Source organism: Methanobacteriaceae archaeon, assembly GCA_030656015.1.
In the GTDB taxonomy this organism is placed as follows: Archaea; Methanobacteriota; Methanobacteria; order Methanobacteriales; family Methanobacteriaceae; genus UBA349.
Genome location: JAUSNX010000014.1, coordinates 1 through 57671, shown reverse-complemented (window position 1 = coordinate 57671; position 57671 = coordinate 1). Strand labels below are relative to the sequence as shown.

Below are 57671 nucleotides of genomic sequence, written 5' to 3'. Positions count from 1 at the left end.
GCAAATACTGGAATTAAGATCTTTCCTCCTCTTTTCAAGGTGTGGTAGATCGTCTTAACCATTTCTTTTTCTGCTGAATTACGGGAAGGCTGAACATCTTCGTGCCCCCCATATGTACTTTCCATAATTAGGGTTTCTATTCGAGGGAATTTAGTAACTGCTGGTTCTAAAAGTCTACTTCTTTCATATTTGAAGTCTCCAGTGTAAACCAAGTTGTGTTGACCGTCTCCAATGTGCATGTGGGCCATTGCAGACCCTAATATGTGACCTGCATTGTGCAAGGTTAACCTGATATCTGGGGCGATATCTGTTACTTCACCATAATCGAGAGTAATTGTATGCTTAATACTCTTTTTAACGTGTTTAACATTGAATGGAAGTGGATCATCCTCTCTGTGTGCGATATCAATGTGATCCAACTGTAAAAGAGTCATTAAATCTCTGGTAGGGGTGGTACAGTATACTGGCCCTTCATATCCATAGTGGTATAGATAAGGTAAGAAACCAGAGTGATCTAAATGAGCGTGAGTAATTACTACTGCATCTAAATCACCTAAAACGAACTCAGGAACATTTAAAAATGGATAAGAACCTTTATCATCTCCTCCAGCTACATTAACACCACAATCAAGAAGAACGCGACTATTAGGAGTTTGTAAAAGTGAACAAGAACGTCCAACTTCTCTAAATCCGCCCATGGAGGTTACACGGGTCCAATCATTATCGTATTTAATTTCTTGATGGATTCGATGTCCTAATTCTTGTAGTATTTTTTTGCGCTCTTTACTGTTCTTTCTGAGAGTTCTTCTAATCCTCTGAATTATTTCAGATGAAATTGGTGGTGTTCTTAATATTTTTGGAGCCCAACCAATTCTTTTTACAATTTCACGAGAAGTAGCACCGTACTTACCAATAACTAAACCCGGTTTACGGGCTTCAATTATTACTTCGCAGGTAACTTCATCAAATGAAATATTAGTAATATTAGCTTCTTCAGGGACGGTTTCATGGATCTTATTTATTGCTTTTTCCGGATCCGCTAAAACTGAACGATCTGAACGTATAATTATTCGTTTTCTTATGTCTTTAGCCAAGTCTCGAATCAAATCTCCGTTTTCGGTAATTATCTCCGGATTTTTAGTGTAGATAACTACTTCCGGACCTTCGAATTCTACTTTGGCCACTTGTACTCTAGGGGGTAATCTGTGTACTATTGTCTTTTTGATTTCTTCAAGAATCTCTGAAACCATAAAATCACTTCGAAAAAATAGAAAATGTAGTAAACTTAAGTTTACTTAATTTAGAAGTCGATATTTAATTAATAAATGGTAGAAAAAAGAAAGAATTTAAAATTAGATAATTTCTTTTAATCTTTTTTGAACCTCTTCTTCATCGAGCATTCGATATCCTTCATCTGTTACTAGGGCTATTAATATGCCGTTTCCAGAAAAAGTATCTCTTTCCATAGCAGAATTAATTGCTCGAATGGCTATGTCCACGCCTTCTTCAACATATATGTCGTCGGTGTATCTGTCTTCCAGGACACCATAGGCGAAAGGCGAACCAGATCCAGTGGATATGAATTTATCTTTAATCATACCTCCGGCAGGATCTAAGGAGTAAATTTTAGCTCCATCCTCGTCAACTCCTCCAATTAATGTTTGAACAAAGAATGGGTAAAATCTGGATGAGTGTAAAATATTTGCGGATAATGCAGAAGCAGCTTCAATACTGATTTGCTCTCCGTTTCTCATTTTATAAAGTGCTACTTCAGCACGTATATATTTCATTAGGCTCTGTGCATCGCCAACAGATCCAGCTATGGTGGTTGCTATATGATCATCAATTTTAAAGATCTTTTCTGCAACCTTGTGGGCGACTAAATTGCCCATACTGGCTCTTCTTTCGGTAGCAAAAACCACTCCGTCTTTGCAAGTTATACCGACAGTTGTAGTGCCTTTTAATGTGTTTTTATCATTCATAGAATAACACCTCAGGAAAAAAATAATAGTCAAAAATCAGTTCTATCCCTACATTATCCCTCATGTTATATAAATATTATTGACTTATTCTTAACTTTTTAATACAAAAAAACTAGCATATAATCTTTAAAATTATATATTAATTCCATATTTCGTTTAAATAATTTTCTTGTTAAAGCTAAACTTAGAGAGAATTTTTAAAATCCGCAATTTTTATTTAAGTAAATATTGATTTATTATTTTTACTTTGACATTATATTTTACGTATTTCATACAGATTTTAATTATGACATTCTCATGTAGTTAGAAACAATTATTCCTATTCCTAATAATATCAAAACAAAAGGAAGGATTATATGTCCATATTTTTCTATTTTAATTCCTAAAAGCTTGTTTTTTATAATTAAATGAGCAAAAAAACACCAAATTCCAGTCATAATCAAAAATATTAAAATGGTTAATAAAAGCTCCATCTGATTCAAAGTAGAAAATAAAGGAGCATAAACTCCTATATTGTCTACTCCATTGGAAATGGTTATTAAGGCCACAGAAAACCAAGTAAAAATACTGTAACTGCCTGAATTTAGCCGATTATCTTTAAAAAAAGTTTGCTGATCAACCTTATTAACTAAAATTTCATTATCTGTATTATTATCATTATTATTTAAACTTCCACTGGAATTACTACTCTCCGAATTACTAAATGAACTTCCGTTTGAAATAGGAATTCTTGATTTTGTTTCAAGCCTATATAGTGTTATAATTTCTTTTAATCCTATTAAAAGTGGTATAAAACCCATTAAAACCATGAAAAAATCTGGAATATATGATTTGAATATATAAACTGGAATACTTATCAATATCAAAGAAAAAATACCTAAATACTGACCTATAACTACAGATGCATCATTATATTGTGGATGGGCAAAGAATACTGTTAAAAGAAATAAATCATCGATATTAGTTGCTATAAACGCAGATATGGCCACAGAAACTATTATTAAAATGTCCATGTTGAATTCACTTAAAATTAAAATTCATGACTGAAAAATTTAAATTAAAATTTAAAGAAAAAAAATATGGGAACTAAGTGATTAAATCATCTAGCTTGTCTTCAGAAATTGCGTTTTTAATTTCCCGAGCAATTCTCTGACCCATACTCATTTCTTCTCCAAATAATAAGTGGCTGTATGCAGAACCATTCATAAAAGTGTTTGTTCCTCCATCTATACGCGCACTCATTTCAAAAGTTACAATTTCTAAGTTGTCAGTACACATGGTCTGTAAACAGAATGGACCATTCATTCCAGGTTTTACTAATTTTTTAGCAGATTCAACTAGATTGTCCCCAATTTCAAAAACTTGAGGAAGCAGGGATTCTCTCATTACCACTGGATGGTTACCAGTTATAACGTAAGATGGGTCCAGGCCGATATCTAATTGGTCTTTAGCAGGTATTCTTACCAGACCATCAATGTTGGATTCAAATCGGCTGTCCATACCTAAAAGTTCCACTTCATCATTTAATGCGGAATAGAAATAGTGGATACAGAAATTGGTACCAGAAACATATTCTTCTATATGGGCTTTAGGAACATCTTCTTCTTCAATCCATTCACGCTCTAGCATATTAGCTATTTTAGCATCAAATTCTTCTTTAGTAGATGCTACAAAGTATCCTTTTCCACCACGTGCTCCAGGGAATTTGACCATAACTGTACGGTCAATATCTTCGGAATTATCGAATTTAAGAGGCATTCTTATGTCCGATTCCATCATTATCTGCCTTTCTAAATTTCTTTCAGCTTCCCAGCGTAGTATATCTCGGTTACCAAACATAGGAACATTAAAATCGTTTTCAATCCTATCCAGACCAGCATATGCTATAAAAGATCCGTGAGGGATTACTATACTGTTCATGGCCCGAAGTTGCTCTTGAACATCTTCATTTACAATATCGCTGAATTTATCAACTATTATGTATTCATCGGCCACTTTAAATCTTTGATATGGAACTTCTCGCCCTTTTTCACAAACTACTGCAGTTTTAAATCCTTCTTTTTTTGCTCCTTTTAAAATATGAAGGGAAGTGTGACTTCCTAAAGTAGCAATTGTAATGTCTTTCTTGTCATATTTGGCAAGGATACTTAAAATTTCATCTCTGTTTACTTTACTCATTTAAAACTCCCCGTGAGTTCTTTAAATTATATTTTTCAATAACTAATAATTCCTAGAAAATTATTTCTATCTAATATAATATTGCATTTGGCCATTTCTTATAGTTATTTTTTTTGTCTTGAATTTCTTAAAAAATATTTAAAGTAAAATAAAACATTTAGATTAATTTGGTATTAGAATATAATTAGATTTTAATATTTATTATCAGTATATTACATTCATAGTTATCATATTTAGATATTAAAACCAGTTGATATTATGAAATGGAAAAAGATTGGCCACGTGTTATTAGTGGATAAAGACATTGAAAATCCTAAAAAACTTCTTGAAATGAAAGGAATTGAAACTGTGGTCAAGTTAGGTAATATTGGTGGCAAAAAAAGAGAACCTGATGTTAAAATACTTGCGGGTTCCAATACCGAAACTATACATCGTGAAAATGGCTGCATATTCAAGCTGGATGTGGCCAGGGTAATGTGGTCTAAAGGTAATACCAATGAGAGAATGAGAATAGCCAATATTATTGGGGAAGGGGAAAGAGTGCTGGATATGTTTGCGGGTATTGGTTATTTTACCATTCCCGCAGCAGTTCACTCTAAAGCAGAAATAATTCATTCTATTGAAATAAATCCTGTGTCTTACGGTTATTTAAATGAAAATATGTCATTAAATAAAGTGGAGAATATTGTCAAGCCTGTTTTAGGAGATTCTATGGATATTGCCCCTCAGTTTTCTGTAGATAGGGTTTTGATGGGATATATTGGTAACACTCAGGACTATCTTAAATCTGCAATTGCTGCTCTCGATGAATCGGGAATTATTCATTATCATGAGTCGGTTTATGAAAAAATAAAATTCGAAAGGCCAGAGGAGAGAATCCGAAAGTCTGCTGGTGGTATGGATGTTGAGATTCTTAATAAGAGAGTTATAAAAAAATATTCGCCGGGAGTTGTACATGTGGTTATAGATGCTAAAATAACTAAATAGAATACCCAATATTAAATAAAATATTAATTAGATGGGAATGGGATTGAGAAAATATATTTATATTTGAAATCATCTTAAGTAGATTAAAATTCTTTATTTTAAATTTAAACGATTTTAATAAGGATTAATCCTCAGCCTATAATAAATAATAACTAAGATTAAATATTATAAATCATAATAATAGTATGGGTATTTATTATCGATTATATTTTATAATGGACTATTGGGGAAATAAATGCTTTAAAAAGCTTATAAGGGGAAATGTATTAATATGCCTGCTGCAAAAATTTTAATTGTGGAAGATGAAGGATTAACTGCTATGGAACTTCAGCGGAAGTTGAAATTAGCAGGATATGATGTTCCTACTTTTGCTTTTTCAGGAAAAGAAGCCATAAAAAAAGCAGAAGAGATAAAACCCGATTTGGTTTTAATGGATATTTTTCTAAAGGGTAAAATCGATGGGATTGACGCTGCTGAGGAAATTAAAAAGAATATGGGAGTTCCCATAATTTACTTGACTGCTCATGGTGATAAAAATACACAAGAGCGTGCAAAAAGTACACGCCCATTTGCTTACCTTTTAAAACCTTTTGATATAGATATACTCCGCCAAAACATCGATCAAGCTTTATATGAACATAATCTTGAAAAATTAGGGAATGCTGGTGGAAATGTTTTATCTATAGATTTGCCTCAATATGATGGCGGAATTTTTGTTACAGATAGTAAAGGAATAATAAAGTTTACTAACTCTGAAGCATCATTAATAACTAAAATTCCACAGGAAAATGCCTTAGGAATGAATATAACTGAACTGCTTAAAATAAACTCAATTCAAAGTAGCAATGGTGGGTTTGATAAAAAACAATTGGATCCAGTTTCATTTTTTTCAGGACTAGATGCATCTAAATCTGAAGATTTAAGTGGTATTACTTGGCTTGAAGCAGATTCAGGACATTTTAAGGCCATAAAATATGTTATATCTCCATTAAATAACGAAAAAATGGAATTTAATGGATTATATATTCTTTTTAATGAAATAAATCTATTAAAAGATCTTGAAATTTCTATGGGCGCTATAGACAATGTGTCTGAGCAATTTCCACAAGAAACAGCAATTTTTGATAATTATGGAAATTTAATTCAGGCCAATAATCTTTTCTTAAAATTTTTTAAAACTAAACATCTTAAAGATATTAATATTAATTTATTTGATAATTTAGGACTTAACCGTGATGTAATTAATCTAAAAGATTACGATGATATAAATTACGTGTCCAGATTTGAACCACAAGAGATAAATCTAAATCCTGAAATTTCTAAGTTAGTTGAAAAAGGATTATATTTACGTTTAAATGGAAATAAAATTCCTTCTAAAAGCAAAAAAAGTTCTATTGGTTATTTAATTCATATTAAGAAAATGAAAGAACCACCAGTTTCCGAAAAAATTCCTAAAAATAAAACTGAAATCCCAATCTCTGATTATGAATTCATGATTAATTCTATTGGTGATGTTTTCTTTGCATTTGATTCTGAATTTTATTGCATTCATTGGAATGATGCTGCTGAGAATCTCACAGGTATTGGTTCTGAAAATGCTTTAGGTAAATCAATTTATGAACTATTTCCAGAACTTAAAGGAAGTTTAACAGAAAAATTATATTTGGATGCTTTTAAACAGCAAAAACACTTGAGTATAATAGACCAATACAAAAAATCAAGCAATGAATTTTTTGAAATAAATGCGTATCCATCTAAAAAAGGTATTTCAGTACTAATTAAAGATGTTACTAATGTTAAAAAATCTGAAAATGATTTGAAAGTGGAAAAAAATCTTTTAAAATCATTATTAAATCTTTTTGATGGATCCATTTGTGTTTTTTATGAAGATGGTTCTATTTTCTTTGCAGATGACTTATTTAAAAAATATTCATATGATTCAAATAATTTCATAAGAATGTTTACAGGACATGAAAAAAACAACCTGGTTAAATATATTAATTCTGTAAAAACATCTAAAAATTTGTATAATCTAAAAATTAAATCTCAAATTAGTCCTAATAGCTACATAGCTTGGAATATAAATCTTTTAAATGATTTAAACAATTATAATCCTCTATTTTGGGCATCTGGACAAATTTTGAAAAATTCCCCAGTGAATATTGAAAAAAACATTAAAGATATCTCTAGCTTGGAAAATGATTCTAATTCTTCCAATTCTTCTATACATAATCCTTCAGATTCTTTAAAAACATCTAATAATATTTCGAGCAATGAACTTGAAAAAATGACTAATAACGTCCAGGAAATTGAAATAAGAGAAGCGAATTTAATCAAGAAAAACAATAAACTTCTCGAAAACTATAATAAAAAGATTAAAGATCTAGAATCTGAAAAAAATGACCTTATTTCTAAGGTTAAAGAATTCAAAAGCTCTGAAAAAGAGCTAAAAAACAAATTGAATGTTCAAATGGAAATAAATGAATCTTTAAATGTTGAATTGGATGAGGATAGTTTATCCTCAAATACAGCAGGTGATGGCACCAATGATAATCAATCTCCAGACGAGCTTAAAAACTCTTTAATGACTTATGAACGCCAATATAAAGCTCTTTTAGAAGAAAATAAGGCTTTAAGAGAAAATAAATCTCAGCTTAAAAAACAGGCTAATAAAATTAAAAAAGAGTATTTGGATATGGAAAAAGAGTTTAATAGTCAGATTAAATCCCAAAAATCTCAAATAATGAATTTGAGAAAGGCTAATAATTCTTTAAGCAAGGATTATATGGCATTAGAGAAAAGATCCATATCATTTAAAGAAAATCTTGAAGAAAACATTTCCCTATTGGAAAAGGAAAAAAAACAGGAGATAGAAAAATCACATAGGCTTGAAAAACAGCTTAAAGATATTAAAAAGATTTAGGCCAACCTAAAGTTTAGCGGCGCTTTTTTGAAGTGTCATTAATAAATTTTTCCATTTTTTTACAAACAGTCTATTTAATTATATTTGCTATATTAATTAATTATAATATTAAATTAACAGTATTTTATGAATTAAAAATATCAGGGGTCAGGAATGTCAGGGGTTAAAGTGCTTTTAGCTGAGGATGAGAGTATAACTGCTCTCCAAATAAAAAATAAACTTAAATCCTGGGATTTTGATGTTGTTGCTGTCGCTTCTTCTGGGGAAGACGCAATAGATTTGGCTTTAGAAAAAAAACCGGACATTGTTTTGTTAGATATTGTTTTAAAGGGCAATCTTGATGGAATTGATGCTGCTGAAAAAATTAAGGATACTTTAAATATTCCTATTATTTACCTCACTGCATTCACCGATGAAAGTACTCTGAATAGGGCAAAGTCCACTGAGCCCAGAAATTATATTTTAAAACCTTTTGATGATAATGAACTCCGATTTGCCTTAGAAATGTCAGTTTATAAAAATCAGATTGAAAATGAACTTAAAGCTGCTCAAAATTACCTGGAATTAATCACGGAAAATATGGCTGATATTGTAGGACAGTTAGATTTTCATGGGAAATTCCTTTATATTAGTCCTTCTATTAACAAACTACTGGGATATTGGCCTACAGATATTTTAGGAAATACTTTTTTTGAATTGGTGCATCCTGAAGATTTAGAAAGAACTATAAATTGTTTCAATAACTGTATAGAAACTGAACGACCTGGAAAAATACGAAAAAGGCTTAAAACAATTCAAAGCAGTTATAAGTGGATAGAAACAATGATTAGTCCAGTTTCAAACGCAAATGAAATTAAGGGCGCGGTTATCAGTTGCAGGGACATTGGGGAGCAGATGAATGTTGAAGAAGAATTAAAGTCTTCTTTAAATTATTCTAGGAATCTTATTGAAGTTAGCTTGGATCCAATGGTAACTATTAGTGAAAATGGAGAAATAATGGATGTTAATGGAGCAACTGAAAATAGCACTGGACTTTCTAGGCTAGATCTTATTGGCACTGATTTCTCACAATACTTTACCGATCCTGAAAAGGCCATGAAAGGTTATCAAAAAACTCTCTTTTATGGCTCTCTTAAAGATTATTCTCTAACCCTTCGCCATATTTCTGGCCGAACCATGGATGTATCATTCAATGCTTCGGTATATCGGAACATGAAGGGGGAAGTGGAAGGTGTTTTTGCCGCAGCCAGAAATATTACTAAACTTAAAAAAGTAAACAACGCCCTTAAACTAAGTGAAAAACATTTCAGATCTCTAATTGAGAATGCTTTGGATGTTATCATGGTTTTAAATCATCAGGGCGATATTACTTATGCTAGTCCTTCAGTAGAAAGAGTTTTTGGATATAAGGTTCATGAGTTTTTGGGTTTCAATATATTTGATTTTATTCATAATGCTGATGCTCCACGGCTTAATGAGGTATTAATTGATGATATCAATGGCTCAGGATCTGATGCTGATTTTGAAGTTCGCTGCCAGCACGAAGATGGTGAATGGCTGACCTGTCAAATTATAGTCCAGAATTTAATTAAAGATCCTGCAGTTAGAGGAATAGTTCTTAATATTAGGGACTTAACTCCTAGAAAACAGGCAGAAATGGCTCGAAATGATTTAGAGGAAATGTACAGTACCCTAATAACTGCTAGTCCGGACGGTTTCATTGCTACGGATTTAGATGGCGAAATAACTTATGTTTCTGAAAAGGCATCCTTTATGATGGGATGGGATGATAAAAAAAAGCTGGTTTCAGAGACTATTTTTGATATTTTAATTCCGGAAGAAAATGATTTATTTTCGAAAAACATGGACATTGTTGTTAAAAGGGGTGCACTTAGAAACATTGAACATAAAGCCCGGAAAAAAGATGGTGAAATTTTCGTGGCTGAAATGAATATGGCACTCACTCAAGATTCTAAAGGGAACTCTAAAGGATTCATTGTAACCATTAGAGATGTAACTTATCGTAAAAAAATGGAAAATAAGATTAAGTCTTCTTTAAAAGAAAAGGAAATTCTTTTAAAAGAGGTTCATCACCGGGTTAAAAATAATATGCAAGTTATTTCCAGTTTAATTGGTCTTCAGTCAGAACATGTAGATGATAAAAAAACAAAAGCCATGTTTGAGGATAGTCAAAATCGAATAAGGTCTATGGCATTAATCCATGAAAAATTGTATGGATCACAGGGTATGGAAAAAGTAGATTTTTCAGAATATGTTAGAAGTTTGGTAAGTTCTCTTGAAAATTCATATGCTCACCAAAATGGTATTGAAGTCATTATTGATGTAGGGGATGTTTTATTAGACATAGATCAAGCTATAACTTGTGGATTAATTTTAAATGAACTAATTTCTAACAGTTTCAAATATGCTTTTCCAGAACAGACAGTTTTAGATAACTATGCTCCATTGGAAATAGGTGATGCATCTGAAAATGATTCAGAATCAGATGAGATATCTTCCTTAAAATCAGCTTCTTTGACTAATTACAACTTAACTTTAGAAAATCCACTTATATCTATTGCAGTTTGTTCTATTGGGGAAGATATTATCTTGCAGGTTGGAGATAATGGTTTTGGTCTTCCAGAAGGTCTAAATTTTGAATATACTGACTCATTAGGGCTTCAAATAGTTTGTACCTTGGTTGCACAACTTGAAGGAAAAATTAAGCTGGATGAAAGTGAAGGCACTAAATTCATAATTAAATTCAAAGAAGCTTATTCTTAATTAACATTAATGAATTTTGACTTGAAAATAAAAATTCTTATTAATCATTTAAGTCCATGGACTCTACTTTTTTCAGAATATTTTCACTTAAAAATTCTGAATTGATGAATTGGGGATATACGGGAAGCCTTTCTTTCATAGAAAATCCGGTAGCGACTGTAAGTTTTCTTAATTCATCAATTTCTGGCCAGGGGGCCTCTGGATTAACATAATCTTTGCTTATTGGCGAAACACCACCCCAATCATCTGCTCCGGCTAGAAGGAACATTTGAGTTGTTTCTCGGTTCAAGTTAGGGGGAACTTGAATACTCACATCTGGAAAAATAATCTTGGCTACGGCCACGGTTTTTAATATTTCTAAAAGAGAAGGTTCAGGATGGTTTTCCATGGGAATTCCTGGTTTTGATCTGAAATTTTGGATAATTATTTCTTGAATATGCCCATACTTATTTTGTATACGTCGAAGCTCTAAAAGTGATTCAGCCCGCTCTTCTAAGGTTTCTCCAATCCCAATTAAGATTCCTGTGGTGAATGGAATTTTTAATTTACCTGCGTTTTCTATGGTCTGTATTCTAAGCCATGGGTTTTTACCAGGACTTTTTTTATGGGCTTCAGTTTCCATTAATCGAGGATTAGAATTTTCTAACATCATTCCCATGGAAGCATTTACTTCTTTAAGCATTTTAAGCTCTTTTCTACTTATTACTCCAGGATTACTATGTGGTAAAAGTCCAGTTTTTTTCAAAGTTTCCTCACAAACATAGTATAGGTATTCACTCATATTTCCAAATCCAAGTTGATCTAAAAGATTTTTAACATCTTTAATTTCATCAGAACGCTCTCCAAAAGTGAATAAAGCTTCTTTACAACCATATTTTTCAGATTTTTTTATATTAGAAATTATTTCAGGTAATTGCATCAATAAATGATTTCCTAACTGTTCAGGATCTTTACGAAAGGTACAATACCCGCAAGTGTTTCTACAAACTTCAGTTAATGGTATGAAAATATTTTTTGAAAAAGTAATAACTGACCCTTCTCTTTTAGAACTTCCATCCATCATTAAATTTAATATATCGTTCCCTTCACAATTTAAAAGTTTAACTATATCTCTTTTTGAAAATTGGGATAAATTCATGATGTCTGGCCTCTTAATTTCATCAAAGCATCAATTTTTTGCTAATTAATTATTATTTAATTATTATTTTAAAAATAGATTTAATTTAATAGAATTATTTTTTTAAATAAATATGATAATTAGTTTTCTGCATTGGCTAGTACAATTTCAACAAAGCAGGGTCCAATTCCACTTTTATCTTTCCACATCACAATAAAAAAACCTGCCTTACTGGTTAAACCTAGCTTATATTCGACAAAACAGTTCATAGATTCTAAAGACTCTTTTAAACGTTCTATACCTGCAACATCAGTTTCTACATTAATATCAACGCTGGATCTTATCTGTTCATCCATTAAACTGATTAATGCAGTGGATTCTTCAGAAAACATATCAATTTCTTTGGCATCAATGGAGGCCATAAGTCCATTCAGTTCTTCAGCCATATTTTCTGCTTTTAGGCGCTTCCTAGATCTTCCTCGAACAATCAATATTTTATCTGCATCTAATGCGGCTCTTGATCCATCAAATGCTTCCAGATACCCCATTATGCTCCCGGCTACTTTGTGTAAGTTTATCAATAAAACACCTCATAGATTTAATGCTAATGAATAAAATAAATATAATAATTTAATTTTATAAACTATTTCTATTTAAAGATTTCATTTTAATTGGGATTTCCCATATTTGTCCTGAAATCTAATTAATGATAGGTATTTAAATCAATCAATTAAGATAAAAAGTAATTAAAGATTAAAAAAGAAATTAAGAACTTTAAATCTTTAAAAATTCATGATAAAATCAAATTAATATATTAACTTTCATTAATTTGTTTATCAGTGATTCCTTCAATTTCGTACTTTAATTCGCCCATTGTAGCTACTTTTTCTGCAAATGCGTCATGCCTATGAATACTTTCTTCATTCACTTGTCGAACTGTTACCATGGTGTCATCAGGCAGATGGGAGTATTCCTTCACTATTCGATTTACCATATTTCGCACACAGTCTTCTACAAACATAGGATTTTTATGGGCCTGTACTACAATAGCGTTTTCATCTGGTCTTTTAAGTAGCTCACAGACATAAGAACTCATAGAATCTTCTATTATCCTTATAAGGTCTTCAGCTCGAATAGTGTGGTCTTGAGGAACTTCAATCATCACCATTCCTCTGCCTCTTTGGTTATGTGAAGAAAATGAAACGGTATCCAGTACTTTTTGTGTAGTTTCTTCATCTAAAAATTCTAAAAGGTCTTGTTTAGATGATTCTTTAACAGATTCTTGAGCGCAGGGACAAACAGTCATTCCCACTACTTCCGCACCAACCATTTTCCTAATTACAACCTCGTCACCGTTTCGGTATCCAATAGCGTCGGCCATGAGTTTGCTCATTTCCTGAGTTTTATGCTTAGTAACTGGTGACTTTTTAATGAACATGTAATCGCTTTTCATGCTCACTTCGGCCCTTTTTGCATATTTATGTTTTTTTAATAGAGAATTAACTATTTCTGCACATAAAGATTCTACTTCCACAGTATTATTCTCTAAAGTCTCTTCCAGTACTTCGCTAATGGCTTCAGGGTTTCTTGACATATGAATTCCCCGTTGAGTACTTGGAAGGTCTACAAATGCATCAAATGTTGGTAAAAGAATGATAGGTCTTCTTACATCTCTTTCAATTTTTAACAGTTTTTTTACTCCAGTAACTCCCACCCGGGTAAGATGGACAGGAATGCTGGGAATGTTATCTTGTGTGTCTGGAAAACAAACTAAACCCAAAGTTTCCACCCCGATTAGTCCCAATATGTTCTAAACAATATAATTAGAACCATTAGGCATTTCGTTTCAATTTCGTTTATTTAGATTTAAAGAAATTATTATTTAGAGATTATTTTATATTGTATTTATTATTTTTATTTTAAAATATTTCATTTTTTAAATTCATTTCAAACTAATTCTTTATGTTTGATTCATGTTTGATATTTTATTGATATTTATTAAATATAAACTATGGAGAAGTTGTTTATATTATTTTATATTGAATAATAAAAAAAGAAAAGAAATAAATAGCTTTAATTTTTATTTGTAAGAATAAAATGTTTTATAAATAAAATAAAAATAATTTTAGAGGTTATCTAATTAATTAAATTTTTATTAAAAGGATTAATCCTGATTAGGATATTCTAAAAGTATTCCTATGAGCTTATCTGCATTTATATCCTTTAAATTACTTTCTAAATTTATATGGGCATTGTAAAGTTCTTTAGAGCGTTTTCCAAGAATTTCACCATTTATATCTGGCTCTGCTATTACTAAAACCTTTTTTAATCCCATATTTTCTATTTTCCGATTTATGTCATTTTTAGTATGTTCAATTTTTTTAGAGATACCTTGTAATGCTGCTTCAGGAATTTTAGGGTTAATTTCTTTCATATCTGATACTTCTAGGGGAACTCCGGCCACTATTATTTGTTGAACATCTATTCCCAGTTTTACCAGTGCTTTTTTGAAGTTATTTTTGGTGGTTACAATTAGTAAGCCTTTTGAAAGGTCAGAAATTTTATTCTCAGTTTTTACTTTTTCCAAAACTCCAAAATCGGCTAGAATTTCATTTATCTTTGCGCGGGCATCTAACATTTTTCCTGCAAATAATTTAGAGTCTTCTAAATTTAGTTTGTGTGAAGGTAAGCTGGAATAGATGAAATCTTCAGCTTCTATTAAATCTTTCAGTGCTTTTTCAAAAACTTGGACATTAATTATGCCTTCGCGAGGTTCTTTGATAATTTCTGATGAATTACCACTGCTCCCTGCTTTTTTAATTAGATCTTCTGCTTGATTCAATCTATTTTTCTCCATAAAATCCCTCAGTATCATTAAAGTTTATTTATTTAATTAATCAAGTTATATTTAATAATATTAATAATAATCAAATTATTATCATAAAATTTATTATCAATATTTAATTTAATTATTTATAATTTTAAATTAGTAATTTAATTTTCAGATTTTTTATTTAAAATTTGAAATATGGCGAAAAATTATCTTTTATTGATGATAAAATCTTTTTCACTTCAGAGGAGATATATAATTTCTCCAGATATTCTTTTTCTATTTTTTCTTTGAATTTATATTTTATTTTGCTTTTATTTATTTGGAGATGTGAAAATTTATCAATAAAATTTGACTTTTCATTTTTATTTTCACTTAAAAATAAATAAGGATCCATAGAAACAATGAAACTAAGGCTGGAATTGGCCAAGGATTTTAAATCATAGCCTCCTTCCAGTAATGATATTAATCTGGGGTGTTTTTCTATTAAATACTGCCCTATCCATGAATAAAAGTCTTCAGTTAATTCTATTCTTGAAAGAGGATCATTTAAATGACCATCAAAGCCGGCTTCCGCAAAAAGTATTTGTGGATTAAATTCTTTAAGCACTGGCCCAAGTATTTCTTTTAAAATCCAAATATAATCGTTATTATTAGAACCTGGGGGCATGGGAATGTTTAAATTATATCCTTTACCATCCGCAGCTCCTTGTTCATCAATAAATCCTTTTCCTGGAAATAATGTTCTGGGATCTTGGTGAATAGAGATGTAAAGAACATTAGGATCATTATAAAATATTTCTGCAGTTCCATTTCCGTAATGAACATCAAAATCAACTATGCATAATCTTTCCAAGTCGTAAGTTTTTCTCAAATATTCCACAGCAATGGCCACATTATTAAATATACAAAATCCCATGGATTTATTTGCTGTGGCATGATGGCCAGGAGGTCTTGAAATAGAAAATGCCCAATTTTCACTCTTATTTGTTCTCTTTAAAACTAATTCAGACGCTTTAATTGCTCCACCGGCAGATAAGAGTGCTGTTTGGTAGCTTTGGGATGTGGCATAAGTGTCAAAATCAATATTGCCTCCTCCCTTTTTACAAAATTCATCAATAAAATTGACATGCTCGGGTGTATGGACGGATAAAACCTGATTTAAATCTGCTCTATTGGGAGCTATAATACTTAATTTATTAAAAAAACTTTGCTTAGACAAATTGTTCATTATGGCATCTGTTCGGGCCTTATTTTCTATATGGAATTTATCTTGATGTTTGTTGTATTCAGGGGAGTAAACTATTGCCATAAAACCAGTTAATCATGTTTTTAGCTAATATTTTTAACTTATTGACTAGGGATAGTATTATTTTCTAGTTTCTTAGCTATTGATCTTGTTTTAAGTATATTTTTCTTTTTAGTTACAAGCTTGAAAATGATACTGTTTAATCATATTATTATTTTTATTATTTGGGGGGTTGTGGTTATATTTTTGTCTAGAATATTCCCCATTTGTCAAAAAAATGTTCACTTTTTGAAATTATTTTTATATAAAATCACATTAGAAAATATTTGCAGTAGAAACTTATTTATTCTTTTGTCACATAACTAACATATACTTTTGAATACTATTTGATGGCTAAAAATAGTTTAAGATTTAAAATAATTTTATTAGATTATTTTAAACTAGATTTATTTTAGGCTATACAACTTAGGATTTAAATTTAGTTTCTTGATAAGATTAATAATCCATATGGAGGGTGTTTAATGGAAGATGAAAATCCTATAAAAACTACGGTCGAGGAATTGAGGAAATTACTGGAAATTAAGAACTTTGTTGGTGAAGCCATAACCACTGAGGATAAACTTTTAATTCCTGTAATGAAAATGGGAATGGCCTTTGGAACTGGTATGGGTACTGGTAAAGGTCCTGATGGCAGCAGTAGTGGAAAAGGATCTGGAGCCGGCGCAATAGCAGGAGTAGAGCCTGTTTCTATGGTAGTAGTTACTAAAGGTGTAAATGGTCCTGAGGGTATAAGAGTACTTAATTTAACTTCTGGAAGCCAATTAAGCAAAGCAATAGGTGAAGTGGGAACTGTACTTACTGATGTAATGAAAGAAGGCCAATCATACATGAAAAAGAAACAGGATGAAAAAGAAACACCGAAAACACCTAAAGAAACACCAAAAAAAGCAAAAATCAAAGTGAAAGCTGAGAAAGAATAGGTTTAAAAATCCTATTAAGGATTATAAACCATTAAAACTTAATTAATATTTACTTAATTTATTTATTTAAATTTAGTGAGTTAATTAAAATTTAAACTTTTAGACTTAATTTTTAAATTAAAACACTGGTGGATCTGAGTGACCATAATAACCACCCTTTTAATCATTTTAGCAGCATTAGTTGCAATTATTCTTTTATTATTATCAGTTTCATTCCATATTTCCTTAAAACTTTTTAAAGACGGCGGAATAGTCAAAGGACTGGTTGAAATTCGCTGGTTCAAAATAAAGCTGTTTACCAGAAAATTCCCTGAAGAAAAGGAAGAAAAAGAGGAGAAGGAAGATAAAGACCAAAAAACGGATTTATCTGCGAAAAAAGAGAAATCAAAAGAGAAAAAACCTTCTAAATCTTCAAAAATAAGTAAATTAAAATGGGTGGATATAAAAAAAATTTTATCTTTATCTGGAGAATCATTACTTCACTTTATGAAGTTTTTTAAGAGTTTATGGGGATCAATAAACTTGGAAAAATTTAATTTTTATCTTATTTTTGGATTAAGTAGCCCTGTAGACACTGCCAAAATTTTAGGATGTTTTTGGGCCGCAGCAGCTGTAATTAACCTCTCACCAAAAGCAGATATTTTTGCTGAACCTTCATTTTTGGAGGAAAAAATTGACTTTGAAAGTGATATATCATTTCAAGTTCGACTTCTAGGCCCTTTTCTAGCATTATTAAGATTATTAACAAGAATATCTGTTATTAAACTTCTTTGGGAATTTAGGAGGTTTAGATAATGAATAAAAAAATCTGGGATACTATTCTCACTCAGTGGGATACTTTCGAAGAGCTGGCGGTCGCAAAAAAATTTTCCCTGGAGAATAGAGAAATCTATCCAGTAGATAAAATTTCTGTTTTATTTCAAAAATCTGGAAAAATATCTAATCTTAATATAATTCCCTTAGCATGGATAATAAATGAGAAAGAAGAAAATAATCCTGAAAACAAGGATCATGATTTAGAAACGGATTACTACATGGTTTTATTTGATACCGATAATTTGAATTTGGTTGAAGACATAATAAAGGAATTTAAGTCTTTTTATAATCATTCTGATCATAAATAAAATTGGGGTGAAATATTTATATTCCTCTTTTTAACATTAGCTGTTTTAATATTTTAAATCATTTTTAATTCATCTTTCATTTGAATAAATGTGATTCATTATTTTAAATATTTATCTAAGCTTGATTCAGTTTTTAATGGTTTATATAATGTTTTTCTCTCTGATTCAAGAAGCAATGGCTTTTTTTGAAGAATACATGATGCCGGCATCACATCTACATTTTCCATTTCATTGATATCATTTATAAACTCCAAACCCTTTTTTGTTCGTAGTAAATGATGATCAACCACTACATGGGGGATTTTTTGGCAAATTTTCTCTAAATTAGCCCGTGCTTTTGTAATATCCTCATCAGATAAGGCGTATCCTAAAAGATAGAGCGGGGGACCACTTAAAATTATTCTATCTGGATTTTCATTTAAAATATATTCTAATGCCATATCGGATATAGGCCCCTGGACATCAGAAGCATGCAAAAGTTTTTCTCCATTAAAAGTAATGGAAACTGCCACAATGTAACCTAAATGACTGTAATCGCTTCCATGGTGCAATGCAGAAGAAAATTTGATGTTAGTATCTCCTATTTGAAACTCCTGATTATCAGAATAAGTTATTTCAGTATCATCCACACTTTTAAGATTTTTAATAAGTTTTTTAGCCCTTGAGGATTGATTTTTATTTATATTGGAATCTGGATTTTTTAAAAATATTTTTTTTCCAGAATATATTCCATAAGCTATTTTTGAAGAGGATTCAAGAAATTTATTACTTTCAAATGGGGTGAAATGGTCATGATGATAATGACTAATGGTAATTATACTGGATTTTTTTGAATATTCAACAATTTTTTCCCTACTCTCTTTTAAGGCAGTTATTTCTTCTAGGGAAGGAGGAAGTTTGAATCTTTTGGGAGCAACCGATGTGCCGGGATCAATAAGTATGCCTTGGTCCGTTTGAACAAAAGTACACATGGAACGGACTCCCAAGCTTTCAAAGGCCAGTGGAATTATTTTCATATTCTTAATCCTGGAATTTTAATAAATTGACTTTATCAAGGATTTTTTAGAATTTTTAAAGAATAATAAATTTAAAATAAATAATTTAGATAATATCTAAATAAGTAAATATGAATTATATCATTAATTTAAGATTAATGATGTTAAAAAAACTATTTAAAGGATTTTTGATGATCCCATATCTTCAGTAACTACATTTAATACTGTTTGTGTGTAAGTCCTCTGTACATTTGGTTCTTTTAGTAATTCTTTAATGAACATATCTAATTCACTAGTATCTTTAAATTTTGCTATTAATATGGCATCAAATTCTCCAGTAACATCATAAACTCCAAGAACGTTTTTATTGTAAGCAGTCTGGGTTTCCCAGTTTTTTAAAAATCCGCCTTTAACTCTGACGCCTATGATAGCTGTTAATTTGTATCCTAAGCAGGAATGGTCAATCAGTGGTACAAATTTCCTGATAACTCCTGTTTTCATTAATTTATCCACTCGGTTATGTACGGTTCCCACGGATATTCCCAAATCCCGAGATATTTTACGGTAAGACATTCGACCGTCTTCATTAAGCAGATTAATTATTTCTTTGTCTATTTCGTCTATTTTAACTAGCTCAGGATCAATTTTTATTTCCATATAGTCACCGATTATTTTTCTTGAACAATGTTTAACTTAATTTAAGTTATATTTATTATTTGTCCTTTTAATGCTTAGGTGTGTGAACATTATACTGTGAAATCTACTTTTTTTGTTATTTGAACTCAATTTAGTGAATTAATTTAGAAAAATATTTAATCAAATATATTAATGTATTATAGTCTTGATTTTTATTTTAAGGCCATAAATTTTGTTAATATTAATAAATAATAGAAAAAAAGTGATTTATTTTTAAATAAATGCTTTATTGTAATTTTAAATTAAAATAAACTATTATAACTTCAAAAATAAAAAAGAAAAAAATTAGGGGTTAATTAATCGTAGGCGTATAGTAAGGCCAGTGCTCTGTAGAATACCAGTTGCATGTATGGGTATATAACTAGAATTGCTACGAAAAATCCTAATATTGGGATAATCATCACTAAGCTTGAGATAATACTGATTATCATTAATATAATCATTATTACAATATACCAAATTATGTAGTCAACCCATCCAATTTGAGAAATAATATTCATTATTTCGCTGAATCGGAAAGCAGCACCTAATTCACTGTCGTTATATGCCATATTGGCCAGAGCAATGGTTGATAGTAATCCAAGAATTATAGCTACTATTCCACCGATTAAAACAGTTCCACTAATTATTCCAATAAATGCAGTTGGGTCAGTCATGGTTCCAGTAGTAGAAGCTGCTGCCAATGCGGCAATAGATGCCCAGGATCCAATAATTATTATTAATGCTGGAATTAGGAAATAAACGAATTGAACTACAAATACTTTTAGTCCATCAACAAGCATTTCTCCCCATTCATCAAATTCTGGCAAATCCTCTGCACCAGCTATTGATGCTTTTAAGGCTCTAAAACCATAACCCATCGCAAGAAATATGGGCACAATTAAAAAACTAGTCAAGAACATAAGTCCTAATATTATCAATTTTTTCAAGTCAGAAGCAGGATATTTAATTGAATCTGATACTATTTCTCCAATATCCATTTTCATACACCTCCATAGATATTATCAATACAATTTTTGGCATTCGCCATTATTATTTTATGTAATATCCAGCATATAAATTCATTTGTTAGTGTGCAGAAAATCACTTATTTGGGATAAAATTTTATTATACATTTTTAAAGCTAATTTAATCACTTCAATAGCAACAAAACTAAATGATTCAATCAATTTGAAATTGCATGATCATTTTTTTAATTATGATTTTATCAGTATTTGGTGTATTTATAATTAAAACAATTAATTAATCCATTAAATTTAGAAAATAAGAATAAAACTAGATTATATGGTAAAAATATAAAATATAAATAAGTTCATGTTTTATTTGACAGTTTTAGTCTGGATTCAATTTTTCTATTATTTCTTCAAGTTTAGCTAAAGGAGCATCAGTTTTAACTCCAGTAGGCCTATAATGGGTTCTGGAAACTAAAAATCCTTCATTTTCAAGCATTTCCATAACATCTAAAATTGAAGGGGAGCTTATTTTCAACTTTTTACAGACCACATGCAGGTCATAGTATGTGGCTGGCATTTTAGACTCTTCTAAACATCTATTTAATAGTTTTAAAACTTGTTTTTCTTTATTAAGTTCTTTTTCTTCAGATAAACTAACCATACCTTCTAAAAAATCAGAATCCTGTATATGGCCTAACCAGAGAGGCCCACCTACCCTAGTTTTTTCACCACATTCTGGGCATTTATCTGGAATATGGGGGGCCAGACCGTTTATAGTTTTTCTAAATAAGCATTTTTTGCAATGAATAATGAACCCCATATTTTTAAGTGATTCATCTGCTTCTTTAGCTCCTTTTTGGATTTGGAAATAAATTCGCATGTAATGTTCGCTGCTGTGGGAAAATTTGATTACTACACTTTTTTTATACTTAGCAAAGGTCATGGCCACAAAACCGACCAGTATTCTTATTCCATTTTCGTGACAGTATTCTGTTTTCAGTGGAACAGCATTATATTTACGAATACATGGTTCTTTATAAGTTCCACAAAGGGCAGAAGTGTCTGTAGCGGTTATACATAATAAACTGTCTGATTTTAAAGAGTTGGCCACGGAATCAATGAAATATGATGGGGTACCAAAGGGGTCGATGTCTACCACATCAAATTCTCCTCTTCTTTCTCTTAAAGCCATATTAGCATCAGTTTGTGAAATTTCAAGGTTTTCAATTTCATTTAAACTGGCATTTTCCTCTGTGAACTTAATGGCCAAGGAGCTAATGTCATTAACTACTACTTTGGAAACTCCAGAAATTTCTTTGGAGTACCTTATTCCCCTAATTCCACTTCCACCAAATGCATCGCAGACGCTTATGTCCTTTCCTAACTCTATTTGGAATTTTTGTAAAGCTAAAACTGAAAGATCCCGATTGAGTTCCATAGCGGAATTGTAAAATACAGGGGCCTTAGCAGATACTTTATCAAATTCTGGAACTATTATCTTTACTAATCCCTCTTGAAGGTGTTTATTGTTCATTTTAATCACTGAATCGAACTTTATGAGATTTATTTATTATGATGAAAGATAATTTCTTTATATTTCTTAAATGTCCTTTAAATTAATATTAATTTTTTAGTAAATAGATTTCTTTTTGATTATTTTAAATATTCTGATAACTATTTAAAAAAACTATATTAAAAACTTATTAAATATTAGGGATATTGATTTATGCAATATATTGAAATTCATAACTGGAGGCGAAAGATGTCTGATTTTATTTCCAATATCCCATTTCTTAATAATGCTAAATCTGGTAAAAATAGTATCTGGCGATACCTAATAACTATAATTTTATGTTTAGGCGTGGCTAGTTTTGTTGCAGGGGCAATATTAGGTGTACTGATTGTCGTATGGGCAGTGTTTAATCAGGCAGCATTTAATCAGAATTTTGATACGGCTATTATTTATCAACTGCTGGCAAACCCCATATTTATAATATTTTTAGTTGGACTAAGCTTTTCTCTATCTTTCTTTTTTTTAGGCCTATCTTTAAAGGTTTTACACAAGAAAAAGTTTAATTCAGTTATTAACACAGGAAATAAAGTTCGTTGGAGTAGAATGGGAAAAGGTGCTATTTATTGGTTTGCTATCCTTCTGGTATTGGATTTAATATCATATCTAATTGATCCGGGGAGCTTTAAAATATTTTTTAATCTTCAAAATAATTTTTGGATTCTTGCATTGCTGGCTCTAATTGCTTTTCCCATCCAGGCCTCCTTTGAAGAAGTATTTTTTAGAGGATATTTAATGCAAGGTGTCAGCTTAATTGGGGATTGGTCGCCTACAAATCGTTTATTATTATATTTAATGAGAAAAATTAGTTTAATAAGACATTTAGTTTTGGGAATTAGCTTAAACTTATTTGAAAAATTTAAAAAGCCATGGGTAGTTCTTTTAGTAACTTCCCTAATTTTCTCTCTATTGCACTGGTGGAATGGTAGCACAATAATCCTTAGTCTTTCTATTGTTTCGGGGACGTTTATTATAGGATTGATGCTGGGAATCATTGCTATGGCCGATGATGGTATTGAAATGGCCATTGGGGTGCATATAATAAACAATATTTATGTCAGTGTAATTCACAGCTCTCCTGATGGTGGACTGGGAAATTTACCTTCATTAATTGTCAGTCCCTCTGATCCATATACTGCTCCATTGTTTCTGATTTTGGCAGCAGTGGTTTTAATATATTTATTATTTAGAAATCGAAAAGAGGATGTTTTAAGAATTTTTAAAGGATAATAACTTCTAATTTTTAGATAATTTTGAAATTCTTTGTTTTTTCTTTATTTTTTAATAAGCTAATTTAAATTTATTATTTTTAAAAATTAAGATATAATATGTAATATTAAAAAATAAGTAAATATTTAATTATTAAAAGAAATGAATTAAACATATCCATGGATGATTGAGTTAATCTCAACGAAATATTACATGAATAGCTAGGATTAAGTTATATTCAATTGATTATCATTAAACAGATTTAATTAAATTTCATTCAAATTTTAAAACTAGGTGTAGTTATGATACCCATTGCCAACCCCATTATAGAAGACGAAGAGATCCAAGAAGTAGTAGAAGTCTTAAAATCAGGTTTTATTGCACAGGGACCGAAAGTAGCAGAATTCGAAGAAAAATTTGCTAATTATGTTGGAACTGAATATGCAGTCGCGGTCAGCTCTGGAACAACTGCTCTGCACCTGGCCCTTTTAGCTGCTGGTGTGGGAGAAGGAGACGAAGTAATTACCACACCATTTAGTTTCGCCGCCACGGGTAATTCAATTCTCTACACAGGAGCAAAACCGGTTTTTGTTGATATAAATCCGCAAACATACAATATAGATCCCCAGAAAATTGAAAAAGCCATAAATTCTAAAACTAAAGCAATATTGCCTGTACACTTATACGGGCAACCAGCAGATATGGGCCCTATATCTCAAATTGCATCAGAAAACAGTTTGGTAGTCATTGAAGATGCTGCTCAGGCCCATGGTGCTATTTATCATGGTGAAATGGTCGGTGACTTGGGTGATATGGCCTGTTTCAGCTTTTATCCCACAAAAAATATGACCACCAGTGAAGGAGGCATTGTCACCACAAACAATAAGGAAATTGCTGATAAAATACGTATTTTAAGGGCCCATGGGGAAAAAGAAAGATATCAACATTCTGTTTTAGGCTACAACTTCCGAATGACTGATATTTCAGCAGCAATTGGTCTGGCACAATTGAAAAAACTAGATAAATTTAATCAAAAGAGAATTGAAAATGCAGCTTACTTAAGCGAGCATATAAATAAAATCGAGGGTATTAAAGCTCCTTATATCATGAATGATGTTAAGCACGTGTTCCACCAGTACACTATCCGTGTTGAAAAAGGTTCTCGTGACGATTGGATAAAATTTATAAATGAGAATGGTGTGGGGACGGGAATCCATTATCCGATTCCTATTTACAAGCAGGAACTTTATCAAAACCTTGGATTTAGCGATGAATGTCCTGAGGCCGAAAAAGCAGCTTTGGAAGTACTTTCTATACCAGTACATCCTAGTTTAAAAGTTGAAGATCTGGAAAAAATAGTTCAAGTATTAGAAGATGCTAGTATAAACTTCGACTAGCTTATTCTTTTTATTGAGCTTAATTCAATTCTTATTTAATCTTATTAACCTTATTTAGTTTTATTTTCTCTACTTGAGCTTAATTAATATCATTTAATCTTATTTATCCTTTTAATAGCTTTTTTAAAATTAATAATTAATTAATAAGTTTTCAAAGCTTTTTTTCAACAGATAAGACTTTATCTGCCAGGCCTCTATTTTTATCTCGCCTATCATCTATTTTTATACTGGTGGAAACTCTATCAGCACCTTTTGCAAAAACAGCTTCATGGGCCACTTCAATTGCTTTAAAAAGCTCTTGAGGATTATTGGATTCTATTTGGGTACCCATACCAGATAACTGGTATTTGATTCCTATTTTATCCAGTGCATCTACTGCGGCAGCAACATAACTGCTTAAACTAGTACTTTCAGTTCCAATAGGGATGATGGTTATTTCTGCAGTAATCATGAAATTTTATATGTTTGGCCATAAATATAATTTTTATGAAATACCTTCAAAAAGATGAATTCAATGCAAACATCAAAAAAAGGATAATGGACCTAATAAACGAATGGGATCTTATTCAAGAAGGTGAACTAATTGCTTTGGCCCTTTCTGGAGGAAAAGATAGTGTTTTGACTTTACACATGCTCCATGAGTTACAAGTGAAGCTTGACTTTGAAATGGTGGCCATTGCTGTTGATGAGGGCATTGAGGGTTACCGTAGTCATGGTATGGAAGCTGCACAAAAGAATGCGGATCTACTGGGTGTTAAACTATTAACTAAATCTTTTAAAGAAGAAGCGGGTTTTACATTAGATGAGGTTTATTCATTTTTTAAAAGTGCTTGTATGCCCTGTGGCGTTTTTAGAAGAAATATTCTAAATAAAACTGCTTATGAAATAGGTGCATCAAAAATAGCCACAGGCCATAATCTGGATGATGAAATACAATCATTTTTAATGAGTTTTGCCCGAGCAGATCTGGTGAAGTTTTCTAAATTCGGACCTAAACTGGATGTTATTCACCCTAAGCTTATTCCAAGAATTAAACCTTTATGGAATATTCCAGAAAAAGAAGTAGGTATCTGGGCCGTTTTAAATGATATTGAAGTTCATTTTGATGAATGTCCTTATTCTAATCTTTCTCTACGAGCTAAAACAAAGGATTTTTTAAACCGTGCTGAGTCCAGGGAACCGGGAACCAAAAAAGCAATATTGGATTCTTTTACCAAGACTTTTATCCAAAAAAGTTCTGCTAAGAATGATATTTCAAAAAAGAGTCTGGCCAATTTAAGTGGATGTCAGAGTTGCGGTGAACCTTCTTCCGGGGTTATTTGCAAGGCCTGTGAGATGAAAGAAATAATTAAAAATAATATTGCTTGATTATACAATTTTCAGTTGGATTCTATTTAATTTCGGAATATTAATAAATAAAATTAAATTGAAATAAGAATAGAAATCCAATGAAATAAATTTAGGGGCTTATTTTACCTTATCTGCAGTGGTAAAAAAGGTTCCACCATACTTTTCTTCTTGAAGATCTCTAACTTCATCAGAAGCGGTCTGGTAATCTTCTACTTTTTTTACAATACGTCGTGTTTTGACCTTAATGGTTTTACCACAGATACATTTTCTGGTGGCCACACCTTCTTTGGCGTACATACCACGCCCACAGTCGCAACGGAAAATTAAATACATTTAAATCGCCATGAATATATTTATATTTTTTATTAATATTACTTTGATTTTAATCAATAATATCTTATTTTATTCATTAATTATGTTTTATGACAAGCCCAGCAATTTCCCGAATATAGGTAATATAACTTGGGGAATGGTTATAAAACCACCAATCATACAACCTAAATTTGTCCCTACTACTACTAAAAGTACTCTAACTAAGGCATTGGCCCAATAATCTTTAAGACTTTCTGCTTTAGAAAGATTGTGGAGATCATCTGATCCAACATGTCTTAACTTTGCTTCTACTAATCCAGAAAACCATCCTGCAGCTAAAAGAGGGTGAAGTATGGTTAGAGGCGCTGCTATAAATGCAACAATTGCCGATTGTATTTTTGACCCGGATAATAGGGATCCTATTGCTGCAAATCCGCCTACTATTAAAACAAATTCTAAAAGCCCGGTTTTTATATCAATCCCGTTAATAAAAGCCAGAAAAAATATCACCACGAAAATTACAGGAATAGAGAACAATATGATTTTTCCCACTGGTATTCTGGACTTTTCAAGCCTTAAAAGATCACTTATAGGGGGTAAATTTTCAGGATTATCTAGATATCTATTCATACCTGGTTGGTGTCCCGCACCTACCACTGCAATTACATGGTCTTCTTCAATATTCTGAATTCTATGGGCCATGAAGGCATCTCTTTCATCTACCAAGACTTTATACGCTGAAGGAGACATTTCCTTGAAGTATATCATTACTTCATTTAGAGTATCTGCTTCTTTTAGACTTTCAATATCACCTAGTTCTTCATCTTTCTGAAAAAGAGAAGCTAAGAGTCCAAATACGAATTTGGCCTTTTCCATGAAACTCATGGCACTCATGGCCCTTTTGAGAGTTAAATTTATATCTCGATCAATAAGTGCTATTTTAGCTTCAACTTCTTCTGCAGCTTCAATGGCGGCCAGCATCTCCGCTCCAGGTTTAACGCCTAAATCACTACCAATCTTTTTCTGCATATACGTCAAAAGACCGCTGATAAGGAATAATCCAATATTATCTCCTTTGATGATATCAGATACGGAAATGTCAGTTTTCTCTTCTATACCTGACTTTTCCCGCATTAGTCTTTGATATCGCCCTGCGTCGAGTTCTATTGCTACGACTTGAGGTTTATCTTCCAGTATAGCATTTTTAACTTCTTCCACACTTTTTTCAGAAACGTGGGCGGTTCCAATTATTTTTAAGCATTCGCGTATCATTAAATTTCACTTGTAATATTTAGTTTAAATTAATTATTTTGATTTTCAAGAATTAAATTAAATTGTATAAATAAAAATCAAAATATTTTTATCAATTTTAATAAATTTAATATGCCGGTTAATATACTTAAGCCAGCCAGTATACTAATCTGCTTTATATATTGTATAAGATAACTTTTAATTTAATAATAAAAATAATTATTTTAGTATTATTCATATTATTTCTAACTAAACTTCTTTTTCAAATACTGGTTATAATTTAAATATTCTTTGGGTTTAATTGATTATTATTATATTCATTTAAAAATAAAAACATTTCAAAAAAAATATTCTTAAAATTGTTATAGTATATTATATATATTAACTTATTTTTTATTATAACATATATTAGTTATATTAAATATATAATAATAACTTAATATAAAATATATATTAAACATATTTTAATATATTTAGTATAACTCCCTAAAAAGAATTTAAAAATAAATCAGTAATTAATCAGTATTTTTCAAGTGAATGTTCACGGAATATGGCCACATTATCTGAAATATTTCGTTGCAAGCAAAACGCAACATCTTTTTTAAATCCTATTTCAATCAATCTCCGTGCCGAACGTGATCTCAAAATATTATATTCCACTAAATCCTTGTCTTGAACCGCCATAACTGCGGCCTGAGCATACTCATCTAAATTTTCATTTTGAAGATTTGAAATTATTTCTCCAGCCCCTAAAAAATCTTCAATGGCAAAACGACCTTCTACACCAGCCATAACAACTTCTATTTCCTCATTGACCAATTCTTTGGCTGCGGCGGCAACAGCTTGGGCATTAGTAAAACACCCTACCAAAATTTTGGATTTCATTCCTTCCATTATGCGCGTTCCATTGCTAGTAGTAAGTACTAGAGTTTCCCCCTTAAGTTTTTGAATTTCAATAGGTGAATTTCCAGCATCAAATCCCTCTAATGTCGCACCTCTACGTTCACCTGCAATTACGGCCTCCTTTTCAGAAGCGATTTTAATAGCTTCTTTGTGATCAACAACCGGAATAACTTTTTTAAAATGATTTAAAGCCATTGTAATTGTAGTACTTGCTCTTAAAACATCTACCATTATGGATAAATCATTGGAATTAGATTTTTCTAAGCTTAAACTAACTTTCATATTTTCACGACTTTCATATTTGATATATCTTAAAGATGCTTTAAATATTATGAATCTAACAATATATTAGCTAAAAAAACTATAATTTTTCTATAAGATTTGATTATATATTTGGGTGAACTCATGAAGATTGTTACCACTCCCATGTGTGAAGAAATTTTAATAATGGCTGGAATTAATGAGTACATGATTAATAAAGAACCTGACAAAGAGCAGGCTGACTTTGCAGTTGTTCTATCAGAAACGGAAACTTTTATGGACTCATTAAAGGTAAAATTAAATACATTTTCTCAGATACATGAAAGTGTTTTAAAAACGGTAGAAATATTGAATCCCCCCGTATCTAATCAAAATTTAAGTTCAGATTTGTCTAAAAGCATATCTAAAATTTCTCCATGGGCAGATTCTCAACAGAAAAAAATACTTAGTGAAAATAATAGAAAAATTAAAGTCAAAGTTTATTCACAATTTCTTAAAGATATTATAGAAGACATGGGTTTCGACGTAGTTGCTGAAAACCCGGATTTTGTAGTTTTTCCAGATTATTTGGAAAATCAAATTAAAAAGGATGAAGAAATTTCGCATAGTAATGCCCAGCAGGGCCTTTCAAAAAATGCAGAAAATTTCTTTAAAAGCGATAATACTGACATTGATTTTGTAAAATATATTAAAGTTCCTTCACATGGGGATGTTCCCATAAATCCTCTAGAAAGGGCCACTATGAGATATAACTTATTGGAGGGAGAATTATGTATGAAACCCTAACTTACACTGGTGGAGTCCATAAAAATGAAGAAATAAAAGAGCTTATTGAAGATATGGGAGGTTTTGTACTCCAGGAAAATACTCTTCAAATGGACATAATTCTTACTTTAGCAGTACCTCTAGAAGACGTGGAAAAAGTCAAAGAAAAGGCCAAAGAGCTCATGGGAACAATTAAAATAGCGCCCATGGCCGGTACCGAAATTGCAATAGTATCTCCCACCCTGGCCCGCCATCACCTCCCTCATTCGGCTTGTGATATATCTGAATATTTAAGGCGTTTCGGGGCAAAGGATAACATGATTGGCCTGGCTCGAGGGGCAGGAAAAGGAATCTCTAGGATATCTGAGGATGAAAAAAGACTCATTGAAGAACATGACTTAGCGGTATTTGCATTAGGCAGCTTTGAACAATGTATAAAAGATAAAACACATCTTTTTGATGATATAAATATTCCAGTTGTAGTTACTGGTGCTCCTGAAATGGATGTTACAGATCTTCCTGGCGCGGATGCTTATATAAGTGATCTGGGTCGAATACCTCGTAGATTAAAGCGTGGTGAAGATATAAGGGCTCTCCGAAAACTGGTGGAAGTAGTGGAAGATATTCTTGATTCTAAAAGGCGCGACATGGCTCAAGATCCTCCTTTAGTTCCATCAATACTACTAAAAACTGAAATTGAAAATCAGGTTCCAGCTATTGCTGATGTATATTCGCCTACTCCTGTTACCAGTCAACTGGATGGGGTGAGAGTAAAATTAAATTATGAACAATATCATGAACAAATACGTCAAGTTAAGATAAATAAATACTATTTAGATGATATTTCGGAGATAAGTCGTTCAAAAATGTATGATTATATCTTAGTGAAACTTTTAAGTGAAAGCTCAATTGTTTAAAAAAATATTGGATTAAATGTATTAAAATCACCAAAATCAAATAAATTAATAATAATTAGTTAATTAATACTAATTGGCACTGAGTTGTAATCATCTGGTGCATATAAACATATAACTCATATAAATTAATTTATGGGATTAATAATCATGGAAAAGTCAAGAATTTTACAGCTTACGGCATTTGCAGCATTCCTTTCTTTAGGATACTTGGCATTGAACTATTTTGTATTTATTAGCTTGTCCACGTTTTTCCAGGGCATAAATCTAAACTACATTTACCTTTTCATAGGATTAGCAACTATTTCTTTCCCAGTGTCTATGATAGTTGAACAAAAATCATCAAATTTTTTATCTCAAGCAATTTATCTTTTTTCTACAACCTGGATGGGTATCACTCTATATTTTGTGTGGATGATTATCGCGATTTTTCTAATCAGATTAATTATTCCTATTCCATTGGAAGTCGCGGGAACCATTATAATTGGTTTAGTTTCCATAATCACTATTTATTCATTAATAAATTCTTACAATGCACACGAGAAGCACATAAAAATACCTATTAATAAATTAAATTCCTCTATTAAACTTGTTCAGCTTTCAGATGTCCACATAGGTTCAGTTAGAAATTCAGGATTTTTAAAAAGAGTTGTAAGTAAAATAAAAGATATTAATCCTTATGCCGTTTTAATAACGGGGGATCTGGCTGATGGAAGTTCAGCTATTTATGAAAATACTTTTTACCCATTAAAAGAACTTAAAATGCCAATATTTTTTACTCCTGGAAATCATGATTCTTATCCAGGTATAGAAAATGTATTCAAGGCTTTAAAATTTGCAAATGTGCATATACTGGAAAATGATATGATTGAATTTAAAGGGATTCAGATAATCGGAGCAGCATATTCTATGAGAAGAGATAATCTCAAAAACGTTCTAAATCAAATAAACCTTGATCCGGACCAACCAACTATATTGATGTACCATTTACCTTCTGAATGGGAAGCTGCACGAGAAAATGGAGTAGATCTACAGCTATCTGGTCATACTCATTATGGACAGTTTTACCCATTTAATTTAATTGTAAAATTAGTTTTCCCTTATTTGGGCGGACTATACAAAAAAGGAAAGGATCATCTATATGTTTCAGCGGGTACTGGAACCTGGGGCCCACCTATGAGATTGGGATCTCGTAATGAGATTACTATAATTAATTTGATTCCTAAATAATTTTTAAATTGAATTAAAAATTTTCTTATTTTTGAATAAATAAAGTAATTAATTTTTTTCTAATATTTTTTTTAAATGCACTGAATTTTTAGGTGAACCAAAACTTTTTTATATAGTTATGAATATATATTCATAACAGTCAGGCCTAAGAATTTTTCATTTTGAAAGGATTGGATAATATTTTCAATCATTTCCTGTAAACTAATTTCTTAATTTAATTACTTTAAAACTTGAATTATTTAAAATCAAAAGTTACAGAAAATGGGAGGATTTTTTAAATCAGTTTTCAATACTTAAATAAATTTTAAGGCCTTTTTGAGATATACTAAAAAAGGAGGAGATTACATGATAGACCCAAAAAAATACAAATGTTCTGATTGTGGATTTGAATGGTCCAGTCCTCAAAAAGAATATCAAAACTGTCCGGATTGTGGTTCAGAAAACATAAATCTTATTTCTGATGAAAAGAAATTGGGAAAAGATATTATTCCGAACAGTGGTTCAAATAGAAAAGGTTACGGTGGCAGAGGCAGAGGTTCTGGTGCTCCACGAGTTTGTAAATGCACTCAATGCGGCCATGAGGTTCCTAAAATTCCGGGAGTTCCTTGTAGAAATGAAAAATGCCCTGAATGTGGCGGAATGTTATGTGGTTCTGAATAAAATATTTAAATTTAATTTTTTCAAAAGATATCAAGATTATAAAAAGGTGATTTTTACGCAAATTTGTATACCAACAATAGAAAAAGAGGGTTTAAATTCAAATATATCACTACATTTTGGTAAAACTCCCTATTTTGCCTTTTTAAAAGAAAAAAATGGTGAAATAGAAGATATAAGATTCATTGAAAGCAAGGGAAAACATACTGGTGGTTCTATTACACCAGCTGAGATAATATTGAATTCTGATACGGATATCTTAATTTGCGGGAATTTAGGTTCGAAAGCAGTCAATATGCTTCAAAAAAATAATGTTAAAGTTTTTTCAGGAGCAAATGGTTGTGTTAATGATATATTTGAACAATGGAAATCTGGAAATTTAGATATAGCTGATAAAAATTCATGTTCCTCAAAAATGGTGCATTAGGATTTTTCTACTAAATAGAATTTACGATTAGAATTAAAAAAATGAGGGATTGTGTCATGAAAGTATTTTTAGTTTCTAAAATGTAGTTTAGAATCTCTCATCAAGTTCAATTTTTGGAAGAAGTTTGTATTTTTAATTTTCAAGAAGGGATATTGAAATAAGCACTTTCGGTGAAATATGAATAATAAATCTTTAAAATCACTAAAAAAAGGAGAAAAAGCTGCAAAATATTCTGCTTATACTAATCTTTTCTTAGCTTTAATTAAAGGAATTGTGGGGTTTTTATCGGGAAGTGTGGCTTTAATAGCTGATTCTATCCATTCATTCTCTGATATTTTTTCATCTCTGGCAGTTTATGTGGGCTTAAAAATTTCCCAGAAAAAACCCGATCAAAAATTTCCTTATGGCTATTATAAAGTAGAAACACTGGTTTCTCTTATAATATCTCTAATGATAATTATCACGGGATTTGAAATTGCTTTTGAATCCTTTAATGAATTTTTAAACCCTTCAATCATTCAGTTTCCTATCATAAGTCTTTTAACTGCTCTTTTGTCAGTACTCGTTTCGTATTATTTGGCAAAATATAAAAAGAATATTGGTAATGAAATTGGTTCTCAGGCACTTATCAATGATGGAAAACATAGTTTAATAGATGTATTCTCATCTTTAATAGTTTTTATGGGGATATTTGCATCTTATATGGGATATGTCAGTATACAGGGTATTTCCGGAATGTTAGTGTCAATTCTAATTATTTATATTGGGGCAAAGTTAGGAAAAAATGACATTCTGGTTTTACTGGATGCTGGGATTGATCCTGAAAAAGTAGAATTAATCAAAAAGATTTCCTTGGGTGTGGAAGGTGTAGCTGGTATTCATGATATCAAAGTAAGAAGATCTGGCCCTTATATTTTTGCAGAACTTCATTTAGAATTAGAAAGGGGAGTATCAGTTAAAAAAGCCAGTGATATATCTATGGAATTAGAAAAGAATGTAAAAAATGAAATTTATGAACTGGATAGTTTAATGGTACAGATAGAACCCCTTCAAAAGAATTATCAAATAATTGCAGTGCCTTTAGAAGATGATGAAGGACTTTCATCGGATGTAACTACTCATTTTGGCAAAGCAAATTATTTCATGATAGCCAAAGTTAAAAATGGTTCTATTGAAATGTTTACTATTAAAAAAAATCCTGCAGCAACTGCTGAAACTAAAAAAGGAATTAAAGCTGCTGAATTATTGAAAGAAGAGAATGTGGATATTTTAGTAGTTGATCATCTCTCTGAAGGACCTAAATATGTTTTAAACGAGTATTTGGTAGGAATATCCAAAACAAATGGAAACAATCTAGAAGAAATTATTATTTATGCTTCAAAATCTTTTGAAAATAATTAAATCATAAGCTTAACAATTAAAAGATTTAATGAATATTAAGTCTTAACTATTTTTCTTTATGGAATCTTTATACCAAAGAAGTTTATAGCACCAATTAAATCTCTAAACGCTTCTAATTCTTTTTCAATAACATTTTCTCTAGTAAGAGTACTGCTCATTTCTCCATCGACAGTAAGTTTGTCTGGGCCACGGGCCACTAAACGATCTACTCCGTCTTGACTGAGGACTTTTTGGGCCTCTGCGTCATGAACAAATGCTCTTCCAGGGATAATGACAGTTTCTTTAAGTTCCTTTAAGTCAACTGTTTTTAAATCTTCTATGGTAATCAGACAACCGATATCTTTCTCCACGGCATAGACATTTACCTTATCTCCGGCCTCAAGATTATCAATGATTCTTTGGATGTAAGGTGCGGCCACAGAGCTGGTTAAAATAGTCGCTTCTCCAGTTATTTCTGGAATAAACTGTAAAAATACCTTATTTTTGTCTAGAGAAATTGCAAATGGGGCCTCTGTTTCTGGATCACATACTGGTGTTCCTGTAACTCTTAAATTAAATTCATTATTAATTTCACGAACTAATTCCTCGAATTCCTGGATATTATGTGGTTCAATATCTTTGATGAGGGGTTCATTACCTAATATCAATCCTTGATGAGTATAATTGGCAAATCTCATTAAAATCAGTGCTTCTGCACCCCAATCTTCTAACTTAACACAAGTTTCCCTTAAAACTTCGCCATCATTCACACCAGGAATAATAACTGAGGCAGCATGAACCTCACAACTTTCAGAAAATCTTTTTACCGCTTCGAGAGATACTTCGGGGTTAGGATCCGACATCCACTTCTTTCTAAGACCGGCATCAGCGGCAAATAAAGTGAAAGTAACTTCCTCTACCCCATGATTTATGAGATTAGAAGCCATTTGAACATCATCAATTCCTTTTCCACTGGTATAGCCTAGGTGCATGGGAATTCCAAACTGATGAAAGGTAGCAGTTAGCTCTTCCAATTGAGGATAACAACTGACGTCTCCCCCGCCGCTGATATTAATTTTAAGATCACTATCTCTAAATTCACCCATCATCAAGGTGTTCTGTACAGTGCTGGCCACTAAGAATGGTGGTATAAACTCATTTTTAGTTTCTGCCACTCCCTCATCGCAGGTTTCACAACCTACTTTTGCTGGTGAGCAGTTTCTACATCCTAAGGGGTGAGATTCCTTTACTTTTCGGAAATAACAGTATTTACAGAAGCCTCTACAGTCTTTTCCAGGAATACCCCCTACATCTGCTATTACTTGCATGCTATCATTTTGGTTTTTATTAAAATAAATAACTTTGTATTTAAAATTTAATTTATTATTACAATTATTATATTATAATATGGCCCAATGGTGCTATATTATTATAATTTATTTGCTATTAATTATTTAAATTTAATAAAAATCTAATATTCTGCTTTAAAATTAAAACAAAGAGATTATAAATGAATTTTTTTAGGTATTGCTTAGAATTCAATAAAAATTTATTAATAAAATATATGATTCTAAGGCTAGGAATAGTGTATAATCTATTAAAAATAGTTTTTAATTAAATCTGTGTAAATATTCGTGAATTTTTTAAGAATTGAATGATTATAACCTCTAAAAAAAGTATTAATGGCCTTATGCTTAAACTATATAAAACTTGTTAGTATACTCCTTATAAGTCTTTCTACTTGTACCGGAAAGAAAGTTTAATAATATATATTGAACTAAAGGAAGGTTCGTATACTAACTAAAGTGCCAATTGCACTTCCTCAAAGCGAAATTATTTAAAATGCATAAAATATGCAACGTTCATGAGGCGTGTATACGGAAATTAATTGTTAGGAGGGAAAAAATGGCGAAGTTTGATGATAAGATCGACTTGTATGACGACAGAGGTAACCTCGTCGAAGAACAAGTACCACTAGAAGCTCTAAGTCCGCTACGTAACCCAGCTATTAAAAGTATTGTTCAAGGTATTAAGAGGACAGTAGCTGTGAACTTAGAAGGTATAGAAAACGCCTTGAAGGCTGCCAAAGTTGGTGGACCTGCCTGTAAAATTTTAGGAAGAGAATTGGATCTCGATATAGTAGGTAGTGCAGAATCAATTGCTGCAACCGCTAAAGAAATGATCCAAGTAACCGAGGGCGACGACACTAAGGTAGAGTTACTTTCTGGTGGAAAAAAGGCTTTAGTACAATTACCAACAGCTAGATTTGATGCTGCTGCAGAATACTCTGCTGCACCATTAGTAACTGCTACTGCGTTTGTTCAAGCCATAGTCAGTGAGTTTGACATCTCTATGTACGATGCAAACATGATTAAGGCAGCCGTTCTGGGTAGATACCCACAATCTGTAGAATACATGGGTGCTAACATTGCTACCATGCTGGACATTCCACAAAAATTAGAAGGTCCAGGATACGCCCTAAGAAACATTATGGTGAACCACGTGGTTGCTACCACTTTGAAAAACACCATGCAGTCTGCTGCTCTATCAAGTATCTTAGAACAAGCAGCTATGTTTGAAATGGGTGATGCTGTAGGTGCATTTGAAAGAATGCACTTATTAGGATTAGCTTACCAAGGTATGAACGCAGACAATGTAGTATATGATCTGGTCAAATCCAACGGTGCTGAAGGTACTGTAGGATCTGTAATTGCAGATATAGTAGACAGAGCTGCTGAAGACGGTGTTATAGGCGTAGAAAAAGATCTAAATGGATTCAAAGTATACGGAACCGACGACTTAGCTAAATGGAATGCTTATGCTGCAGCTGGTGTAATGGCCGCTACCATGGTAAACCAAGGTGCTGCTCGTGCTGCACAAGGTGTATCATCCACTCTATTATACTACAACGATTCAATTGAATTCGAAACTGGATTACCAAGCGTAGACTTCGGTAGAACCGAAGGTGTAGCTGTAGGATTCTCTTTCTTCAGTCACTCTATCTATGGTGGTGGAGGTCCTGGTATCTTCAACGGAAACCACATCGTAACTAGACACAGTAAAGGGTTTGCTATACCTTGTGTAGCTGCTGCAATGTCTCTTGACGCAGGTACCCAGATGTTCTCCCCTGAAGCAACCTCTGGACTAATCAAAGAAGTGTTCAGCCAAGTGGATGAATTCCGAGAACCACTTAAATATGTCGTGGAGGCAGCTGCCGACATAAAAGGCGACATTTAAATAATCTCACTATTTTCTGGGGGCTTACTAACTAATGGATATGGAAATTTTTCCGCATAGGCTTTTAGGAGCAGATACAACGGAAAGACTATGGAATGACATTTATGATATTAAACTATCAAAAAAATGTTTATTCGTAGACAAAGACTCCCTCCAGCAAATGCCAAGCATCCGACATAAGAGAAATCTATGTCAAAGGAGAGAAAATTGATTTGCTAGTGAAGACGGATGAATTCTTTTAAATTGATTTAGAAGAACCATTATTGATTTACTAACGACAAATATATTAAAAACACAATTGGGAATTTTAAGATGATTGGCAAATGCACCCACGTTGTAGACTGTAGGGAAACAATGGGGATGGGTGAAGGAGGCGGAATAGCTCAAAGGGGCACTTTTGCTGAGTGCGGTAGTGAAATACTGGCTGTGGCCATGTCCCCCGGAAGGCGACATATTACTAAGCCCGTTTGTGAAATAACATTTGCTCTAAGGGAAGCAAATTTGATGACCAGTACTCTGGTGTTAAATGCAGGAGCAGGAGTTCCTCAGGATGCTCCAAGTTCTGGTGCAGGAAGTCTTTTTGGCTTAACTCCTAAGGAGATTGAGCAAATGAAAAGACACAAGGTTCTAGTGGTTCATTTGGGTGGTGTGAAATCTCACATTATATATAAAGCCCGACTGATATTGCGGAATGTTGATAAACCTTGCGTCATTATTTGTGAATACCCGGTTGACTTTGAAGATTTTGCAAAAATAGGTGTTAAAACTAGATTAGTGATGCCTGAAAACCCCAAAACTAAAGGAAAAATAGTTGATATTGTTAGTGGCGTAATACGAGGAGAAACTTGTCCCCAAGAAAAGTTGGATGAGATTATTAGAAAAGTTAAGTTAGCATTAGGAGGTGCATGATATGGCACAATATTATCCCGGAACTACAAAGGTTGCCCAAAACAGAAGAAATTTCTGTAACCCTGAATATGAATTAGAAAAGTTAAGGGAGATCTCTGACGAAGATGTAGTAAAAATCTTAGGTCATAGAGCTCCTGGTGAGGAATACCCAAGCGTCCACCCACCACTCGAAGAAATGGACGAACCTGAAGACCCAATTAGAGAGCTAGTAGAGCCTCTTGACGGTGCAAAAGCTGGTGACCGGACCAGATACATTCAGTTTACCGACTCTATGTACTTTGCTCCTGCTCAACCATTCACTCGATCTCGAGCTTACGTAAGCCGATACCGAGGAGCAGATGCTGGTACTCTATCTGGACGACAGATTATTGAAATCAGAGAAAGAGATCTGGAAAAAATCTCCAAAGAACTCTTAGAAACTGAATTCTTTGATCCTGCTAGAACAGGTGTAAGAGGAGCAGCTGTGCACGGACACTCTTTAAGACTCGACGAAGATGGTATGATGTTTGATATGCTTCGAAGACAAGTCTTCAATAAAGAGACCGGCATTGTTGAAATGGTCAAGGACCAAATTGGTGAAGAACTCGACGAACCAGTAGCTTTAGGTGAGCCATTGGACGAAGAGACTTTAATGAATAAAACCACCATATACCGGGTAGATGGAGAAGCCTATAAGGATGATAAAGACGCTGTAGAAGTTCTACACAGAATCCACGTCTTAAGATCCCAAGGTGGATACAACCCAGCAGAATAATTAGGGGAGGTAATGATTATGGCTGATAAAAAGTTCATAAGCGCATTAAAGACAAAATTCGAAGAATCCCCGGATGAAAAGAAAACCACTTTCTATAATAAAGGTGGATGGAAACAATCTGAGCGAAAAACTCAGTTTGTGAACGAAGGTAAAGCAATAGCTGAAAAACGTGGAATTCCAATGTACAACCCAGACGTTGGTACTCCTTTAGGACAAAGAGCTTTAATGCCTTACCAAGTTTCCACAACCGATACTTATGTAGAGGGTGACGATCTTCACTTCGTAAATAACGCTGCTATGCAGCAAATGGCAGATGACATTAAAAGAACCGTAGTTGTAGGTTTAAACACTGCCCACAATGTTATTGAAAAAAGATTAGGTAAAGAAGTTACCCCTGAAACAATTACCCACTACTTGGAAACTGTAAACCACGCAATGCCTGGTGCTGCGGTTGTTCAAGAACACATGGTGGAAACTGACCCTACTTTAGTAGCTGACAGTTATGTAAAAGTTTTCACTGGTAATGACGAAATCGCATCTGAAATTGACTCAGCTTTTGTTTTGGACATTAACAAAATGTTCCCTGACGAACAAGCTGAAGTATTAAAAGCTGAAGTAGGAGACGGAATCTGGCAAGTTGTACGGATCCCAACTATCGTTTCACGAACTTGTGACGGTGCAACCACCTCCCGATGGTCTGCTATGCAAGTAGGTATGTCCATGATTTCTGCATACAAACAGTGTGCTGGAGAAGCCGCAACAGGGGACTTCGCATACGCTGCAAAACACGCAGAAGTTATCCACATGGGTACTTATTTGCCTGTTAGGAGAGCAAGAGGAGAAAACGAACCTGGTGGTATTCCATTCGGTTACTTAGCAGACATATGCCAATCTTCCAGAGTGAACGCTGACGACCCAGTACGCACAACCTTAGATGTTGTAGCTATGGGAGCAATGTTATACGATCAAATCTGGTTAGGTTCTTACATGTCTGGTGGTGTAGGGTTCACTCAATACGCTACCGCAGCTTACACTGACAATGTCTTAGACGACTTCTGTTACTTCGGTAAAGAATACGTAGAAGACAAGTTCGGTTTAACTGAAGCACCTAATAACATGGACACTGTACTGGACGTAGGATCTGAAGTTACCTTCTATGCTCTTGAGCAATACGAAGAATACCCAGCTCTACTTGAAACTCAGTTCGGTGGTTCCCAGCGTGCTGCTGTTGTTGCTGCTGCTGCCGGAGCTTCCACTGCTTTTGCAACTGGAAACGCTCAAACCGGTCTAAGCGCATGGTACTTATCCATGTACTTGCACAAAGAACAACATTCCAGGCTAGGATTCTATGGTTACGATCTGCAAGATCAATGTGGTGCATCCAACGTATTCTCCATCAGGAACGACGAAGGATTACCTCTTGAACTAAGAGGACCTAACTATCCTAACTACGCAATGAACGTAGGTCACCAAGGTGAATACGCAGGAATCGCTCAAGCTCCACACGCTGCTCGAGGAGACGCCTTTGTATTCAACCCACTGGTTAAAATAGCATTTGCTGACGACAACTTAGCATTTGATTTCACTAACCCACGGGCTATGTTCGCTAAAGGTGCATTAAGAGAATTCGAACCAGCCGGAGAAAGAGCTTTCATTTCCCCAGCTAAATAGGTGTAACGCAAACACCTATTTTATTTTTTTATTTAAAAGTAAGGAGGATTAATATGGTAGACCCTATGATAACAGGATTAGGTGTTGTTGCCCTTATGGGAGCCGCTGCAACTATTGCAGGTGCTGCTGAGGATTTGGAATCCGATGTAGGATCCATGAGTAACCCAAACTCTCAGGTACAACTTGCTCCGCAAATGGGTAATCTTCACAGAATGTTTAACAAGGCCGTTTCTGGTGAACCAGTACAAATGGGTGCCTGGGTAGGTATAGCAGGTTCTTTGGCATTTGTTTTCATGTTTTCTTTAAATTTACCAGTCGTTGTGGCTATAGCAGCCGGTGCAGCTATTACTGCTTTGGTTCACGCCACATTCGCTACAACATCTCATATGGGAAGGATTGTAAGCCAAGCTCAATTTGGCCAACCTTTATACATGGATGTTATTTATCAACACTTAGGCCCAATTGCTGGCCACGGATTCATCGTTACATTTTGTATTGTTGGATTATCATACTTGATGACTTTACCAATTCAAGGCTTAGGCCACCCATTCCCACTTCCAATGCTGGCAGTGCTTTGGGGAATAACTATCGGAGCAATAGGTTCATCCACTGGGGATGTTCACTACGGTGCTGAAAGAGAGTACCAACAATATCCGTTTGGTGGAGGTATTCCCGTAGCTATTCACGGTGATATTGTGAGAAAGGCAGAACTGGGCGCTAGAAACTCTATGGATGTTGTAATGTTCTGTGCAAAGTATGGTGGACCTGTAACTGGTTTTGCTTTCGGTTTAATTGTTTTCCTAAGTTTCTGGATTACTATCGTCTTTGGATTATTTGGCGGTGTAATTGCAGGTGTAGTGATACTATTACTATTGATTATAATCAACAGCAAAGTTGAATCATTTGCCCGAAACAAGTACGGCCCATACATCGAATAATAGGAGGATATAGAATGGACCCATTATTATTAATCGGTGCAATAACTGTTGGCGGAGTCCTAATTGGCGGAGGTGTACACTTCATACCAGTAGGTGGTGCTCCAGCAGCTATCGCAACAGCAACAGGTGTGGGAACAGGTACAGCTATGCTCGCCGCAGGGGGAGGTATGACTGGTCTGATTGCCGCAGCAGCCCTAACTGGACAGCCATTATGGCTTATCTTAGCTTCAGGTGCTATTGGTTCAGGTTTAATGCTCGGTATAACCATGCTTTTCGGTAACTTCATTTACGTTTTTGGTGTAGGTTGTGTACCTGCATCAGCGAAAGTAGATGTTGACCCAATTACTAAACTTGAACAAAGTAAGTTCGTAACACCAGGAACCGAAGGTCACGGAATTCCAACCGTTTGTTATGTAAGCGGAATTATTGGAGGACTTTTAGGTGGAATTGGTGGAGGACTAATTTATTACTACCTATATAATGCACTTGCTGAAACTTCAGCTTTTGCATTAACTGCAGGCGCAACAATATCTATTGCTGCGGCTGCCTTAGCAGGAATTCTTGCAGTAGGTATTTTCTTTATAAATTCTGTAGTAGCTTCCTATAACATAGGTGGTACTATTGAAGGTTTCCACGACCCTAAATTCAAGCGTATCCCTCGAGGATTACTCGCTTGTTTCATAGCTTCGCTGGTAACTGGAATTGTAAGTATTTTATTCATCCAAGGAGGTGTCCTCTAATGTCAGTAGCAGGTGGAGGTGGCGGAGAATCTTCTGTCAACCCTAAACATACCCTAGCACTGGGAGTAATTGGTGGACTCGCAGGTATTTACTTAACTCCAATTAGTCCGGTATTAGGGCCTCTTTTTGCAGCATTAGGTGCTGTTTGTGCCATCGTTTGGGGTGCTGACGCTATTGCACGTGTTGCAAGTTACGGTCTAGGTACTGGTGTACCTTCCATTGGATACATGTCTTTATCTATTGGTATTTTAGGTGGTTTAGGTGGGCTAGCTGGCGCAGTCATCTTTGGTCCATCTCTTGCAATACTAGCACCGCTGTTCGGATTTATCTTGGCAGTAATTGTCGGTACCATAGTTGCTTTAATAGCTAAAAAGATTATTAAAATGAAAATACCAGTATTGGTAAGCTGTACTGCTGAATTGGCAGGCGCATCTGCTTTATCCGTAATTGGATTTTCTGCAGCTATTGCTGGAAGTTATTCCATGGCACTTATCCAAGCATCAGTTATATCAACTGGATTTATAGCACTTCTTTTAATCATGAATACCATGGCTATACAACACCCATTTAACGCTTGTTTAGGTCCGCAAGAAGACCGAACTAGAACTCTTAAACTTGCAGGAGCCGCTGCTTTCATGGCCATGTCTATTTATGGTCTGTTAGGAATGGTTTCCACTCAAGCATGGTGGGTAATTGCGTTAGTTGGTGCTATCGGATGGTTCATATCAATCAGATCATACATCACTGCTTCCCAAGAACAAGCAGCATCGGTTAAATGGTCTGGAATGTGGCCTAAAGAGGAAGAACACTAGGAGGAATCAAAATGGAAATGTTACCTTTAATTAAAATTGCTCCTGAATACAACTTGACTCTTGACCCTTCCACAGGTATGGTTGGAGCAGCTTTAGGTAGAGATGTCGTCTTAGTTTCCTTGGACGCAGTAAATGAACAATTAAATGTACTGGAAGCAGCAGTAGATGATTTATACAATTCTCTAGATCCTACCACGGCCCCTGCAGACTCTTTCCCTGGAAGGGAAGGCGTTTACATGAATGCAGGTAAGCTAACCAATATGGTTTATGGGTTTGTATTCGGTCTTATACTGCTATTAGCTATGCTCCATGCATTCCTTGGAGTACTTTAAGGAGGTATTTAAGTGGCTGAGAAAAAATCACCCGCAGAAGGATGGCCGGTAGTAAACGGGGACTACATTGTTGGAGATCCTGAAAGCCCTGTCGCAGCAACTACTTTAGGTTCTCACAATGAGGACGTAGTTGCCGATGCTGGAGCTGCTATTGCTGGACCATGTAAAACCGAAAACCTCGGAATTGAAAAGATGGTTGCTAACATTGTGTCTAACCCTAACATCAGATTCCTAATTTTATGTGGATCTGAAGTACAAGGACACATCACTGGCCAAAGTATAGAAGCACTTCACGCTAATGGTGTCGACGAAAAGCGAAAAATCGCTGGTGCGTCTGGTGCTATCCCATTTGTTGAAAACATAGATGATGATGGTATCGAAAGATTCCAACAACAATTGGAAATCATTAGTATGATTGACGTTGAAGACGCTGCTGCTATACAATCTAAAGTCAAAGAGTGCATCGAGAAAGATCCTGGAGCATTCGAAGAAGAAGCAATGGTCATAAAAGTTGAAGAAAAAGGTGGAGACGAAGAAGAAGGTGAAGAAGTAAGACCTGTAGCTCCTGAAACTGCTCTAATTGAGGCCAGAATGCGAAATATTCAGACCGAAGTCAAGAACGTCGGTGCAATGCAAAGAATATTTGCAGGTATGTACTCTGGTAAAGTTCAGGGAATCATGATTGGTTTAATCTTCACTTTGACTGTCGGAACTTTCCTACTAATATAAACGAGGTTTTAAGATGTTAATATCAAATAAACCTAATGTCAGAGGAATTAAAAAAGTAGCAGAAGATGTGAAATACCGGGCAGGCCTAATTGGTAGGGACCAAAGGCTATTCGCTGGACTCATAGCTACCAGAATTTCTGGTATGGCTATGGGCTTCATATTGGCCTTAGTCTTAGTAGGACTACCTGTTATATACGTTTTAGTGAAATAAGAGGCATGATAATATGGCAGAAGAAGATAAAAATATTGTACCTACTGTTATTGTCTCTGCAGATGATTTCAATAAAGCTAATGAGAGATTAGACGAAATGGAAGAAAAAGTCGAATTCACCTGGGGTGAAATCTCTCAAAGAATGGGTCAACAAATTGGTAGGGATATTGGAATCCTATACGGAATCATAATAGGATTATTCATCCTGTTAGTAGTATTCAAAGTTGTAGCAATAGGAGCATTCCTAAAATCTTTAGGTGTTTAGGAGGATTTACATATGTTTAGGTTTGATAAAGAACAAGTTGTTATAGATGTCGCTGGTGTCAAAGTCGGTGGACAGCCTGGTGAATATCCAACTGTTTTAGCAGGAACCATCTTTTACGGTGGACACAAAATTATTAGTGATGAAAAAGCTGGAGTTTTTGATAAAGACGCAGCTGAAGCATTAATAAAAACTATGGAAGAAATGTCTGACGTTACTGGAAACCCACATATCGTCCAGACCTTCGGTGCAACCGCAGATGCAATAGTTAAATATCTGGAATTTGTAGGTGAAGTAAGCGATGCACCTTTCATGATAGATTCAACTTCAGCGGAAGCTAAGATCGCGGGTGCACAATATGCACATGAAGCTGGATTGGATGAAAGAGCAATTTACAACTCTATAAACATGGCTTCCGAACAATCTGAATTGGATGCAGTTAAAGAAACTGACATCTCATCTGCAATTGTTCTGGGGTTCAACCCTATGGAACCTGGTGTAGAAGGTAAAATTGGAATCTGGGAAGATGGTGGAAGTGCTCTTGATAAAGGACTATTAGAAATGTCTGATGAATGTGGAATTACCAAACCATTCATGGATGTAGCTATTACTCCTCTAGGTCAAGGTGCTGGACCTGCTTGCAGAACTTCATTTGCTGTTAAAAGTAAATGGGGCTACCCTGTAGGTAGTGGTATTCACAACGTGCCATCCGCATGGGACTGGTTAAGAGGATACAAAAAAGAACACAAAGAAGCATGGCCGGTTTGTGATATCGGTTCTAACATCGTTCAGCAAATGGCTGGTGGTGACTTTGTACTCTTTGGCCCTATTGAAAACGCTAAAATTGCTTTCCCAGCATGTGCTATGGCTGACATATTCATAGCTGAAGCTGCTGCAGATATAGGAACTGAAGCTGTCGAAGGACACCCAATTCATAAACTGCTCTAAGAAGGGATTTCCCTTTCTTTTTTATTTTTTATTTTTTTTACATATTAACTGGATTTTAATTTATTTGTTTTTGGATTAATTTTAATCAAATTTTAATAATCTATTAAAACTTTTTTTTATTAGTTAATAATAACATAATTTATATAGTGGAAAAAGGAAACATTGTTCCGGTGTATGAATTTTCATTATTTTCTAATGGCAAGCAAATGCTAGTCATTAAGCTAAATCTTATAACTTTACATAACCGATTAAATTATTGATGAGTGAAAAAATGTTTAAAAAGATATTGTTACCTGTTATGGGCGAATATATTGACGAATTGGCAGAAAATACTCTTGAAATGGCACAAGGGAAACAAATAGAGGTTATTGGTATTTATGTGATTGATACTTCCGTGCCATTTTTGACACCTTCTAATGTGAAAAAACTCATGAAAGAGGAACTTTCTCAAAGAGGCGATGAAATATTAGCTGATTTGGCCAATAAATTCAATACTCCTTCTACTTATATGATAAACTTGAAAAAATTAATAGTTGAAGGAGACCCTGCCGAAAAAATAGTGGAAATTGCTGAAAAAGAAGATGTGGATATTATTGTTATGGGTACGGGAAAAAGTATTGTTGATAAACACTTGTTAGGTAGTGTATCTGAGAAAGTGGTTCATTCAACTCCATGTTCAATAATGCTAGTTAAAACTGTAAATTAATAGTTGTTGACTTTCAAAAACTATATTATATGGATATTAGAAATAAGTGTTGGTGATCTTTTTGATAGAATTAATAATGCTCATCGGAGCCTTAATAGTTTCTTTAATAATCGTTATTAAATCCGCAGATGTATTTGTGGATAACTTGGTGGAAATTGGGGGGGCATTGGGAATATCTCAAATTATTTTGGGGGTAACTGCATCAGCTATTGGTACTTCTCTTCCTGAATTTGGTTCAGCCATGATAGCTTCTCTATCCGGTAGTACTGATATTGGTGTGGGAGTAGTCATTGGATCTAATATATGGAACATAGCAGGTATTTTAGGGATTACTGCAACTTTTGCTGGAGTTATTAAGACAGAATCAAGAGATTTAAAGCGTGATGGTCTGGTAACCTTAGGAACTGGCCTAATTCTTATATTTTTCATGTTCTTCGGTGATATTGGTAGAATTGCTTCAGTGTTCATGATTTTATTATATGCGGTTTATCTATGGCGTTTAATAAAAGATCAAAAGAAATTTGATGCTGAAGAAAAAGTAAAACAGGAAAAACTGGTGGAATTCGACTCTGAGAAGGAATTTGAATCCAAGACCAAAACTTCCAGAATGGCTTCCATAGATAAAAAAAAACTGGCTTTAGTATGTTTAGGGCTGGGAGGATTGATTGTAGGGTGCCGAATTCTGGTTTACAGTGGGGTGGAACTGGCTAGGATTGCAGGAATTCCTGAAATGATCATGGGTCTTTTTACATTGGCTATAGGGACCAGTATTCCAGAATTAGTGGTCACCTTTTCTTCGGCCATGAAAGGCCTTCACGAACTTTCTCTGGGTACAGTACTGGGCAGTAACACCTTCAATATTTTAATAGGTATCGGAGTGCCTGCTTTATTCATGTCTATTCCAGTTGAACCGTTATCAATGAGTTTTGATGCTCCATTCATGATATTTGTGACGGTTTTACTGATAGTCATTATAAAAGCCGGAGGAAATAAGTTAAACCGTACTGGAGGATTAATTTTACTGGCAACCTATATAACTTATGCAGTATTAAGACTATATGTATTAGCGTGATTAAAATGTATGAGAAGATATTAGTAGCTACCATGGGCGAGTACATGGATGATCTTATTGAACACACCGTGGACTTATTGCATGGGAGAGATGCAGAAGTAATAGGTGTATATGTTGTGGAAACATCTGTTCCCTTTTTAACTCCTAAAAAAGTTAAAGAAATGATGGCTGAAGAGTTAACTAAAAGAGGGAAAGAAATACTGGTGGACATGGAAAAAGCTCTCACGGGACCAGATTATTCAAATATCAAGTTTAAAGGATTAATGCTGGAGGGTAGCCCTGCAGATGAAATTGTTAAAACTGCCGAAAAAGAAAATGTAGATGTTATAGTGCTGGGGACCGGGAAAAGTATTGTGGATAAGCACCTTTTAGGAAGCGTTTCTGAGAAAATTGTTCACCATGCCCCATGCACTATACATCTTGTTAGAACTGCTTAAAAGATTACATACTAATTTATTTTTTTATTTATTTTTTTTTATAGTCTCTCAATGTTCATTTTAATATTATTTATTAGATACTATGGAGTTTATATAAAAATATAATAACTTTTAAATTGTTTTTGAAGATTATTTTCATAAAATTTATATTCTATTTAAATAGACTATTCATATTCAAATTCATATTTAATTAAAAAATTTCAGACTTATCAATTTTCTAAATTTAGTCAAATTGAATTTTAATTAATTGAATTTTTATTCATGTAATTTTCGGGGGTATACATTTGTCATTTTTAAAAAGAGTATTGGGATTAGGACCAAAGCCAGTAATGGCCAAAAGTAGATATATATCAATAGAAGACGCAAAAACGTCACCATTTACAAAGAAAACTGTGGGTTCGGGATATTCTATGAAGCCTGATGTTTATTATATTGTGGCCTCTGTAGAATTGGGTAATACGACGACTAAATGTATATTAACTGCTACAAACCTGAATACCAGCCGTAGCTACTTACTAGATAAGACCGTTAAAATGACCAGGGATATAAGGCCTCCGAAAAAAGGAGAAGAGGTTTTTGGCTCCACGGTATGGGGTGTGGAACTGACCCAGGAATCTGTTTCAGATATGGTTAGAGATACTATATTAGAATCATTAAAACTATCAAAACTTGATATAGAAAAAGATCTGGACTTTGTAGTGCGATCTACAGGCGTTACTGCTGGATTCGCATCCCCACAAGAAGTGGGTAAACTCATTATTTCCTTGGCTAATGGATGTCTTGAAGCAGGAATTCCTCCTCGAAAAATGGCCCCTGCACTTTCAATTGACAGCTTACCAGATAGATTAAAAGAGTTTACTCTCTTAGAAAAGGTCATATTTGATGGGGCGGTGGTTAGTGTTATCCCTCCAACTGGAAAAGAGGTAGTGGCCAATGAAATGGAAGGTGAACTGGTTACTGCGGGTATAAAATTGGGTGCTAAATGGACCAACGTTGATTTCAGAAACCCCTGTGTATCAATGGACTTCGGGACAACATTAGCTGGAAGAATAGTCAATAATGACGAACCCTATGCCAAGACGGTGGGAAACTTCTGTGGTCTGGCAGGAGCAGTTTCTGATGCCATAATTAGGGGTACTGAAAAAGTTGATAAAAGGGGCGGTGCTGCTTTAGATTTATATAATAAAGATATAATTAAAAAGGCGGATTGGAAAAAGTCACTGGTCTATGCAGAGAGAATTCATGAATTTGTGGACATTAGAAAGGTTCCTGAGGATAGAACTCGATTTGGAACGGTTCCTGTAGATCCTGCTGCAGCATATGATGCTGGAACTACATTGATTGGATGTGATATTGGAACCAATGGGGACAAAATAGATGAATTAACTAAAATTGGCCATGAAATATATGAAAATGATGGCATACACACTCTATTTGGAACTTTAGATTATGTGAGTGCATTGATTGTAAAAAGATTAGTGGATGAGGCATTTCAGGAAGGTGTTGTCCCTGAAGGATCTGTTCTGGGAGTTACTGGAAGAGCTGGAATCACCGGTCGAAAACCTGAATTAATACTGGATTATACTAAAGATAGATTTGAAGAATGTCTTTTTGTCTCAGATGCTCTGGCTATGGGTGCAGCAATTATGGCACGTTGTATGAATTCCATTGGAACTCCGCATATTCCAATTGGCGGAAGACAAGGTGGGCCTTGTATACTGGGTCCTAGAAGGAAATTGCAGAATCAAAAATGAGTTTAAGCGTGATTATTAATTTTTTATTTAAAATTATTTCATCTTTTTCTTATTTTAATTTACTTCCTTAAGATAATTATAAAGACATAATATCCGGTATTCTCATGGCAATTGCTCTAGTTATGGCTGGTGGTAAAGGAACTCGCATGAAATTGGATTGTGAGAAACCCCTGGTACAGGTCAATGGAAAATTTTTAATTGATTGCGTAATGGATAATTTGCAGGATTCTACTAATATAAACAATATTTTCATTGCTACTAGTCATCATGTTCCATTAACCGAAGATTATGCAATCAAAAAAGGATATAAAATAATTAAAACTCCTGGGGACGGATATTTAGCTGATTTAAGTTTTTTATTATCCTATTTCGAATCAAAAAATCCTGATGAAACCTTATTGACTATTGGCTCTGATATTCCTGGTGTGGATGGAGAATTAATAGATTTTATTCTAAACGAGTACCGATTAAGATATAAAAAATCGCAAAAACCAGCTATGTGTGTGGCAGTTCCTATTGAAATTTTTGAAAAATATGATTTAGAACCTTCTATTGTTCTTGAAGGCATAGTACCCTCGGGAGTAAATATATTAAGGAGTATAAACAAGATACAAGATGAGGAAGTTTTGGAAGTTCCTAAAATCGAACTTGCCTTAAATATTAATACTTGTAAAGACATGAAAGTCTTTGAAAAGTTTTTTGGTGATAATGATGGAAGAAAGGAAACTGATTAAAGGGGAAGAAAAATTCTGGAGCGAAATTAAAGGATACCAGGTAGCTACTAGCAATGCAAGAATTTTAGGAGAGCTAGAAGAACTGGTGATTAATGATAAAACTGGAAAAATCACCGATGTTGTTATTAAAGTGGAAAAAGGCAGAAATGTCAATGTAAAAGGTTCTAAGAAGAAAGGAGACTTTTTACTGGTTCCATTCGGCAAAGTTGAAAAAGTAGGCGAATTTATAATAATTGCTGAATAAACTCATTTTTCCCGTTAGTAGGTGTTTCACCTTCTTCCTACCTTAATATTGTATAATAAATTTAATTAATGACTATTTTATGATTTAATATTTTAATTAAATTATTCTCTTTTAATAAATATTTTAAAATATTAATCTAACTTCATAACTTTTCAATTATTTTTCAATTAATCTAGTTTAATATTTTATCAGTTATTTTTATAAACAAATTTTTAAAATTACTTTTTGAGAAATGTTAAAAGTTATTTTTCTATTTATAACAAAAAATAAGAAAATAAAAAAAGGATTTAAGAAGTTTTTTGTTTTATTAGAAAATTAAATTCCCTGTAAACTAGCATCTAACATTCTTTTGGTTTCCGAGGCCAGTTCTGGTGGAAGACCAGTTATATCCATGCTTAAGAATCCTCTTACAATCATTGAAGCGGCTTCTTCTTCAGTTAAACCTCTAGATGTGAGATATAAAACTTCTTCTTCTGCTATTTTACCCACTGCTGCTTCGTGAGACATTTCGAGTTCAGTAGCACTACCTTCCAGCTCAGGAACAGCATATATCATGGAATCGTCAGATAATACCAGTCCATGACATTCTAAATGTCCTTTAACATTTTGTGTTCGGCCAGCTAAATGACCCCGAGAGTAGATTTGGGACTGGTCTTTGGATACCGCACGTGAAATCATTTCTGCTTTACTTCCTTCACCTTCTAAGAGTACTCGGGATCCCATATCCAGTACAGAATCTTTTTGTCCACCTAAAATTGATTGGAAAAGAACTTTTGAATTGGTACCAGTACAATATGCGGTAGGATAAGATTGTATGCTTCTAACAGGGCTGGTTAAGATATAATTACTGATATAAGTAGAGTCATCTCCAACCATTATTCCAGTACGCGGCCTTACATCTACTTGCTCGGCCCAGTTGTGTACCATGGTAAAGGTAATTTTAGCTCCTTTTTTCAGGTAAAATTCGGACACACCCACGTGCAGGGCAGAACTTACGTCTTCCCCGGTAGCACAACCGGTAATAATGTGAAGTTCTGAGTTTTCTTCGGCAATTATCACGTTGTGTGCGGTTTGCATGACCTTCTCGTCACCAATGAACATACATGCTTGCAGAGGGAAAACTTCTTTGGAACCAGGCAATGATCTTATAAAGTATCCGCTTGGGCCTTCATTAGCTTCCCGAAGAGCGGTCTGGGCGGTGTATTTGTCAGTATCTGGAGCTACTGATTTCCACATGTAATCTTTTAACCAGTTGTATTTGTCCAAAGCAACATTCATACCCATTATTTCCACTGATTCAGAGCCACAGGTGCTGCAGACTCCTGTTTGATCCACCTGAATGAAAGTCCCAGATCTTTCCTGCTCATTAGGATCTACTCCCACTTTGAGTAAAGTGTCTTGGACTTTTTTAGGAACTTCATTGGCCCGGCTCACTTTTTCATGGTCACCGGCTTCTTCTTTTATGAACTTTTCCAGGTCAATGTCTTCACCGTAAAGGGCCTTTTTTTCCTTAGCCTTTTCAGCTTTTCCTAGTGTATCCCGCAACATTGTACACACCCTTTGAATCCTTCTTTCCGAATGTCTTCTATAATTTCACTGGGGTTTCCAGAACAAGCAATTCTACCATCCATTAAAACATGAGCAGTGTCTGCCTTTACAAAGTTAAGGATATAACCTAGGTGAGTAATTAAAAGACCAGAGTTTTTCCTAAGTCCAGGTTTCTTGTCCTTATCTAACAATATGTTTATCTCTTCTGCCAGGAGTTCTACATTTTCAATGTCCACTCCAGAGTCAGGCTCATCAAACATGATAAAATCAGGTTTTTGTGCAAGAAGCTGCAATATCTCGGATCTTTTAACTTCTCCACCAGAAAATCCTAAATTAACATCTCTGTCCAGAAAATTTTCGTCTAATTTCATTTTATAGGCTAGTTCAAGCATTTCGGGACTAAGTTCTTCATCTTCAGGGTTTTGACCACTTTCCACCTTTAAAAGGTCCATTAAACGGACTCCTCTAATGGCTGGAGGGTTTTGAAAGCTCACGCCAACGCCTTTTTTAACCCTTTCTGTAGTATTAAGATTGGTTATATTTTCTCCTTTGAATAGAATTTCTCCATTAGTAACTTTATATTTAGGAAATCCTAAAATTGTCATAAATAGAGTACTTTTTCCGGAACCATTGGGGCCCAGTAGAACATGGGTTTCTCCCTCATCAATATACAAATCGATATCCTTTAGAACTTTTTTTCCACTTACTTCAACTGCCAGATCGGTTATTTCCAATAGCAGTTTAACCACCACCTTTAGATTTTCGATGAAATTCAATTAAATAGAATTCAACGATATATAGTATGGAATAAGTTTAATAAATAAATATCATGAAAAAAGTTTAAATTCATCTTAAAAGCAAAAAATTAGAATGAAATTGAAAAAAATGATTATTTTGCATTACGAAATAGAAATTTTTATTTAATTAATTTCAAGAAAAGTATTTGGGATATTTTTAAGATAATTTGTAATTATTATTTTATATATTTTAGACTTTAGGCTAATTTCAAATTATATTTACCGAATATTATCATTTATCTATTTTAATTATTTCTTTTGAATTTATAGCATCGAATTGGCCTGTAATAAGACATTCCAACATGAATAGCACTTTTTCTATCCCTGATTTTTGCCTTTCAAAAATTAGTGAGGATTCACAATTTCTTAAATCGCTGTGAACGTCAGAAGTACTCAAAAGAATGTGTTTGTCATCACAGACAGCCAGGCCTCCTTTTCCCACACCGGCTGTGGTTCCCACACCCATATCTGATTTGCAAATTTTTTGTACGGATTTGGCCATTAAAACAGCCATTTCAAGGTCTCCTTCTTGATCATAGATTTTTATATCATTAATGGTTTCTAAAGGTTCTGTGGGATCAAACCTTAAAACATTTTTAACTCCATTAATGGTGGGTATAAACATCCCGGCCACTAATGACAAATTAAAATCTGAAGAATTCAGATTCCAAGTGTAATTTTGAGGATAACCTTGAGAAAATGAATGAATTTCCTGGGCCACTTTTCCATGGGTGAAACATTCAGCAGTTGCTATTTTTATTATCATTACATTGTGATAAGATTTTTAATCTATTTAATTTTTTTAAAAATAAACTAAGTTCTATAATAATAATGCTAATAATAGTAATAAAATACATAATAAAAAATACTAAAAATAGAGAATATTGCTAAAAAATGAACTATTAAAATTAAATATTAATTAAGAAGCATAAAAAATATTAAATTAATTTAAGTCAATTTAAATCAACCAATTAAATTAAATACTGATTATTTTTCATTATTTTTCTTTTCCAGAAGTTTTAAAACTTCTCTAGTTATAACAGCAGAAATTCGATCTAAGGTGTAAGGTGTAACTGGCTCCCAATCCCTAATTAGCTTTCCAGTTCCTATTAAAATGTGGTTTTTTGTTATTCCTTCATTTTTCAGGAATTCAACAATGGGATTGTCATTTTCCAGCTCAGATATATTATTAACAATTATTTCTTCTTCACCTATTCCAAAAACACCTGCAGTACTGACTGTTAAGGCACCATTGGCATGAGCATGTTTGATAATTTCTGAAGTTGTTTTTAATGTGTCTCCTCCAGCAATTTCAATACAAACTACATCTCCTTTTATCAATTCAATGTTTTCAGGGCTTATATCTAGGGTAATGGGAATAATTTCTTTATTGAATCCTGCACCGGCCAATCTTTTAATGAAATCAACTTTATATTCACCAATTTCAGCCCCATACATTCTAAAAATCAAATCATCGATTGAAATTTTTTGACCATCTATGGCATAAACTGTTTTTGGCCCACCTCTATGAGCTTGTATTAAGTTTAAAGCTGTTCGTAGCCCCAATCTTCCAAGGCCTACTAACGAAACTTCTCCTTTAGGAACTTTATTCTTTTCCAGTTTTGCAATGTCACTCATTTTTACACCTATTAATTCAATTTACTATAATAATTTTATTTATAATTCCTTAATCAAATAATATATAACAATTGTTATTTTTTATAATACTTAACTTTTGTGAGTAATAATGTCAATGAATTAGCATATCTGTGAAATATTAATATTTAAATTATACTTTTGAATTATTTATCTGAAATGAACTTAAATTTAGTATCCCATGGAATTCCAGTATTAAAAACATCAACTTCAATTCCTAAGTCCTTAATTAACCGGGCCAGATCATAAAGGCCAGGTATTTCACTAGCGTGATGATTCACATCAATTAAGTTTATTCCCAGTGCTTTGGCCATAATAGCTCCAGGATGGGTAAGATCTCCAGATATATAAACTTCAGCGCCTCTGTTGTGAGCTTTTTTAATAAAATTTGGATTGAGACCAAAACCAGAGACAACGGCTACTTTATTAATTTTCATTTGAGGATTATTTAGAAATTTGGATGTTTTAACTGATTTAATACAATCTATATTCAATTTTTCCATAACCCGGGCTTCCAACTCTTCCAGGGAAACCGGCCCATTAAGAGGACTCCCCAATCTTCCTAGCCCTGTTTCAGGATCTAAAACATCTAAAACTTTTATTTCTAGAGTTTCTGCCAGTGAGTCACAAGCACCCAGGGTTATTAAATCCCAGTTGGAATGAATGACATAGGTAGGAATCTCTGGTTTAATAATGGGAGGATGATGTGTTATCAACAAATCATAATCTTCATAATTAATTTTTAAATTACTTATTTTTGAATTGTTTAAATTATTGGAAAGGAATTTTAGCTCACATGAAGGAATATAATCCATTAAAACAAGAACATTTTTCACTTGAATATCATCTGGAGTTTCAGAACCGATAAAACCAACTTTGTCTCCTTCTAATGCAATATCCAAAGGAATTATTTTTTCAATTTTCTGAAAAAGCTCTGCTGCGTTCATATTATCTCCTAATCTTCATTTTTTTTCCCAACATCTTCTTTAATAGTCACTCTAATTTTCGTCAATTGTTTGGCTAGAATAATATCCAGATCCACAGCTTTAATGGAAGATACAACCATGGCGGGCCTTTGCAGAGTTTCTAGAAATTTTTCTGTATTTTCTTCTTTAAAAAGAATTCTTTCATAGAAATCAAGTGATGCCACAGCATATAAAACTCCTTCTTCTTTTAAAACTTCTTCAAGAGATTTTCTGAGCACATCCATGGTCAAAGTCATGGTTCCTGATGTTTTGGACCCTAGTCCTGAGGTGAATATTAGGCCCCGATGATTTGCAGAACTGGCCTTAATTCTTTGTTCAGTAAAATTTTTGTTTTGAATCAGATCATCACTTCCATCAGAGGAAGGATCTTCAACTAAAAATACTTCACATGAATTTAATTCTTTAATCTGATTAACATCAATTCCACCTAGGCCAGTGGTATCTATTACCATATCTCCAGTTTTCAAGTGGCCTAAGTCAGTTGAAAAAGAGATTTTAGCATTATTAATTTCATTAACAGCACTATCTTTAGATTCGACATCCCATAAAGTATATAATAATTTTTTAAGGTGAGGGTAAATATCTAAAACTTTAACTTCTTTTATTTCTTTCCTTTGAACTAATTTTTGAGCTAAACTAGCCCCGGTTAGATAAGTGCCTACAACCACGGGCCTTTCTATTTGAACTGGCAATGAATCTATCCATTCATTAACTGCATCACTCTTCTTACCAGATATAATCTTAATAATGTCCCAAATAGTTAAAGATGAGTAAGATGTAGTCACCATAGAGGTTATTCCCATTTCAAGTTTCGGTGAACAGTATTTTTGTTCTTCTTTCTGTTGAAATGGATTTTCACAGTTATCCTTTTTTGGATTATTTTCGTAATTCATAAAATCAACTGTAATTAGAGTAATTTTCACTTTTTAAAACCTATTCTTTCTAAGCAAATAGTTATTTCATCTCTTACAGCATCCTTAAGGTCTTTATTGTGTACTACGTGGGATGGGGATGTGGTCCCTGTCAGAATACGCCCTTTAGAATCTAAAATAACCATTAAAGAACCTGATCCCGGAACTCCTAATCGGCCACGAGCTATTACTAAATCACAATCATATAAATCCAGTGCCATCTGGGCTTTAGTGATGGCGGGCATTCGAGATAAGTCTGCAGAATTAGTGTGGAATTTCAAATGTTCTGCTTCTGACAGTTTAAATTCATTTAAAACTTCGTTTATTACATTTACTTTTGCCTGATTCCAGTTAGGCACAATAATTCTTTTAGAAGATGTTATATAATCTTGAATGGATTCTATCTCCTCTAACTTATCTCCTCTACGAGTTCTGTCCACAGATTCTTTATAAGCAGCTTTTATCAAATTTTCCAGGCCCATTCTATCCCCACATTATTTATTTATTATTCTATCTTCTATCTTACGATTATTAAAATCATAAAAAATCATTATTTAGATTAGCATTAAATTGTATATTATTTAATTTTCTATGCTTTAGATTAATTATGTTTAGATTTAATTATAAGTTATTTCATGTGTAAATTTTACTCAGATACTTATCATTTAATTTTTATTTAATTAAGAGGCTGACTCATAATTTTTTTTGGTTTTTGGACTTTTTTTTGGTTGAGTAGATGTTTGTTTTTATGTTGGTGTTGTTTTGTGTGGTTTTTTTTGGTTGAATATTCTTTTTATGTTGTGTGATATGCATATTAGGTTGTTTTCTGTGATTGTTTGTTTTATTCCGCGCGTGTAGT

General features: G+C 33.4%; 58 protein-coding genes and 1 pseudogene (1 of these 59 running past the window's edge). 34 read left to right on the top strand and 25 right to left on the bottom strand.

The genetic code is table 11. The features are described 5' to 3' along the window. The 4 genes from Q7I96_09880 to Q7I96_09865 form a co-directional block, all read right to left on the bottom strand. A protein-coding gene (locus tag Q7I96_09880) for a beta-CASP ribonuclease aCPSF1 (GenBank protein ID MDO9627917.1) crosses the window boundary here: on the bottom strand, positions 1 to 1250 show its 5' portion. The gene continues 658 nt to the left of window position 1, outside the view; only the first 1250 of its 1908 coding nucleotides appear in the window; its start codon is at positions 1248 to 1250; the stop codon falls past the left edge of the window. 102 nt (positions 1251 to 1352) lie between these two features. After that, positions 1353 to 1982: an archaeal proteasome endopeptidase complex subunit beta gene (gene psmB / locus Q7I96_09875; protein ID MDO9627916.1), complete on the bottom strand. Its 630-nt coding sequence runs from the start codon at positions 1980 to 1982 to the stop codon at positions 1353 to 1355. Between the two features lie 284 nt (positions 1983 to 2266). Continuing rightward, positions 2267 to 2995 carry a cadmium resistance transporter gene (locus tag Q7I96_09870; GenBank protein ID MDO9627915.1) on the bottom strand — a complete coding sequence of 243 codons (729 nt, stop codon included), beginning with the start codon at positions 2993 to 2995 and terminating at the stop codon, positions 2267 to 2269. A 73-nt stretch (positions 2996 to 3068) separates the two neighbouring features. Then, the gene (locus Q7I96_09865; GenBank protein ID MDO9627914.1) at positions 3069 to 4160 is read right to left on the bottom strand and encodes a formate--phosphoribosylaminoimidazolecarboxamide ligase; all 1092 of its coding nucleotides are present in this window, start codon (positions 4158 to 4160) and stop codon (positions 3069 to 3071) included. Between the two features lie 258 nt (positions 4161 to 4418). Between Q7I96_09865 and Q7I96_09860 the strand changes: the two genes are divergently transcribed. The 3 genes from Q7I96_09860 to Q7I96_09850 all read left to right on the top strand — a co-directional run bounded on the left by Q7I96_09860 (position 4419) and on the right by Q7I96_09850 (position 10854). After that, entirely contained in the window at positions 4419 to 5147 is a 729-nt protein-coding gene (locus tag Q7I96_09860) for a class I SAM-dependent methyltransferase family protein (GenBank protein MDO9627913.1), read from the top strand. 271 nt (positions 5148 to 5418) lie between these two features. Then, positions 5419 to 8070: a response regulator gene (locus Q7I96_09855; protein MDO9627912.1), complete on the top strand. Its 2652-nt coding sequence runs from the start codon at positions 5419 to 5421 to the stop codon at positions 8068 to 8070. Positions 8071 to 8223: 153 nt separating this feature from the next. Continuing rightward, a complete protein-coding gene (locus tag Q7I96_09850) occupies positions 8224 to 10854 on the top strand; it encodes a PAS domain S-box protein (protein ID MDO9627911.1) in 2631 nt (876 codons plus the stop codon). A gap of 40 nt (positions 10855 to 10894) precedes the next feature. Here Q7I96_09850 and cofG read toward each other — a convergent pair whose 3' ends face one another. The 5 genes from cofG to Q7I96_09825 all read right to left on the bottom strand — a co-directional run bounded on the left by cofG (position 10895) and on the right by Q7I96_09825 (position 16113). Continuing rightward, on the bottom strand, positions 10895 to 11992 hold the full coding sequence (cofG, locus tag Q7I96_09845) for a 7,8-didemethyl-8-hydroxy-5-deazariboflavin synthase CofG (protein ID MDO9627910.1): 1098 nt from the start codon (positions 11990 to 11992) through the stop codon (positions 10895 to 10897). A gap of 119 nt (positions 11993 to 12111) precedes the next feature. Beyond that, positions 12112 to 12549, bottom strand: a complete 438-nt coding sequence (locus Q7I96_09840) for a DUF2120 domain-containing protein (GenBank protein MDO9627909.1) — start codon at positions 12547 to 12549, stop codon at positions 12112 to 12114. A 236-nt stretch (positions 12550 to 12785) separates the two neighbouring features. Beyond that, positions 12786 to 13751 (bottom strand): GTP cyclohydrolase MptA, encoded by a 966-nt coding sequence (gene mptA, locus Q7I96_09835; protein ID MDO9627908.1) that lies wholly within the window; start codon positions 13749 to 13751, stop codon positions 12786 to 12788. A gap of 384 nt (positions 13752 to 14135) precedes the next feature. After that, complete coding sequence (locus Q7I96_09830) at positions 14136 to 14828, bottom strand: DUF2100 domain-containing protein (GenBank protein MDO9627907.1); 693 nt, start codon at positions 14826 to 14828, stop codon at positions 14136 to 14138. A 157-nt stretch (positions 14829 to 14985) separates the two neighbouring features. Beyond that, entirely contained in the window at positions 14986 to 16113 is a 1128-nt protein-coding gene (locus Q7I96_09825) for a histone deacetylase (GenBank protein ID MDO9627906.1), read from the bottom strand. Between the two features lie 458 nt (positions 16114 to 16571). Here Q7I96_09825 and Q7I96_09820 point away from each other — a divergent pair, with 458 nt between their 5' ends. The 3 genes from Q7I96_09820 to Q7I96_09810 all read left to right on the top strand — a co-directional run bounded on the left by Q7I96_09820 (position 16572) and on the right by Q7I96_09810 (position 18154). Further along, complete coding sequence (locus Q7I96_09820; protein ID MDO9627905.1) at positions 16572 to 17030, top strand: spore germination protein GerW family protein; 459 nt, start codon at positions 16572 to 16574, stop codon at positions 17028 to 17030. A 138-nt stretch (positions 17031 to 17168) separates the two neighbouring features. Beyond that, positions 17169 to 17825 carry a hypothetical protein gene (locus tag Q7I96_09815; protein MDO9627904.1) on the top strand — a complete coding sequence of 219 codons (657 nt, stop codon included), beginning with the start codon at positions 17169 to 17171 and terminating at the stop codon, positions 17823 to 17825. Beyond that, on the top strand, positions 17825 to 18154 hold the full coding sequence (locus Q7I96_09810; protein MDO9627903.1) for a hypothetical protein: 330 nt from the start codon (positions 17825 to 17827) through the stop codon (positions 18152 to 18154). Before Q7I96_09815 ends, Q7I96_09810 begins: the two co-directional genes overlap by 1 nt. Before the next feature lie 98 nt (positions 18155 to 18252). On the opposite strand, the gene Q7I96_09805 is transcribed toward Q7I96_09810, so the two are convergent. From Q7I96_09805 to Q7I96_09790, 4 genes are all read right to left on the bottom strand, one after another. Then, positions 18253 to 19170: an MBL fold metallo-hydrolase gene (locus tag Q7I96_09805; GenBank protein MDO9627902.1), complete on the bottom strand. Its 918-nt coding sequence runs from the start codon at positions 19168 to 19170 to the stop codon at positions 18253 to 18255. Positions 19171 to 19326: 156 nt separating this feature from the next. After that, positions 19327 to 19806, bottom strand: coding sequence for an Lrp/AsnC family transcriptional regulator (locus Q7I96_09800; protein ID MDO9627901.1), 480 nt, complete (start codon positions 19804 to 19806; stop codon positions 19327 to 19329). Between the two features lie 335 nt (positions 19807 to 20141). Next, on the bottom strand, positions 20142 to 20825 hold the full coding sequence (locus Q7I96_09795; protein ID MDO9627900.1) for a DUF4013 domain-containing protein: 684 nt from the start codon (positions 20823 to 20825) through the stop codon (positions 20142 to 20144). A gap of 352 nt (positions 20826 to 21177) precedes the next feature. Further along, on the bottom strand, positions 21178 to 22341 hold the full coding sequence (locus Q7I96_09790) for a tRNA (guanine(10)-N(2))-dimethyltransferase (GenBank protein MDO9627899.1): 1164 nt from the start codon (positions 22339 to 22341) through the stop codon (positions 21178 to 21180). A gap of 219 nt (positions 22342 to 22560) precedes the next feature. Between Q7I96_09790 and Q7I96_09785 the strand changes: the two genes are divergently transcribed. Further along, complete coding sequence (locus Q7I96_09785) at positions 22561 to 23598, top strand: type II CAAX endopeptidase family protein (protein MDO9627898.1); 1038 nt, start codon at positions 22561 to 22563, stop codon at positions 23596 to 23598. 281 nt (positions 23599 to 23879) lie between these two features. Beyond that, positions 23880 to 24974, top strand: a complete 1095-nt coding sequence (locus Q7I96_09780; protein MDO9627897.1) for a DegT/DnrJ/EryC1/StrS family aminotransferase — start codon at positions 23880 to 23882, stop codon at positions 24972 to 24974. A 151-nt stretch (positions 24975 to 25125) separates the two neighbouring features. Here the strand turns inward: Q7I96_09780 and Q7I96_09775 are convergent, their stop codons facing one another. Continuing rightward, the gene (locus Q7I96_09775) at positions 25126 to 25425 is read right to left on the bottom strand and encodes an MTH1187 family thiamine-binding protein (GenBank protein ID MDO9627896.1); all 300 of its coding nucleotides are present in this window, start codon (positions 25423 to 25425) and stop codon (positions 25126 to 25128) included. Between the two features lie 35 nt (positions 25426 to 25460). Here Q7I96_09775 and Q7I96_09770 point away from each other — a divergent pair, with 35 nt between their 5' ends. Beyond that, positions 25461 to 26342 carry a TIGR00269 family protein gene (locus tag Q7I96_09770; protein ID MDO9627895.1) on the top strand — a complete coding sequence of 294 codons (882 nt, stop codon included), beginning with the start codon at positions 25461 to 25463 and terminating at the stop codon, positions 26340 to 26342. 99 nt (positions 26343 to 26441) lie between these two features. On the opposite strand, the gene Q7I96_09765 is transcribed toward Q7I96_09770, so the two are convergent. The 3 genes from Q7I96_09765 to comB all read right to left on the bottom strand — a co-directional run bounded on the left by Q7I96_09765 (position 26442) and on the right by comB (position 29072). Continuing rightward, positions 26442 to 26657 (bottom strand): DUF1922 domain-containing protein, encoded by a 216-nt coding sequence (locus tag Q7I96_09765; protein MDO9627894.1) that lies wholly within the window; start codon positions 26655 to 26657, stop codon positions 26442 to 26444. 87 nt (positions 26658 to 26744) lie between these two features. After that, positions 26745 to 27908, bottom strand: a complete 1164-nt coding sequence (locus Q7I96_09760) for a TraB/GumN family protein (GenBank protein ID MDO9627893.1) — start codon at positions 27906 to 27908, stop codon at positions 26745 to 26747. A 498-nt stretch (positions 27909 to 28406) separates the two neighbouring features. Continuing rightward, positions 28407 to 29072: a 2-phosphosulfolactate phosphatase gene (gene comB, locus Q7I96_09755; protein MDO9627892.1), complete on the bottom strand. Its 666-nt coding sequence runs from the start codon at positions 29070 to 29072 to the stop codon at positions 28407 to 28409. Between the two features lie 123 nt (positions 29073 to 29195). On the opposite strand from comB, the gene Q7I96_09750 reads away from it, so the two are divergent. From Q7I96_09750 to Q7I96_09725, 6 genes are all read left to right on the top strand, one after another. Continuing rightward, positions 29196 to 29837 (top strand): hypothetical protein, encoded by a 642-nt coding sequence (locus Q7I96_09750; GenBank protein MDO9627891.1) that lies wholly within the window; start codon positions 29196 to 29198, stop codon positions 29835 to 29837. Then, entirely contained in the window at positions 29822 to 30733 is a 912-nt protein-coding gene (locus Q7I96_09745; GenBank protein MDO9627890.1) for a methanogenesis marker 7 protein, read from the top strand. The genes Q7I96_09750 and Q7I96_09745 overlap by 16 nt, the downstream gene beginning before the upstream one ends. Positions 30734 to 30880: 147 nt before the next feature. Next, the gene (locus Q7I96_09740; GenBank protein ID MDO9627889.1) at positions 30881 to 31960 is read left to right on the top strand and encodes a metallophosphoesterase; all 1080 of its coding nucleotides are present in this window, start codon (positions 30881 to 30883) and stop codon (positions 31958 to 31960) included. Positions 31961 to 32305: 345 nt separating this feature from the next. Continuing rightward, on the top strand, positions 32306 to 32620 hold the full coding sequence (locus tag Q7I96_09735) for a hypothetical protein (GenBank protein MDO9627888.1): 315 nt from the start codon (positions 32306 to 32308) through the stop codon (positions 32618 to 32620). Then, positions 32574 to 33044 carry a NifB/NifX family molybdenum-iron cluster-binding protein gene (locus Q7I96_09730; GenBank protein MDO9627887.1) on the top strand — a complete coding sequence of 157 codons (471 nt, stop codon included), beginning with the start codon at positions 32574 to 32576 and terminating at the stop codon, positions 33042 to 33044. The genes Q7I96_09735 and Q7I96_09730 overlap by 47 nt, the downstream gene beginning before the upstream one ends. Positions 33045 to 33221: 177 nt before the next feature. Further along, a complete protein-coding gene (locus Q7I96_09725; GenBank protein ID MDO9627886.1) occupies positions 33222 to 34445 on the top strand; it encodes a cation diffusion facilitator family transporter in 1224 nt (407 codons plus the stop codon). Positions 34446 to 34501: 56 nt separating this feature from the next. On the opposite strand, the gene mmp10 is transcribed toward Q7I96_09725, so the two are convergent. After that, positions 34502 to 35752: a methyl coenzyme M reductase-arginine methyltransferase Mmp10 gene (mmp10, locus tag Q7I96_09720; protein MDO9627885.1), complete on the bottom strand. Its 1251-nt coding sequence runs from the start codon at positions 35750 to 35752 to the stop codon at positions 34502 to 34504. Between the two features lie 577 nt (positions 35753 to 36329). On the opposite strand from mmp10, the gene mcrB reads away from it, so the two are divergent. The 19 genes and pseudogenes from mcrB to Q7I96_09625 all read left to right on the top strand — a co-directional run bounded on the left by mcrB (position 36330) and on the right by Q7I96_09625 (position 50914). Then, entirely contained in the window at positions 36330 to 37661 is a 1332-nt protein-coding gene (gene mcrB, locus Q7I96_09715; GenBank protein MDO9627884.1) for a coenzyme-B sulfoethylthiotransferase subunit beta, read from the top strand. A 34-nt stretch (positions 37662 to 37695) separates the two neighbouring features. Then, a pseudogene (locus tag Q7I96_09710) lies at positions 37696 to 37835 on the top strand (methyl-coenzyme M reductase operon protein D). A 138-nt stretch (positions 37836 to 37973) separates the two neighbouring features. Beyond that, a complete protein-coding gene (gene mcrC / locus Q7I96_09705; GenBank protein ID MDO9627883.1) occupies positions 37974 to 38570 on the top strand; it encodes a methyl-coenzyme M reductase I operon protein C in 597 nt (198 codons plus the stop codon). Position 38571: 1 nt separating this feature from the next. Further along, a complete protein-coding gene (mcrG, locus tag Q7I96_09700) occupies positions 38572 to 39324 on the top strand; it encodes a coenzyme-B sulfoethylthiotransferase subunit gamma (GenBank protein MDO9627882.1) in 753 nt (250 codons plus the stop codon). An 18-nt stretch (positions 39325 to 39342) separates the two neighbouring features. Next, a complete protein-coding gene (mcrA, locus tag Q7I96_09695; GenBank protein ID MDO9627881.1) occupies positions 39343 to 40995 on the top strand; it encodes a coenzyme-B sulfoethylthiotransferase subunit alpha in 1653 nt (550 codons plus the stop codon). Positions 40996 to 41048: 53 nt separating this feature from the next. Further along, entirely contained in the window at positions 41049 to 41933 is an 885-nt protein-coding gene (gene mtrE / locus Q7I96_09690) for a tetrahydromethanopterin S-methyltransferase subunit E (protein MDO9627880.1), read from the top strand. 14 nt (positions 41934 to 41947) lie between these two features. Further along, positions 41948 to 42673 carry a tetrahydromethanopterin S-methyltransferase subunit D gene (gene mtrD, locus Q7I96_09685; protein ID MDO9627879.1) on the top strand — a complete coding sequence of 242 codons (726 nt, stop codon included), beginning with the start codon at positions 41948 to 41950 and terminating at the stop codon, positions 42671 to 42673. Continuing rightward, positions 42673 to 43485: a tetrahydromethanopterin S-methyltransferase subunit C gene (mtrC, locus tag Q7I96_09680; GenBank protein ID MDO9627878.1), complete on the top strand. Its 813-nt coding sequence runs from the start codon at positions 42673 to 42675 to the stop codon at positions 43483 to 43485. Before mtrD ends, mtrC begins: the two co-directional genes overlap by 1 nt. Before the next feature lie 11 nt (positions 43486 to 43496). Next, complete coding sequence (locus Q7I96_09675; protein MDO9627877.1) at positions 43497 to 43817, top strand: tetrahydromethanopterin S-methyltransferase subunit B; 321 nt, start codon at positions 43497 to 43499, stop codon at positions 43815 to 43817. 12 nt (positions 43818 to 43829) lie between these two features. Further along, positions 43830 to 44546 carry a tetrahydromethanopterin S-methyltransferase subunit A gene (gene mtrA, locus Q7I96_09670; protein MDO9627876.1) on the top strand — a complete coding sequence of 239 codons (717 nt, stop codon included), beginning with the start codon at positions 43830 to 43832 and terminating at the stop codon, positions 44544 to 44546. A gap of 13 nt (positions 44547 to 44559) precedes the next feature. After that, on the top strand, positions 44560 to 44757 hold the full coding sequence (gene mtrF / locus Q7I96_09665; protein MDO9627875.1) for a tetrahydromethanopterin S-methyltransferase subunit F: 198 nt from the start codon (positions 44560 to 44562) through the stop codon (positions 44755 to 44757). A 13-nt stretch (positions 44758 to 44770) separates the two neighbouring features. After that, a complete protein-coding gene (gene mtrG, locus Q7I96_09660) occupies positions 44771 to 45022 on the top strand; it encodes a tetrahydromethanopterin S-methyltransferase subunit G (protein MDO9627874.1) in 252 nt (83 codons plus the stop codon). 12 nt (positions 45023 to 45034) lie between these two features. Continuing rightward, positions 45035 to 45967: a tetrahydromethanopterin S-methyltransferase subunit H gene (mtrH, locus tag Q7I96_09655; GenBank protein ID MDO9627873.1), complete on the top strand. Its 933-nt coding sequence runs from the start codon at positions 45035 to 45037 to the stop codon at positions 45965 to 45967. Between the two features lie 259 nt (positions 45968 to 46226). After that, the gene (locus Q7I96_09650; protein ID MDO9627872.1) at positions 46227 to 46673 is read left to right on the top strand and encodes a universal stress protein; all 447 of its coding nucleotides are present in this window, start codon (positions 46227 to 46229) and stop codon (positions 46671 to 46673) included. A gap of 61 nt (positions 46674 to 46734) precedes the next feature. Next, on the top strand, positions 46735 to 47745 hold the full coding sequence (locus Q7I96_09645) for a calcium/sodium antiporter (GenBank protein ID MDO9627871.1): 1011 nt from the start codon (positions 46735 to 46737) through the stop codon (positions 47743 to 47745). Positions 47746 to 47750: 5 nt separating this feature from the next. Beyond that, the gene (locus Q7I96_09640; GenBank protein MDO9627870.1) at positions 47751 to 48182 is read left to right on the top strand and encodes a universal stress protein; all 432 of its coding nucleotides are present in this window, start codon (positions 47751 to 47753) and stop codon (positions 48180 to 48182) included. A gap of 284 nt (positions 48183 to 48466) precedes the next feature. Further along, on the top strand, positions 48467 to 49936 hold the full coding sequence (locus Q7I96_09635) for a methanogenesis marker 14 protein (GenBank protein ID MDO9627869.1): 1470 nt from the start codon (positions 48467 to 48469) through the stop codon (positions 49934 to 49936). 104 nt (positions 49937 to 50040) lie between these two features. Further along, positions 50041 to 50670 carry an NTP transferase domain-containing protein gene (locus Q7I96_09630; GenBank protein ID MDO9627868.1) on the top strand — a complete coding sequence of 210 codons (630 nt, stop codon included), beginning with the start codon at positions 50041 to 50043 and terminating at the stop codon, positions 50668 to 50670. Then, complete coding sequence (locus Q7I96_09625) at positions 50648 to 50914, top strand: PRC-barrel domain-containing protein (GenBank protein ID MDO9627867.1); 267 nt, start codon at positions 50648 to 50650, stop codon at positions 50912 to 50914. The genes Q7I96_09630 and Q7I96_09625 overlap by 23 nt, the downstream gene beginning before the upstream one ends. A gap of 315 nt (positions 50915 to 51229) precedes the next feature. Here the strand turns inward: Q7I96_09625 and Q7I96_09620 are convergent, their stop codons facing one another. The 7 genes from Q7I96_09620 to Q7I96_09590 form a co-directional block, all read right to left on the bottom strand. Continuing rightward, a complete protein-coding gene (locus Q7I96_09620) occupies positions 51230 to 52462 on the bottom strand; it encodes a SufD family Fe-S cluster assembly protein (protein MDO9627866.1) in 1233 nt (410 codons plus the stop codon). Beyond that, the gene (gene sufC / locus Q7I96_09615; protein ID MDO9627865.1) at positions 52444 to 53202 is read right to left on the bottom strand and encodes a Fe-S cluster assembly ATPase SufC; all 759 of its coding nucleotides are present in this window, start codon (positions 53200 to 53202) and stop codon (positions 52444 to 52446) included. Before sufC ends, Q7I96_09620 begins: the two co-directional genes overlap by 19 nt. Before the next feature lie 289 nt (positions 53203 to 53491). Then, positions 53492 to 54025, bottom strand: coding sequence for a UPF0254 family protein (locus Q7I96_09610; protein MDO9627864.1), 534 nt, complete (start codon positions 54023 to 54025; stop codon positions 53492 to 53494). Between the two features lie 221 nt (positions 54026 to 54246). After that, positions 54247 to 54897: a hypothetical protein gene (locus tag Q7I96_09605; GenBank protein MDO9627863.1), complete on the bottom strand. Its 651-nt coding sequence runs from the start codon at positions 54895 to 54897 to the stop codon at positions 54247 to 54249. A 164-nt stretch (positions 54898 to 55061) separates the two neighbouring features. Beyond that, positions 55062 to 55862, bottom strand: coding sequence for a Nif3-like dinuclear metal center hexameric protein (locus Q7I96_09600; GenBank protein MDO9627862.1), 801 nt, complete (start codon positions 55860 to 55862; stop codon positions 55062 to 55064). A gap of 8 nt (positions 55863 to 55870) precedes the next feature. Further along, positions 55871 to 56794, bottom strand: a complete 924-nt coding sequence (locus Q7I96_09595; GenBank protein MDO9627861.1) for an SAM-dependent methyltransferase HcgC family protein — start codon at positions 56792 to 56794, stop codon at positions 55871 to 55873. 26 nt (positions 56795 to 56820) lie between these two features. Continuing rightward, positions 56821 to 57294, bottom strand: a complete 474-nt coding sequence (locus Q7I96_09590; protein MDO9627860.1) for a DUF3236 domain-containing protein — start codon at positions 57292 to 57294, stop codon at positions 56821 to 56823. Positions 57295 to 57671: the final 377 nt, after the last annotated feature.

Coding starts and splice junctions, on each gene's coding strand:
- Q7I96_09730 (MDO9627887.1), top strand. CDS start 32,574: ATGAAAAATGCCCTGAATGTGGCGGAATGTTATGTGGTTCTGAATAAA.
- Q7I96_09865 (MDO9627914.1), bottom strand. CDS start 4,160: ATGAGTAAAGTAAACAGAGATGAAATTTTAAGTATCCTTGCCAAATAT.
- mcrB (MDO9627884.1), top strand. CDS start 36,330: ATGGCGAAGTTTGATGATAAGATCGACTTGTATGACGACAGAGGTAAC.
- Q7I96_09740 (MDO9627889.1), top strand. CDS start 30,881: ATGGAAAAGTCAAGAATTTTACAGCTTACGGCATTTGCAGCATTCCTT.
- Q7I96_09735 (MDO9627888.1), top strand. CDS start 32,306: ATGATAGACCCAAAAAAATACAAATGTTCTGATTGTGGATTTGAATGG.
- Q7I96_09770 (MDO9627895.1), top strand. CDS start 25,461: ATGAAATACCTTCAAAAAGATGAATTCAATGCAAACATCAAAAAAAGG.
- Q7I96_09795 (MDO9627900.1), bottom strand. CDS start 20,825: ATGGATATTGGAGAAATAGTATCAGATTCAATTAAATATCCTGCTTCT.
- Q7I96_09595 (MDO9627861.1), bottom strand. CDS start 56,794: ATGAATTACGAAAATAATCCAAAAAAGGATAACTGTGAAAATCCATTT.
- Q7I96_09675 (MDO9627877.1), top strand. CDS start 43,497: ATGGAAATGTTACCTTTAATTAAAATTGCTCCTGAATACAACTTGACT.
- Q7I96_09820 (MDO9627905.1), top strand. CDS start 16,572: ATGGAAGATGAAAATCCTATAAAAACTACGGTCGAGGAATTGAGGAAA.
- mtrC (MDO9627878.1), top strand. CDS start 42,673: ATGTCAGTAGCAGGTGGAGGTGGCGGAGAATCTTCTGTCAACCCTAAA.
- Q7I96_09780 (MDO9627897.1), top strand. CDS start 23,880: ATGATACCCATTGCCAACCCCATTATAGAAGACGAAGAGATCCAAGAA.
- Q7I96_09830 (MDO9627907.1), bottom strand. CDS start 14,828: ATGGAGAAAAATAGATTGAATCAAGCAGAAGATCTAATTAAAAAAGCA.
- mtrE (MDO9627880.1), top strand. CDS start 41,049: ATGGTAGACCCTATGATAACAGGATTAGGTGTTGTTGCCCTTATGGGA.
- Q7I96_09630 (MDO9627868.1), top strand. CDS start 50,041: ATGGCAATTGCTCTAGTTATGGCTGGTGGTAAAGGAACTCGCATGAAA.
- cofG (MDO9627910.1), bottom strand. CDS start 11,992: ATGAATTTATCCCAATTTTCAAAAAGAGATATAGTTAAACTTTTAAAT.
- Q7I96_09610 (MDO9627864.1), bottom strand. CDS start 54,025: ATGATAATAAAAATAGCAACTGCTGAATGTTTCACCCATGGAAAAGTG.
- mcrC (MDO9627883.1), top strand. CDS start 37,974: ATGATTGGCAAATGCACCCACGTTGTAGACTGTAGGGAAACAATGGGG.
- mtrD (MDO9627879.1), top strand. CDS start 41,948: ATGGACCCATTATTATTAATCGGTGCAATAACTGTTGGCGGAGTCCTA.
- Q7I96_09775 (MDO9627896.1), bottom strand. CDS start 25,425: ATGATTACTGCAGAAATAACCATCATCCCTATTGGAACTGAAAGTACT.
- mmp10 (MDO9627885.1), bottom strand. CDS start 35,752: ATGCAAGTAATAGCAGATGTAGGGGGTATTCCTGGAAAAGACTGTAGA.
- Q7I96_09590 (MDO9627860.1), bottom strand. CDS start 57,294: ATGGGCCTGGAAAATTTGATAAAAGCTGCTTATAAAGAATCTGTGGAC.
- Q7I96_09765 (MDO9627894.1), bottom strand. CDS start 26,657: ATGTATTTAATTTTCCGTTGCGACTGTGGGCGTGGTATGTACGCCAAA.
- Q7I96_09750 (MDO9627891.1), top strand. CDS start 29,196: ATGAAGATTGTTACCACTCCCATGTGTGAAGAAATTTTAATAATGGCT.
- mtrG (MDO9627874.1), top strand. CDS start 44,771: ATGGCAGAAGAAGATAAAAATATTGTACCTACTGTTATTGTCTCTGCA.
- psmB (MDO9627916.1), bottom strand. CDS start 1,982: ATGAATGATAAAAACACATTAAAAGGCACTACAACTGTCGGTATAACT.
- Q7I96_09860 (MDO9627913.1), top strand. CDS start 4,419: ATGAAATGGAAAAAGATTGGCCACGTGTTATTAGTGGATAAAGACATT.
- Q7I96_09785 (MDO9627898.1), top strand. CDS start 22,561: ATGTCTGATTTTATTTCCAATATCCCATTTCTTAATAATGCTAAATCT.
- mcrA (MDO9627881.1), top strand. CDS start 39,343: ATGGCTGATAAAAAGTTCATAAGCGCATTAAAGACAAAATTCGAAGAA.
- Q7I96_09825 (MDO9627906.1), bottom strand. CDS start 16,113: ATGGCAATAGTTTACTCCCCTGAATACAACAAACATCAAGATAAATTC.
- Q7I96_09855 (MDO9627912.1), top strand. CDS start 5,419: ATGCCTGCTGCAAAAATTTTAATTGTGGAAGATGAAGGATTAACTGCT.
- Q7I96_09870 (MDO9627915.1), bottom strand. CDS start 2,995: ATGGACATTTTAATAATAGTTTCTGTGGCCATATCTGCGTTTATAGCA.
- Q7I96_09810 (MDO9627903.1), top strand. CDS start 17,825: ATGAATAAAAAAATCTGGGATACTATTCTCACTCAGTGGGATACTTTC.
- Q7I96_09725 (MDO9627886.1), top strand. CDS start 33,222: ATGAATAATAAATCTTTAAAATCACTAAAAAAAGGAGAAAAAGCTGCA.
- Q7I96_09850 (MDO9627911.1), top strand. CDS start 8,224: ATGTCAGGGGTTAAAGTGCTTTTAGCTGAGGATGAGAGTATAACTGCT.
- mtrH (MDO9627873.1), top strand. CDS start 45,035: ATGTTTAGGTTTGATAAAGAACAAGTTGTTATAGATGTCGCTGGTGTC.
- Q7I96_09745 (MDO9627890.1), top strand. CDS start 29,822: ATGTATGAAACCCTAACTTACACTGGTGGAGTCCATAAAAATGAAGAA.
- Q7I96_09650 (MDO9627872.1), top strand. CDS start 46,227: ATGAGTGAAAAAATGTTTAAAAAGATATTGTTACCTGTTATGGGCGAA.
- Q7I96_09640 (MDO9627870.1), top strand. CDS start 47,751: ATGTATGAGAAGATATTAGTAGCTACCATGGGCGAGTACATGGATGAT.
- Q7I96_09805 (MDO9627902.1), bottom strand. CDS start 19,170: ATGAAAATAATTCCACTGGCCTTTGAAAGCTTGGGAGTCCGTTCCATG.
- mcrG (MDO9627882.1), top strand. CDS start 38,572: ATGGCACAATATTATCCCGGAACTACAAAGGTTGCCCAAAACAGAAGA.
- Q7I96_09760 (MDO9627893.1), bottom strand. CDS start 27,908: ATGATACGCGAATGCTTAAAAATAATTGGAACCGCCCACGTTTCTGAA.
- Q7I96_09620 (MDO9627866.1), bottom strand. CDS start 52,462: ATGTTGCGGGATACACTAGGAAAAGCTGAAAAGGCTAAGGAAAAAAAG.
- Q7I96_09625 (MDO9627867.1), top strand. CDS start 50,648: ATGGAAGAAAGGAAACTGATTAAAGGGGAAGAAAAATTCTGGAGCGAA.
- Q7I96_09605 (MDO9627863.1), bottom strand. CDS start 54,897: ATGAGTGACATTGCAAAACTGGAAAAGAATAAAGTTCCTAAAGGAGAA.
- Q7I96_09800 (MDO9627901.1), bottom strand. CDS start 19,806: ATGGAAATAAAAATTGATCCTGAGCTAGTTAAAATAGACGAAATAGAC.
- comB (MDO9627892.1), bottom strand. CDS start 29,072: ATGAAAGTTAGTTTAAGCTTAGAAAAATCTAATTCCAATGATTTATCC.
- mtrF (MDO9627875.1), top strand. CDS start 44,560: ATGTTAATATCAAATAAACCTAATGTCAGAGGAATTAAAAAAGTAGCA.
- Q7I96_09600 (MDO9627862.1), bottom strand. CDS start 55,862: ATGAACGCAGCAGAGCTTTTTCAGAAAATTGAAAAAATAATTCCTTTG.